We start from the raw sequence: 57,671 nt of genomic DNA on the forward strand, positions 1-57,671 counted from the left end.
TTTGTAAAGTTAAAATCTTAGGACCATCTTTAGTAATGGCAAAAGTGTGCTCAAATTGTGCAGATTTAGAACCATCTGGAGTAGCGTAAAAGACCCAATCATCGTTTGGATCAGAAACAGTTTTTTGTTCAATCCGCCAGTCACCCCCGGCTTCAACCATTGGTTCAACCGTAATTGTCATTCCTTCGCGAAGGCGTAAACCGTGTCCTGCCTTACCCCAATGAGGAACTTCAGGATCTTCGTGAATACTTGGTTGGATACCATGACCAACTAGTTCTTTCACGTCACCATAATGGTGTTCATCTTCAACGAAATGTTGGATGGCGGCACCAATATCACCGATTCGGTTGCCTAAAACAGCCTGATCGATTCCAAGGTACATTGCCTTCTTAGTTGTTTCCATTAAGTCCCGATCTTCAGGAGAAATTTCACCAACTGCATAAGTGGTACATGAATCAGTTTCAAAACCGTTAAGGTTGCAAGTTACATCAACCTTAACCAGATCGCCTTCTTTTAAAATGGTGTCCTTACGTGGGGTTGCGTGAGCAATTTGGTCATTGACTGAAATACAAGTACCATATTTGTAGCCCTCAAAACCTTGTTCTGATAAGCGACCACCACGACTTTTAACAAAGTCTTGGCAGAATTCTTCAATTTTCCAGGTCGTAATTCCTGGCTCAATGACATCGCGCAATCCTTCAAACATTGAAGCCAATAAACGGCCAGAAGCTTGCATACCTTTAAGTTCACGAACAGATTTAATTGTTATCAAAATTAAACTTCTCCTCTTAGTAAAATGATGTTTATTATCATTATAGCGTTTTTTAAAACTTTACTAAAGAATTTCATCAATACAGTGAAATTATGTATAATGTTATGATGAATAAAAAGAGGAAAGGTAAGGAGAAGTATGAAAGCTAGAATTGTCTATGCTAGTATGACTGGTAATGATGCCGATATGGCAGATATCTTGGAAGAAGATTTACAAGACTATGGCTTTGATGTGGAAACAAGCGAAGCAGAATTTACCGATGCTAGTGACTATTTGACAAGCGACCTCTGCATCTTCGTCACTTATACTTACGGTGAAGGTAAAATGACTGATGACGTTGCGGACTTTTATGAGCAACTAAAAGAATTGGATTTAAGTGGTAAATACTTCGCCGTGATGGGCAGCGGCGACATGGTCTATGCTGACCATTTTTGCGAAAATGTCTTTGACTTTGAAAAAATGTTTAATCAAGTTGGTGCAAAAGAAGTAACTAAACCAGTTACAATTGAAAATGCACCGGATGATGACGATATCGCTGCTATTGACAATGCCGCAAAGGAAATGGCTGATCAATTAAATGGCTAAAAACACTAACACTAATTCATCCAAGTTTAATTCAACGTCTGATCCAACCATTCATCGCTTGGGACAAAACATGGTTAAACGGCACCGTAATTTATTTGTTTACATGATTTTCGGTTTTATTGCTGCTCTCATTAACACCGTGGTATTTATGGTTATCCACAAATACATGCATAGCCCCGTATTAATTTCAAATACAATTGCGTTTGTGATTTCAAATTTGGCCTCTTTTGTTTTTAATCAAAAAGCCGTTTTTACAAATAACGTTGATGAAGAGCATTCTACTTGGCAAAAGTTAATCGTCTTTTTCACTTACCGCATTATCAGTTTAATTCCTGACAGTCTCATCATGTTAGTTGGGCTGTCATGGTTAAAAATGAATGCACTATTCGTGAAAATTCTTGATCAGGTTCTAGTTGGTATTTTCAACTACTTGACAACCAGATCTGTTTTCCAAGCAAAAGAAACTACGATGATTGAACGAGCTAAAAAGAAGCTCAAAGAACATCAAGAAAAACATCAAAAATAAAAAGTCATGAATTCTGCTAGTGAATTCATGACTTTTCTTTTTATTCAAAATCTTTTGGTCGTTGCCCCTTTTTATCAGAAAAGTAATAAGCAATTGCATCCATGATACGGTCTGAAGCATGACCATCACCATAAGGATTCTTTGCATTAGCCATTTGGTCATAGGCACTTTTATCTTCTAATAATTGCAGCATTGCTGCTCGAACATCGTCAACTTGTGTTCCAACCAGTTTCAATGTTCCAGCCTTAACACCCTCTGGTCGTTCAGTAGTATCACGTAAAACTAGCACAGGCTTGTTTAAAGCGGGTGCTTCTTCTTGAACACCACCCGAATCTGTCATAATAAAGTAACTGCGCTTAGCTAAGTTATGGAAATCAACCACGTCAAGTGGTGCGATCAAATGAATGCGAGGATCATTGCCTAAAATCTCATGTGCTACTTCTTGCACCTTAGGCGACATGTGAACGGGATAGATGATTTCAACATCGTCGTGACTATCCACAACTTCTTTCATCACCTTAAAGACGCGTCTCATCGGTTCGCCCTGGTTTTCCCGTCTGTGCATTGTTACTAAGATCACTCTATGATTTGGCTCAATTAAATCGAGCACCTTATGATGATAATCATCTTTGACCGTTTCTTGCAAAGCATCGATAGCAGTATTACCAGTAATAAAAATATTCTCTGCTTGATGATGCTCACTAAGCAGATTTTCTTTACTCAACTTAGTTGGTGCAAAATAAATATCTGCCAAGTCATCTGTCATTTGGCGATTCATTTCTTCAGGGAAAGGCGAATACTTATTCCATGTTCTCAAACCTGCTTCAACGTGACCGATAGGTCGTTGTTGGTAAAAACTGGCTAAACTCGCTGCAAAACTAGTCGTTGTATCACCGTGCACCAAAACGATATCAGGTTGTTCCTTGGTAATCACATCTGCCAATTTAAGCATTACCTTTGAAGTAATTCCTTCGAGCGACTGGTTCTTTTTCATGATATTAAAATCATAATCTGGTTTTATATTAAAAATTTCTAGAACTTGATCTAGCATTTCGCGATGCTGCGCAGTAACGACTGTTACCTCGTCAAAACGCTCATCTGCCTTTAGTTTCAGCACCAAAGGAGCCATTTTTATTGCTTCTGGTCTCGTTCCAAAAACCATCATTACTTTTATTTTAGTCATAAGTGCCTCCACACTAATAATATTAATTTCACAAGAAAAACTCAAGTCATTATGCTTTAATAATTAAGAGGAAATAGAAAGCTGGTAAACTAATGAAAAACCATTTTGGACTACTTTTAATCACTGCCTTTTTAATCATCATTGCCTGCTTCTTTCTAGTATTTAGTTTCGATAACCGGCGTACAAAGCAAAAACGGTTATTACTTTTGACTGGCGCAATTATCTTATTTATTATAATCGGCATTTTAACCAAGCTAATCTTAAACAATCCTCTACTTTAATCATTTTTAGAGTAGGGGTTTCGCAAAAGAGTGCTACTCATTTTTTTCGAGTTTTTAAATGTGCATCTTTCAACTATTAATTGGTAGCTCGTTGTATAATCATAATATAGAGTAAGAAAAGAGATGAGCAAAATGAGCAAGGAAGAAACCACCAAAAATGTTTGGGTTACAACTCACGGTGACCAATGGGCAGTAAAGATTGCTGGTGAAGCCAAGCCACTTAAAGTCTTTGACCGCAAAACTGATACAATGGAATTTGCTAAAGAACGTGCTAAAGAAGAAAAGACTGAGTTAATTAGCCAAAAACGAGATGGTAAAATTAATTTGAAAGATTCTTATGGTCATGATAGTCGTAAAACAAAAGGCTGACTTTAATAGCTGAACTTAAATCAACTTTATAGATGACAGTGACTTCTATATTCTCATTCATTATGGTTACAGCATTAAATAATAGTTGATACTCTCAAAACCTATTTAAGTTAATATTTTAATTAACCAAATAGAACACTTTTTCTTTATTTATATATAACAAAAAAACTGATTTCCAAATCGGAAATCAGTTTTTTTAATACTTAAAATTAGTGGCTCCGTTAATTTAATGAGTAAACATATACCGCACCATCTGACCAGCTTGATACATAAAGTTGATCATTATGAGCACGCACACCTACACAACCACCAATTTTATCAGCAATAACTTTAGTTGAGCCGTCTTTAGCAATTCTTCTGACACAATCACCACCATTGTCAGCCGCAATTATCTCACCCTTAGCTGTAATGTCGATGCCAACACCTGGTCTTGCAAAACCTTTTGAAAATACTGAGACTTGTTTATTGGTGTCAATTTTTAGTACACTTCCACCATAGTTCGTGACAAAAAGATTGCCTTGAGAATCTTCCACCACTCCAACTGGAGTCTGCATTTTATTCGAAACAATGGTCTTTTTACCTTGAGGGTCAATACTTACTATTTCATCACTACCACGGTTAGTAACAAGTAAATTCCCTGCTTTATCAAATGAAATACCTGTTGGCGTACTCAAATTATTAGCAAAAGTAGTCTTTTTACCATTTTTATCTACCTTAAGAATGACATCGGCACTATAGTCAGATACATACAAATTGCCACTCTTGTCGAAAGCTAATCCTGCTGGCGAACTCAGGCCAGTTACAAATTTTGACTTTTCACCATTGCTCGATATTTTAGTTACTGAATCTCCACCCCAATTTGAGACATAAAGGTTATTCTCTTTATCAATTGCCATTGCTGTTGGAGATGAGAAACCTGTGTATTTTTTAATCAGTTTCAATTTTTGGTCCCCTTTCTGATTGCCCTTTTTTGCCTTTTTCACTTTTTTGACTTTTTTGACCTTTTTGGTCTTCTTTTTCTTACTGTAAACTTTGGTGCTTAATTCCACGTCACCTAGTCCCATGTCGTTTGTGCAAGCAGCTAAACTGCCTAGTAGACCTAATAAGACCGTTATTTTAGCCAAGCGCTTCATCATTTTTAAAATCTCCTATTATGTTCTTGTAAAGCATCATTTGCATAATGAAACTTATTGTCATAAGGATAAATTTAACTATCCTTATTTACACTGCTAACTATTTTGTCATAATCGTATTTAGCATCACCATCATTCACTTTCTCAAACACTGTTTGAGTTGTAACTCGTATTGGTGATCTATTTCATTTGTTCGAAAACTGGTGCTCCAGTATCTAAAGCCTCCTATTCTTGTAGTTTCTTATAATAGTAGTCTATCTGCTGGAGTTAACTCCATGTCAATTAAATTTTGCATTACAAAAAATCCATGCTTTTTACAACATGAATTTTTCCATTTATTTACCTTCAACTCGTTTCCAAACAGTGCTTAAGTTTAAGTATTTTACTAAATCACTTATATAGCGCCATTTTGAAATCATCCCGTTTGTCATAGTCAATTGTTACTTTTTTGCAACGATGTACGGTGCTTGAGTATTCTCTCCACCTACACAATCTATTTGTTCTAGCTTTAATACCAGAACTTGAAATGGAGCTAACTCCAGCATATTTTTATTATGATTGGTGTAAACATGATAATAATGACCCCATTTTTTCTATTCTCTATAATCAAAATAAATTGGAAAAACAATTGATAATCGCTACCACAATTAACTAGTCAGAACAAAAAAACTGCTTCCCTACTTGGAAATCAGTTTTTCATTTTCAGCGGTTCTCACTTTTCATGACTCTGGTGAGATTCGAACTCACCTCTACGGTTTAGGAGACCATTGTTCTATCCAGATGAACTACAGAGCCGCAACAAATTAACTTTACCAAATTTAGTTGATAAAAGCCAATTTTTTTAGATTAATATTGCCGTGTGAAATATGGACTTGGATTGTTTGAATCCGCAATTTTATCTGCCGCAAAAACAAAGGGCGTCCAGATTGCCAGCGCAATTAACATGTTAATAATACACAAAACAATTGCACGCCAATCATAATTGCAGGCTAAGAATGGTCCAATAATTGGCGGCACAACTGCAGGAACCGCAGCTTGTACCGGATTTACCAAGCCCAGCATTGCCACCCAATATGAAAATGCAACATTGACGATTGGAGCTAAAACAAAGGGGATGAAATAAACTGGATTAAGCACGACTGGCAATCCAAGTACAATTGGCTCGTTGATGTTAAAAACAGCTGGAGCCAATGCAACTTTAGCGATCGTGCGGTAATCACTTCGTTTAGAAAATAGTAAAATCGCTACAACTAACATCAAAGTACCACCTGCGCCACCAAACCAAGCAAAGGCATCAAATGAGCCCCTAACCCAGAGATAAGAAGCAGGTTCACCGTTACGTACCGCAGTTACGTTAACATTCTGGGCTGTTAACCAAATTGAATCGAGGATTGGGGCCCAGACTCCCAGCCCATTAAGTCCAAAGAAACTAAAGATTTGGACAAACAGCGTTACTAGCAAGACCATACCAAAGCCCTGGCCAAGTTTTACAAGCGGTGTTTGGATGGAATTTAATAGCCAATTACCAAAATAAGTACCAGTAATTGTTTGAAAAGCAAAATTGATCATGCCGACACAAAAGATGGCAATAATTGCTGGGATCAGTGAATCAAGTGCCATTTGTTCTGCATATGGTAAAGTAACCGACATATTCAACTTAAGTCGTGCTTTTACACAAAAGGCAAAAATTGAAACACCGATTGAACCAAACAAGATTGCGGTAAAAATTCCGGTAGTTGAAAACTGCGAAATATCAAAAGTATGCTTAACTGAAATAGTCCGACCATTTACCCGCATTTTAGTTAAGTTAGCAATGCTCATTGCTAAGGAAGACAGGGAAACAATTGCCCCTGCAATTGGATCAACTTCCATACTTTTAGCTAAATGATAGCCAAGTGACATAGATAAAAAGAGTGCAAAAAGTGCAAAGGTTCCTCGCCAAACCACATTGCTAATCAAAGCGAGGGGACTCATCAACCAGGCGAAAGTTTCCCAGCCCAAGTTAACTCGCGCAGCTTCAATCAAACTCTTAATTAAAACTGCAAGTGAACCAGCAATCGTAATTGGCATTACAGAAACGAATGCATCACGTAAGGCCACTAACCAATGGGTCTGCGCCAGTTTATTTGCTAGTGGCAATATGTAGTCTTCTAACCAGGCTACTAATCGACTCATTTTTGCTCCTTTTTCTTTAAATAATGTGGATGATATCCCTTATTCTTACGATTCTTGTTTTTATGCTTTTTCTTTTTAGTAGGCTGCTCAGGCTGAACTGTCTTTGTAACAGCTTTGGACGCTACTTCTTGTTCCTTTGGCTGTTCGGTCGACAACTTGTGTTTAGCAAAATAAACCCGCTCAATTTGTGTTGTATCTGTTAATAACTTTTTGAGATCACGCAAATCATGGTCATCCCCAAGCGTTACAACATAGCCCTTGGCTCCCATTCGTCCAGTTCTTCCGGCGCGATGCAAGTAGGTATTTGTTTCACTAGGAATATCGTAGTTGATTACATAGGTTACTCCAGGTATATCTAAACCGCGAGCAGCTAGGTCTGTTGCAATTAAGAGTCGTGTTCTACCAGCCTTAAAATCGCTGAGTGCCTGCTCTCTTTTTTGCTTACCAAACTCATTTGCTAGTAAACCAAATTTGGTTTTGGTATGACCAAGGATACCGGCAAAACGTATCATTGTCTGATTGGAATCGAAAAACAAAATCCCCTTAAAGTGATCCAATCTCATTAAACGCTGAATAAAGTCAATTTTATGAGCATTATCAACCTGCAGAAAATAATTTTTTACTGTTGTGCTTTGTTTTGCCCGCACATCGACCAATTTAAAAGGACGATCAAATAATTCAGCTGCATTTTGCGTAATCTCCGATTCAGTTGCTCCAAATAATAAAATTTGAGCATTCGGTAATAAGTTTTGTCCTAATGAACTTAACAATTCCATTTTGCTGAATTCAAGAATATCGTCAGCCTCATCAATGACTAAGGTTTTGATTTGTTCAACTTTAATACGGTTACTAGAGAAAAAGTCAAAGAAACGTCCTGGAGTTGCGACAACAACTTCAGGATGTTTTTTCTTTAAATTGTCTTCCTGTCGTTGCCGATTACCTGAACCGACCAGCGTAATACCAGTAAGATCTAAAGCGTGAATAAAAGGATTAATTGCATGTCTGATTTGCACTGCAAGCTCTGTAGTAGGTGCAAAAATAATCAAACTATTTGGCTCACCTTTGGTGACTTTTTCAAGCGTCGGTAAAGCATATGCCAACGTTTTTCCCGTTCCCGTTTTGGCCAACGCAATACAGCTTTCACCCTCACCAATTAACTGGTTAGTTTCTTGTTGGATTAAAGTTGGTTTTGCAAAACCTAATTTAGTTAAAACTGTTTCGATTTCTTTTTTCATTATTGTGTTAACTGTCCATATCGTTGTTTATACTGCGTTACTGTCCCATTATATGCGAGCATTGCAACGCCATTTTCTAAGCCGCTAACTGATTTTACGCGACCGTTGTTAGTGTAGCGCCAAAAAGAATATTTCATCTTACTTGGTGCTTTTTTGCCATTAGTAATAAATAAAGTTCCATCAGGAAAAAGCGGTTTATACCTGATATTAACATCAACCATGACTAATTTGCCGTGGTTTTCCATCATCCTGACAAATTGAGCCATCTGTTGTAGATAACGGTTACTATGATCGTCAACTGCAGGTTCAATCAAGATAGGTAAGCTGCCTGTGTTCAAACCGACTTTCTTCATGAAATATTGATAGTGCTGTTCCGGTGTAGACTCATTACTGTATGCGATACTGGTGCCAAAAGCCATTTTGGTGCCTAACACCTGATCGCGATAAGATAAGTAATCATCATCAAAATATGAACGTCCTTGCGTGCTTCTGAGATACACAAACGAAATACCGTGATCTTGTAATTCATGCAGGTCAACATATCCAAAAGTTTGATTTAGTTCCACACCAATTGCACTTGAATTTGAGTCGGAAGGCAATGTTGTTTGATTGCGAAAATTAAGTACACCTGCTACAAGTCCCCCAATTGCAACTATTAACAGTAAAATAATTGCTGGCAACGTATATTTGTGATGAAATCTACCCATCCTGATCTCCGACCTTTATCTATTAGTTATTATACCAATATTTTTATTATAATTGACAATAACAAAATATGATACCAGGACAAAAAAAGACTAACAAAAGTTAGTCTTTCTTGATTTCATCTATTCATCAACTGGATATACTGGCTTTCCACCACTTAAAACTCGTTTAGCATCGGTCATACTCTGGTTAACCATATTTTTAACCGAGGTCTTAGTGTAGTATGCAGAGTGCGGCGTGAATACAACATTTGGCATTTTGACCAATTCTTGATAATCTTTTGGCAATTCCGAAATGTCATTGAATTTCTTCATCACAATTGCTTCTTCGCCAGTCATAACGTCAAGCGATGCGCCAGCAATTTCATTATTTTTCAGAGCAGCAATTAAATCTTTGTTGTCAACTAAAGGACCACGCGCAGCGTTAATTAATACCGCTGTGTTTTTCATTTTCTTAAATTCCTTAGCGCTTATCATACCCTCTAAATCAGGTGTAAATGGCGTGTGCAAAGATAAAATATCGGATTCTTTAATAACCGTTTCAAAGTCCGTGTACTCGAGAAAAGCTTCATTGGCAGGATTTTCAACAATGTCGTAACCAATAACTCGTGCACCTAATGCATGAAAAATTTCAGCTGTGGCGCTCCCAATACGTCCCACACCAATGATACCAACGGTTTGATTATAGATTTCGTCGCTCATCAAATTGGCTTCACGCACAAAATTTAAATCTTCTCGTTCATTTTTCAAGATTGGACCCCACTTGCGTAGCAAGTACATTGCGGAAGTTAAAGTGTTTTCAGCAACTGCTCGTGGCGAATATGCAGGAGTGTTAGTAATAAGTAAATGATATTTATGTGCATAATCAAAGTTAACAATATTATAGCCAACTGAGCGTAATGCAATATGTTTTATGCCATACGAAGCTAATTTGCGATAAACTTCTTCCTCATCAAGATCAAAAACTTGCAAGACACTAACAACGTCAAAACCTTCAGCTTGTTCAACTGTCTTTGCATCTAGATCATCATCAGTAGTTTGCAGATCATCGTCAGGATGTTCTTTATTCCACTGGTCAACGTAAACCTTTTGTTCAGGGGTCATACTGTATAGTAAGGCCTTCATTAAATAATCCTCCCTTTTGGATAAATTGTGATATCTACTATTCTATCTAAGATTAGCAAAAAATTAAAGATTTATTTGAACGAATCTAGATTTAGTTTTATGACTAAATAATCTAAAAGTTTTGTACTCTTTTTTCTGCTAAAAAAGCAAAAAGAGATTACTAATCATCGTAATCTCTTTCGGTGTTTGCATTTATTTGGATAACGGCAAATTAATACTCTCGACGACCTTTTTTGTAAACAGCCTTATCTTTTTGAACAACTGCTTCAATCTTTTCTAAAGGATTTTCATCCAAAACAAGGAAGTCAGCGTATTTGCCTTCAGCTAGTGAACCATATTCATCATCAATTTTCATTAATTTAGCAGAATTATAGCTCGTTTGTAATGCTTCATGGTTAGTAAAGCCTTGCTCAACCAAAAGTGGCAATTCCTCAGGCGTCATTGTAAAGTCGTTAAATGGCGTTCCTGCATCTGTACCCAAAGTAATTGGAACTCCTGCATTTTTAGCATTAGTAATGTTGCCACGCAAGTCTTTCCATGCAGCTGCAATTTTGTTCATTTCCCAATCAGGAATTTTACCTGGCGCATATTCAATAAAAGCCCAAGCACCAACAATTGTTGGTGTCAAATACGTACCCTTTTCAAGCATTAACTTGATTTCTTCATCGTTAACATAAAAACCATGCTCAATACTATCAACCCCAGCCTTGATGGCATTCATGATCCCTGGATTACCTTCAGCGTGTGCAGCAACCGTCAAGCCTTTGTGGTGAGCTTCTTCTACAGCAACATGAATTTCTTCCTCACTCAACTGTGTATCATCCATGAAGTCATTTTCAGTCATGACACCGCCAGTTGCCATTACCTTGATTGTTTTGGCGCCTCTTTTGATTCCTTGTCTGACTGCTTTACGCATTTCATCAGGTGAATCTACCAAATGGCCAAAATTAGGCATGTCGCCATGACCACCAGTCATTGAATATGGTCGACCAGAAGGTAAAATCTCTGGTGTTTTAGTAACTTTGCCCTGCTCAATTAGCTTACTTAAATAAATATCAACATCATAACTGCTTCCACATTCTCGAATGTATGTTACACCTGATTTTAATAAGTCATGCAAGTTACTTAAAGCTTGAACTACTGCAGCTACCTCATTGTTATCTGTCCCGCCATCAGCCGTTTGTGGATCCATCACGACATGCGTATGGCAGTTGATTAAACCAGGAATAATAAATTTTCCTGCTAAATCAACAGTTTTATCCACTTGAGGTATTTCACCTGAACCAATTTTGGTAATTTTTCCACTTTCATCATCAACTACTAAGTAGTTGTTTGCATGAATTTGATCATCTTCGCCAGTATAAATATTGGCATTAACATAAGCTGTTTGTGACATTTGAAATCCTCCAAACCAAATAAAAAAGCACTCATCCCTAATATAAGGACGAGTGCTTCGCGTTACCACCTTTAATTTTTTTATTACTCACGTAATAAAACTCACTAGCTATCAATCAATAGCTTGCATTTATAACGGCTGCAACGCCGCTAACGGCTAACTATCACCGTTAGTCATCAATTAAAGCCCATGTTCATTAACTGCTATCGGCTAGCTTTCACCACCTGCTAGCTCTCTTTCACGATACCAAGAAAATTACTCTGCTTCTCAAGATGAAATATTTAATTATATTTTAATTTAGCATCTAAATTGGCATGTGTCAATAGCTCATTAATTAAAATTAGTTGGTTTATATAGCCCAAACAATGTTTACTATAAATTTGTTACATTTCTACAACTTTAATTGGATTGCCTTGCTTTTTAATCACTGCAAGCAAGTCCTGGGGATTTAACCAAATCGTTGCAGTATTGTCATTAGGATGAACGGCAATTCTAGGCTGGTCTGCAAAGTACTCATCCAAATAAAATGATACTTCATGCTTTTGATCATTTAACAAACCTAAAGGTGTAACTGAGCCTGGAGTCAAATCAAGTTTTTCTTTTAAGTCAGCTAGTGAAGCAAAGCTAAGTCTTCTGGTATCATTTTGCTCGCGAAACTCAGCTAAATTTACCCGCTTATCACCCTTTACAGTCAGCAGGTAATAATTGCGCTTTTTATCATCTCGCACAAACAAGTTCTTAGCGTCTGCCTCAGGATGAGGAAGAGAAATTTCTTCCATTTCTGCCATATTAAAAACGGCTTGGTGCTCAACTATCTCATATTCGATTCCCAATTGATCAAGATATTGTAAAGTCTCTTTTTTGTTCATTTTTAGCTTTTCATCCTATACGCTCTTAATGCTTATATTAGTATATGGATTATTAATTTCATCTGTGAATTGCAAATCTATAAAATAATTATCTTCCCTATTGTAACAGGTTAAATAAAAAATTTATTTTGATCAGTTATTTTCTTTTTTTGGTTTGATTATATAAATTCCATCTACAATTTTATATCTTTCAATTTCGTCTCTTCGTGTCTTATCTGTTTCAATTTCGTCAAAAGTTAATTTAGAGATAATATGATGAGCTTTGGGCATTCCAGAAACTGCATATACTTTATATCCAAATATTCCTAAAACGGGGTTTAAATACATAGCACTACTGCCTACATACATAAAACCAATTAATAAAAATAATAGGACATTCATCATTATTGACTTGAAATTGTGAATATCAAACGAAAGTAATGGTGTAAAATAAGTCACAACATAGTTCATCAAACTATCGCTTTCTGGGTTAATTTTCATGTCTTTAGGTAAAATATAAACTTCTGAACCACTTCCAATAAACAACTGTACTGTTTGATATATTGAGACACTAATTAAAACTACGGAAATTACAAAGAATACTACCCAAAAGCTGTTCAAGTTATCAGACATATCTACATTTTTTTTAATATAATCTACGATATTACGTTCTATAATAGCTTTAATAAGTTCTATAGTAGCTTTTGACACTTCTTTATAGTTTATGTTACTTAAAAATAGCCAAAAATATAGTGGTAAATAAGAGCTAATAAAAAGCCCCCACTTTGAAAAATAATCATTTTTCATATTATATTCTTGTTTTATCTATACTTCGAACGTTTGAAACATCAGCTGTGTATGAGGAGTCAGATAGCGCGTCAATCAATTGGCTTTCCTTTCCACTATCAGCCGTTAACTGTCCGTTTTCATAATGTACGTTTTCAACTTTACTACTAAATTCTTTATTTTTCCTGATTTCTTCAAATCTATCAATATTTTTCAAAGTTAAATCAAAACGCTTTTTATCATTTGTGATCTTTATAAATTTTCGAGCCAAAGTTTTTCTAGTCTTTAATTTACTTATCAATTTTTTTTTCGTATTATCACTAAATATCTTTTTCAAATTATAATTGCTTTTGAATCTTTCGACGGCAATCTTAGAAAAAAAACTATCCATTTTGAATAAATTTTCAAATTTTGCTTGTGCCTGATTAATCAGCAAAAATTGATTATTAATAATCAATAAATCTATTTTTTTATTGAATCCCGTTACATCATCGTATTTTTTAAAGCTAATTTTTGAATCATCCATATTTCCTATAGATATGGCACCAAATAAGTACTTTTTTTTCAATTTTAAAATTCCAGAAAAACTTCCAAAAAGTTTATAGGTATTCCCCTGGGTATGAATAGATACCATATACAAACTAAAGTCCTCTCCAGTCTTTCCCTTGGTGCTGGCTAATTGGTTTTCTTCATCGTCAATTTTCTTTAACTTATCAGCAATATTTTTATAATCACGTATTCTAACAAGTTCATGTGTATTTTTTTTATTATTTATAACATCGTAATCTATTACTTCTCGATTTTTAAAATATGACTTGTTCAATTCGCTTTTTAAAGAGTCAAATAATACCTTTTTACTAGCACTATCACATTCTACTTTATAGATTTCATTACTCGTCTTTTTTAATGCTATCAAAAAAATCTCTATTCTTTTATCATAATCGCTTTCTTTTTCAATAGATACTATATCATCTATTATCTTTTCTAAATCAAAGCAGTTCTTTTCCATATAATATTACCCATCTCATCAATTAACTAGCATAAAAATAACATAATATTAGTATCACAATTATATAACAATGTAAAGTTCACTATTTTTTATTTTGATTTTTATTTGTCCGCATAATTAATAAATATGCAGTTACAATCATCATAACCGTTATCAACGAGACGGCAATGAGCATATTTATTGTGCCGTATTTTTGAATTACTGAACCAATAACTGGATTGATAATCATTGTAGCTAAACTAGTAGAGAATGACAGTCCAGAAATAAAAGTAGCCCTGGATTTATCTGACACCCATAAATTTAACATTTGCATTACTACTGGATCGAGGATGTCTAAAACGATATATAATAAACCAGCACCTAGTAAAAACAAATACTTCGAGCCTTGAATTTCTAGTCCTGTTGCGGCTAGTAAAACAGCAATTATTAAAAACGTTAAAGATGAAAACTTCATTTTTACCAATCGGTAAGATTGAGCTGCTACTAACCCACCAGCAAAACTATAGATCATAAAGACGCTTCCGTTAGCAGAAGCATCAAAACCTAATTTAGAAATATAATTGGGCAATAGCATAAATATCGCATTTTCGACCGCAGTTACTATAATCATAATTACAAAGAGAAACAGAATGTCTGAAGAATGAATCATATCCCTAAAAACTGATAAAATACTTTTTAGCATATCAGTGTAAGTCTCGTGCTCATGATCTACGTTTTCAAATTTTTTGGACTCTTTAGTTAAAGCAATAACGGCCACTGCACCTAGGAGAAAAAGTGATTGAAACAAGTATGGAAATTTATCATTTTGAGTAAAAAGATAGCCTCCTACTGCAGTTGCAACGCCTAAAACAATTGAGCCGATTAACTGCCTATTTCCTCGTATTTTGCCATAGAGCTGTTCATCCCCATCTTCGCGAATACCTTCGTAAAAAAAGGCCTCATCTGCACCACTCAATAATGCATTTCCCACACCTTCCAGTGCAAAGGAAACAGCAAGTAAAGGGAAAATAATATTTTTCGGGCAAAACATTGCCATAACCGTTAATAGTGGTGTTGTAATTAAAACGGCTAAACCAGTCAAAACAACAGTTTTGTTTTTAAACAGATCACCTAAAACTCCGCTTGGTATCTCAGAAAAAAATTGTGCAAACATAAAAATTGATTCTAGTAGCGCAAACTGAACCAAACTTAGTTTTAATACTTGTACTACAAACAAAATGCTAATGATTCTGGAAAACCTTAGATTAGTAAATGTAGTATAGAGATAGTATTTAATTGTATTATTAATTTTCATTTTTGTTTATTAGTAGCTAAAATAGCCTCACTATCTTCTTTCTATGATATTGAATTTACTCTTAAAAATGCTGTTTATTTATAAGGATTTAATTAAATTCAGATTAGCATAATTACCAAAATAAGTAAAATTGACTAGGCTCTTGAAAAGAAAAGCACCAGACTAACTATAGCCTGATGCTTTATTTTATCTTTGGATTAATCTTTGGATTAATCTTTATCTGTATAAAAATCTTTTAATCTATATGTTGTGACAGGTTCAACATAATAATTATACTTAGCTACTAAATCACAAATTTCTTCACCGTCAATAAGCGTAATAATTCTTGTTCCCTGGCGAGCAGTTTTAATCGCTCCACGTGTAAAGCCAGAATTGGTAATGAAAATGCCGAATTCAGCATTATACTTGTCCATTGCACCTCTAAATTTGTCAATTTCGGGAGCTGGTACATTAGCCTGCCATCTTTTTGCCTGGAGTGCAACTCTAGTAGTACGGTAATCGTTTGACCTAACATAGCCAAAGCCATCGAGACCACCGTCAGAAGCATAATTGACACCAATTGTATCGTCAACATCAATTCCCATCTTGGTTAATAGGCCCCGGCAAAAAAACTCAAACTTTTTGGGATTCATTTTCATTAAAACGTCAAGTAGATCTTGTCTCCATTGGTCTTCATCTGTATCTTCATCATTCATATCTTTAGCTGAATCAACTTCGGCTAGACTCTTTTCTTTCAACTCTTGAGAATTATTATCTTCCAAAAAAGGACGAACATCTTTTTCAGCATCAAAAGAAGACAAGTCGACATTGCGTCCTTTTTCAGTCAACTCCAACACTCGGTTGTCCTCAGTATTTATAAAGCCAGTTAAAATCAAATACTTAACTGCAAAATTCATTGAATAGTAAAATGGATGATACTGTTTACCAGTTTTGCGCGAAACACGAGTTTTATCAACTTCGTCTTCAGAGAAGACATCGGAACTATCACGAATTTCATTACGTATATCTTGCCTCGTTACTTGACCGCCTATCTTATGCATCGCAATCAAAACTTCTTTCATTGCCGCATTCTCATTATTAATTTGTTGATTGGCCATTCGTTTTGTTCCTCTCACTTAGATAACAATTCTTATTATAATTTGAAATCTATATATACTCAAATAGACTTTGTATGAAAGATTATACTAATTAGGTATATTCATGCTTTCCAATCAAGTAAAAAGCACCAGGAAATCGATAGCTTGATGCTTAAAATACATTCATTTTTTATAGAAAACACTTTTTTAAAACCATACTAGTTTATTAATTGATCAGTCTTCAGATTCTAACGGCTTGATCTTGGTATTATAGATTACCTTAACTTTTTCGCGTACCTCAGTTTTCCAGCTGAGCCAATTTTTCCACTTACTATCAGGATGATTCTCTTTATACCTATCAAAGTATCTCTTACTTACTAAATCTCCCATTCCTTTTGGATTAGCTTCGTCTGGTTTAAAATTGTTAACAACATAGTTCAAATTGTCATAGTCGAGTCCGAAATCGTCCGCTAGCTCGCCTAAGATTTTTTCATTTTTTTGCTTTATAGAGTTTGCCAACACATCTTCAACTTTTTGATCCATATACTTTTGAGGGTTATCTTGAACATCTTGCCAAATAGAACGAATTTGGTTTGCCCGTGACTCATTAGTTTTGGCATATTGGTCGATATAGTCGACAACTTGTGTGGTTTCGTTTTGATCTTCAGATTTTTGTGATTCACTTACCTGCTGATTAGCTGTTGAAATATAATCTTGAATAAGCGACATAATATAGCATTCATCTACTTCTTTAATGTGAATAGATTCAAGCTCATAATCTTCGTCAATATCAAGGTCTACAGGATCCTCTTCACTTTTATTATCTGCTTTTAACGCATCAATAACATTTTGGTACACGCCTTCTAAAGTACTTTCTATTTCAGGAGAAATATCATTAATATTAATTTGTTCTGAAACAGGAAGTTTATCTTGTTTATCCAACTCATCATAGGTCTTAATAGCAGCAAGAGCCTGATCATATTTTTGAAAGGCTTTAATAAATTCCTTCTGGTCTTTTTTAGGCGCATCAATGATGGTGTCCAATATCTGGGGGATATTAACATATTTGTCCAGTTTCTTACGTGCCTGTACATAATGTTGCCGTGATGTATTCCAGTCTGGAGCAAGAACACCATCACTACCACCATTAGCATAAAGTGTTAATGCGTTATCTATCGCTTCACTATATTGATCCGGATATTGAAAAGTTACAATTTGGCCCCATTTTTTACCATCATCATAAATACGGTTTGTTCTTGAGAAAGCTTGTATTAGATTTTGAGCATTCATTGGTGGACGATCAAGATATAACGTGGACAATTTCGGAGCATCAAATCCTGTCAATAAACGATCAACTACGATCACAATATCAAGCTGTTGATCTCGTGTTTGATATATTTTGTTTTTACATGCAAGTCGATCATTTACATTGCGGTTATAACTGCCAAGCTCTGACATAGAAAAATGTGTATTAAACATTTTATTGTAGTCATCTAGAGCTTGTTTCATTTCTGCCTGATTGGCAATTGATTCTTCCTCGTTTTGAGAAATTGAATATGTGATAGCTATTCGAGGAAAATCTGGTGCCACCTTTTGAATACGATTAGGAACTTCACCATTGACAATTGCCTCTTTAAACAAGTGATAGTACTTCTGCGCTTGTTTAATAGAAGAGGTTGAAAACAGTGCAGAATATCTGTGACCATTGCTAAGTCCTTGCTTACGATAAGCTAAAGCTAAAACTTGCTTGACCACTGCCTTCATGTGAGCATCTGTGAGATAAATATCATCGTTATCCGTTTGATTTGAATTTCCTTCATTATCAATTTTAAAGCCTAATACTTTTTTATCATGAATTGCGTCTTCGATCGTATATTTGTGTAAAATCGGACCATAAAGTTGCTCAGTGGTGCGAGCATCTTGTCCGTTTTCAGACCGTGCATTTTCTGCAAAAATAGGCGTCCCAGTAAAGCCATACCACAATGGTTGACGATTAAAAAATCTATCAAGTTCCCTTTTCTGAGCTGGCGTAACTGCTCGATGACATTCATCAACAATAAAAGCTAAACGTAAGTCTTTTAGTTTTTCATATTTTTTAGCAATTTCAGGTGAATTTTCCATTCGCTTAAAAATAGTTTGCAGTTTCTGCCTAGTGGTTACAATCACATTACGATTACCATCGCCTAATTGCTTAGTCAATTCAAAACTATTCGCGGTTTCATCAACATCAATAGTGTCATTATTTGCATAAGTCTGAAATGCAGTAACAGTCTGCATGTCCAAGTCTTTGCGGTCAATTAGAAAAATCGTCTTATCAATAGATGGTATTTGTAATAAATTACGTGCAACTTTATACGAGGTTAAAGTTTTACCTGAACCTGTAGCGTGCCAAATAAAGCCAGACTTTCCCTTACGCGATTCTTTGAAAATTGCTTGTATTGCTTGAATTTGGTACGGGCGCAAAAGGATAATTCTTTGAGCATTATCATCTAAAGCTGTATAGTCAGCAATCATGTGATGCGCCATCGGAATAGACAGGACTTCACGCGCAAATTCCAAGTAATTATTAACTTGCTGTCTGTCATGATCAATCCAAGAAATCAAAAAATTAGGGCGTAAATTTTGCCCAGCAGCAATATACTGAGTATTGGTACCATTAGTAACAACAAACATTTCTACAAAGTTATAAATATCACCAAATTTATCTTCGTCTATATACTTTTGTATTTGACGAAACGCATCCATAAAGGGAAAATTCTGTGTCTTCAATTCAATATGAATTAAAGGTAACCCATTAATCAGGAGAGTAACATCAAAGCGCCTATCTTGATCAAGCGGTGACAAGCTCGACTTATTGACTTCTACTTGATGAACAACTTCATAAACGGAAGTTCCACCGGCAATATTGGTATTATCTAAAATTAATAAATCAGCATCTGGCAAAGAAGAATCATCACGCTTTAAGTGATGCCTAACCTGCCTGTTAGCACCAGCCAAAAACTTAGCAGCTTGGTAAAAATTAGGCTTAGTTATTTGCGTACGAATGCTTTCTTTTTCATTTTGTGTTAGTGGAACGTCATGAAGTTGATCGCGATTATTATCTTCAAGAATCTGGAAAAAGTTAGCCCATAATTGCGGAATGGTTTTTAAATCTTCACGTAAACGCCATTGATTAGCCTCTTTAGTTAAATGATCAATTAAATTTTTTTCCATTTGGGCTTCTTTAACTTTGGTTACTGCCATCCTTATCTCCTTTCCCTGTTATTCAACAAACATATTTTGTAAAAGACACTTTTTAATTTGTTGAAAATTTTGTAATTTCTTATTTTCTAGTTCAATTAATTGATCAACTTTAGATAGGAGGTTGCCGATTTTTTGTTGTTCAGATAATTGAGGCACAAGTTCAACCTGTTTTTTATAATCAGAGAAATAAATATGAGGAATACCTGAACCTACTTTATACTTTTTAAAATTCAATTTCTTAAAGACATAATAATCAAAAGCTATATCTGAATTATGCGCACCTAAATATCCCATGGTACTCAAAACTGATGTTCTTGCTGGTAATAATTTTACTGCACCTACATTAGAACCATCTTTTATAATTGCTATATATTTTTTATCCATGTCAAAGCTATTGCTATAATATTGTCTCCCTGTTGCATCATATACCGAATAGAATTTTTTTTCTTTTTTTTGTTTTAAATCTTTTACCGAATAGGTCGAATTAGAATACTGTACAATTTTTCCGATTCTAGTTTTTTTCCAATCTTCTTCAAACCCCTTGAATCGAAATTCAGGTATTTGAGCATCATGCCTAGGAAATAGCGTTTGTAACAAAGCCTTTTTTAGCAGCTCCAACTTGTCAATCTTTTGCTGCTGCAAATCAAGTAACTTATCCAACTTAGTGAAAAAATCACCTATTTTTTGTTGTTCAGGGTAATAGGTTATATATTCTGATAAATTAGATAAATCAGTTGCATGAATATGTCTTATTGTAGTTCCAGAAACCATTCGTAAAATATCTTTATAATTCCTATTTATTTGATAGGACATAAATACATTGGATAAACTCGTTTTTAAAGTACCTATTATTATATCTCCACCAGCTTTAACTCCGTTTTTTACGAGTGCAGATGTCCTAGCCAAGCCATTTGGAGTCACATCAGATGATGGAAATAAAATTGAGTTATTACTTATCAATTTGCCTTGATTTATTGTAGACCAGTGTCTTACATTTTTAATAACTTCAGAAAATTTGTATAAATCAGAGTAGTGAATAACTGGAGCACCAATATTTTTTACATTAAGGTATTTTTTAGACAATCCGCTTCCTTTATACCAAGTTACATAATTTTTTAACTGAATTTTTTCCCAATTACTTTTAAACCCATTAAATCTTATATTAGGTACAGCTTTATGTTCATTCATTTTTCATCAAACCTTACTAAAGAATATCCTTTAATTGATCTAACATCTTTTGAGCATCTGAATCAGTACCAACCAAATCATCCAAAGAATGCTTAATTTCATCAATTGTTTCTTTTTCTTCTTTTGTAATGCCAACCATATCTGCAACTAGTTTTTGCACATCAACCGGTGGCTCTTCTTCAAAAGTATCAACGTAGCGTGGAATATTTAGATTAAAATCATTTTCTTTAATCTCATCAAATTTTGCCAAATGAGCATATTTTTCAACATCTTGGCGTGCAGAATATGTAGTTAAAATACGGTTTATATCCTCTTCACGCAATTTGTTTTGCGTTTTAACCTTTTCAAAACCTTTAGAAGCATCAATAAACATGACATCACGGTCTTGCTTATCTTTTTTAAGTACGACAATCACTGTTGGAATGCCAGTACTATAAAACAGATTTGCTGGCAAGCCAATAATTGCATCAATCGCTCCATTTTCAAGCAGCTTTTGTCTGATTTTACCTTCAGCACCGCCACGGAAAAGAACGCCATGAGGCAAAACTATAGACATCACACCGCTATGCTTTAAATGGTAATAACCGTGAAGTAAAAAGGCATAGTCAGCTTTTGATTTAGGTGGTAAAACTCCATAAGGAGAGAAACGAGGATCATCTAAAAAACCCTTGTTTGCTGACCATTTTAATGAATACGGTGGATTCATAACAACTGCATCAAAGTTATTGGCTTCCTCTGCTGGCCAATCTTCGTCCAAGGTATCGCCATTACGCAAATGCCTGTTTGCTTGGTCAATGTTGTGCAAGATTAAGTTCATTTTGGCTAAATTATACGTAGAAGTATTGATCTCTTGTCCATAATAAGTAACTCGGTCGTGAGCTGAACCATATTTTTGAAAGTTTAAGAGCAAAGATCCTGATCCCATAGCAGGATCATAAACTGTCATTCCTGCTGAATAATCCTTACCAACTAGGGTCAAGCGAGTTAACAACTCAGAAACTTGTTGAGGTGTATAAAATTCACCAGCTTTTTTGCCAGATTCTGAAGCAAACTGGCTAATTAGATACTCGTAGGCATCTCCTAGACTATCACCCGGAGCTTTAACTAATTCTATTTTACCAATTGCTTGAATAACTCCAGCTATACTATCTGTTCTTTTTTGTGCAGTACCTCCTAAGCTTTTGGAATATAAATCATAATCGTCAAATAACCCTTCAAAATCTTGATCTGAGCTTTCTAGTTTATTAAAAGCATCACCTAACTGATTAACTTGGAACGTATGATTGTTAACCGCTTTTAGAATACTATTATATGTGTACTCCGGTTCAATTACGTAGCCCAATGATACACGTAACTCATTAACTAGCTCCGTATGATCGGCATTATCTTCATAAATTTTTTGAGCTTCATCTAATGTTCCATCTGGTTCGTCAGACAGTAATTCTAAAACGTTGTATAGCATACGATCAGATAAATATTTATAAAAGACAGTGCCTAATAAATAGTTTTTATATTGACTCGCATCCATCTTCGATCGTAATGAATCTGCTGCACTGAACAATCCTTGTTGTAAACTTGTCGTTGTATTTGACACTGTTTATCCCCCAATTTATCTATTTCGAATTTTTAGTCCTTAGTCTTTTATTAACAACCTTGGTTTTGAATTTATTTAGTTAACTTATTAGTTACTACCTAATTGTACCATTTTGAATTTTTCAATCAGAAAGTTTAAATAGGCTTATTTCTTGAGAATTTTTCTATTTTCTCGTACTAAAGCAATGGAAAAGATAATTTCAATTCCCATCATTGTCAAAGCCAAAATTGCTGGCTCAAAGTTTAATCCAATGATTAATGCTATAAAAGGTATCAAAATTGACAAAGCAAAATAAACCTGAGATCTATAAAGCCAACTATATGGTAATAAATGTGCACCAAAAATAATTGCTAATATCATAAGCATTTTTTCTGGTATAGTTGGATAAATCCACATGGCAATTAGCAAATACAGTACTTGGTTAACAGAAAATAATATTCCTAACTCAGTCAATGGATTACTTTTGTTTTGAAAATCAACATTAATTAACTTAGAAACAAAGTAAGATAACGGCAGCAATATTGCAGCACAAACAAAAGTAAAGAGGTTTTTCGTTAAAATTGAAATAGGCAATAAGTGAATAACCGCAATAGCTAACCAAATAATAATGGAGGCTAATATTATATGTAGACCTCTTTTTTGTTTTAGAGCACAATCCAATCTCAGCTCATCAATTGTTTTCATCATCTTCATTCCTTATTTACTACAATGACTTAATAGCATTAACTATTTGTTTTTAAAAGAACATCTATCAAGATGGTCATTCACCATCCCAACAGATTGCATAAATGCGTAAACTGTTGTTGATCCAACAAACTTAAAACCTTGTTTCTTTAAATCTTTACTCAATTTATCTGATAATGGTGTACTTGCTGGTACTTCTTCGGTGCTCTTCCAAGAATTAATAATAGGTTTATTATTAACAAATGACCAAAGGTATTTGTCCAAAGAACCGTATTGTTCACAAACATCGTAATATGCATGGGCGTTGCTAATAGCTGCATTAATTTTCAACTTATTCTTGATAATTCCATCATTTTGTAAAAGCTCTGCCTTCTTCTTATCGTCATAAGTAACTAAAGCTGCAGGATCAAAATCATCAAATGCTTCGCAGAGAGTTTCTTTTTTAGCTAAAATTGTTGTCCAGCTCAGTCCTGCTTGCTTTCCTTCCAAAACTAGCATTTTAAACAACTGTCTATCGTCATGTACAGGAATTCCCCATTCTGTGTCATGATATTCCTGCTCTATTTTATTCTTTGTTGCCCAATCACAACGTTTAATTTCCTGTGTCATCTATAAGTAATCCCCATCTTCTTTTCTTAACATAAATAGTTAAAACTAATCTCATTTTAAATTATACTTTAGTATATTCATGTGCTCAAACTATCTTTTAATTCTAAAGTCAAAATCCAATATTCCCACTTTTCCAACCACTATTGACACTTTTCCAACCATTTGAGGTATTACCAAATAAAAGCAAAATTTATCAATTATACTGGGTAGCAGAAAGGAGCTTAAACATGAAAATTAATTGTCACGTTGATCCCAACTTAAAAGAAGAGCACGGTGAGTTGTGGCTCAGAAAAATCACACCCGAGATCAATGATTTTTTACAAAAATTAGCACAAAGTGATGATGCAATCTGGTGTCATTACCAGTCACAGATTATTCCAGTTAAGTATCAAGACATTTATGCTTTGGAAGTAGCCAACCGTGATATTTCAGTTTTCACTGAAAAGCAACAGTTATCTTATAATGACCGCTTATCAAATCTAAAAACTGATTTGCCCAGTTACTTCATTGAAGCATCCCGTAGCGCTGTCTTTAATTATCAGCATATCGATCACCTTGAAATACTTGATAACGGATTAATTGATGTTGTTTTAACCAACAATCATCGCGTACAAATTTCTCGCAGGAATATTAAAAACTTGAAAGAGAGGTTAGGAATATGAAAAACGTTAAAAGATTTATCTATTATTTATACATGTCTGCTACTGAGGGCATCTTCATTGGTTTGGTAATTTCGATTATTTGTAATTACCTATCACGAAGCTCTAGTTACGTTCCATCAGATCCTTCTTTTACGTCAAAATTTAGCAATTCGCTTGATGCTTTTACCGTCTCAGTCATTCTATGGGCGGTAACTGGAGCGCTATTCGGATTTGGTAGTTTTATTTTTAGTATTAGCCAATGGTCATTACTAAAAAAGACGATAGTTAACTTCTTTACCTACTACCTTGGCTTTGTTCCTTTAGCCCTCTTAGCTGGCTGGGTTCCATTAAACTTGATTAACTTATCAAAATTTACTGTAGTTTTTATCCTGATCTATATTATTATCTGGTATTGCAGTTACCATAAAGCTGTAAAAGACGTTAAAAGCATTAACAAAAAAATCAAAGAAAAGTAATTTAATTACAAAATAAAAAAGGTTGAGCATTTATATTACAACGCTCAACCTTTTTTACTTGTGTTTTTCAAAGTAATTTAGCCAAAAGTCATCATGATTCCTTTAATGTCTTAAGTGATTCTTTCCTGTCTTTAATTAAGTCAAAGTTAATACAAATCGATGCCTTTTTGGTGCAAATTATCCAAACAGATTTGTAAATAAGTATCATCATGCTCTGGATAAATTGGATCAGTCCATGGAATAGCTGGTAATGTTTCATACCTAGGGCAATATTGCCCGCGATAGTATGGATCAAACCAATTAAGATCAGGATGGTAATGGCGTCGTTGCATTTCAGCTAATACTAGTAGATGAAACTGGTACAGCTTATACGGCGAATATTGGAAAACATAATTAACAGTGGCATGATTTTTGCCCCATCCTCGGCCTCGTAAAGCTGTAATTTCACGATGTTGTCCTAATAACTGCTGCCTAGGCAACCGCCAAAGTAAATCTTGATGCCATAATCTCATGATTTTTCTTTGCACTCCTGAATTAAACGTGAGTTCAATAAATAAGAAACTTGATACTTTTCAGTTAAATGTTTTAAAAATGGGCCCAAATCATTATTTTGGGGCGATAATTCTTGTAATAACTGTAAATAGGTTTGCTTTTCTATGGTTGTCGCAATCTTCTTAAAGTAGCCCCAAACATGTTGGTAAGCATTGGTTAAAGTTTTAACTGTTGGTGTTTGACCTTCAGCCTTTTCTAATAAGCGTTCGAATTCAGCATTCTTTTGAGCTGACCACTCGTTATCTTTAGCTAGTAGTCTAATCTGCTCATAACATTGCTGCGATCGTGCCATCACCCAATATTTGTTGTAGGCCCATTTTTCCTGCCATTTATCCATTTTGATAGCCTCAGTCTTTCATGAATTGTCTCCGTCTTTATAATTGAATTTCATCTGACTGAATTTTATAGCTAAACACCGTTTAGATACAAATGATAGGAACTAAAGTACAACAGCTTAACCTATAATTACGTATAAACTAGGTGGGAACAATTTCATCATTTAAAGCAGTAACCATGATTCGTGCAGAAACAGTCTGATCTGCATTTCGGACAACATTATAAGTGCTATCTACAAATGAAACCAATGTTACTGAAAAACTATGAAATAAAAAAAGACCGCCTAAGCCGTCTTTATAAACTCTAAAATATATGTGAATAAAAATCTATTATTGGAACATCATTTTCAATGAGAAAATTCCCCATTCCTGTTTCAATATCTTATCTTTAAGCCAACTATCTTCAATACCTTGAAGCGGAAATATTAACAGAAATGATTCATCCCATTCCAAATTCAATTTATGAAGGATAATTCCAGAAGTAGTATATTTCCATCCGTTACTATTACTTTTTGGTTTACCATCAGTTGTTTCATCGTAAACCTCTGAACTTGGTGGTATATCAAAATTATAGTCATTGCTTGCAGCTACAACACCTAACTGCCCATTTTTCGCAAATTTCATCCAAATTACATGTTTGGGTTTATTCAAAAGATTCTCTACTAATCCAAACTGGTCTTTAAATTTCTTCTTATTTATTTTTACTGTCTTATCATCTCATCGTTATCAACAGAAAAATTGGTAAACTTAGGGTTGTCAACAGGTTTTAAACCATTACTTTGTAAAAATATGAATTGGTTAGATTAATAAATTTATCTACCGTCTTAGGCACCTTATTTAATTGCTCTTCTGCCTTAATAATTCTGCCAGTTTCTCGAAAATGTACTGAAAGCTTCCCTCTTTTCTAGAAGTTTTTTCGGAATTTACTTATGTTCAGCACCTTTAACCCATTATAACCGATAACTCAAACTAAAGACGCAAATAATAATTCAACCCCACTTGTATCAAATTATCAATAAATAGCTTTGACTTTCTGTTTGCTAATGGATATGAATTGATTAACCAAAAATTCAAATGGATAAAACTAAAAATCATCTAAATTATCGTGTGCTTTTCAAAATTTGCTTTATTTCTATTAATTCCAAGTTCACAGATATCTTGGACACATACAACATCACGTTCCCAAAATATTAGCATTCTTTAAACTAAAATTCATCACAGTCTTCCTCTCCAAAATTCTGAAAATCCTTCCAGAGTATAAACTTCACAATTATCGAATTCTTTTCAACCTGCTTGAGTTCATCTAACACATTTTTCAGCCCCTCTTGCTTAAAGCCAAATAAGCTTGTCACATACATAATGTAAACCAATAAATCTATCATGTAATAACTGGTCAATCTATTATTCGCAATATAATATCCCAAGATTTCAGCTTGGTCAGTATATTCACAACCATATTTAGTGCTTTAATCCCTTTATGCTGTAATTCGTCAAGTAAGACTAAAGCAAAATTCGGTTTAGTCTTCCATCTTTTGAATAGTGATAAACATAGAAAAGTAGCTTCTAACCATCAGCTTACTGTTTTACATTTATTGTTCTTAAACAATAAATGTTACAAGCAATTGTTTGAAATACAAAATTTATGTCTCAGTGAAATCTTTTAATACGTCTTGCGTTCTTAAATGAGTAAGTAAAATTTTTACTTCTTTAATTTTTTCTGGTAAATACTCTGTTGCAAGATCGAGATATACCTCAGTAAATGTTTGTCCTTCATTTGGCATTATTAGAGCGTCATACGTTTTTTGAGCTCTATTAGATAGAATCATATGGTAAACAAATTGTTTATGATTCAATCCATAAATGTTGTTATAGTATTTAGAATCAAAAATATACTGTGCTTTTTTACTTTCGTCATAATAATAATGATCTGGTTGTAAGGTATCATTTTTATGACCAGAAACATTATTGTAGTTCTTCAATACCAGCTTCTTAAAACTAAACCTATTCACTTTCTCTGGTATCCCAAAAATCAGCTTATTATCCTCTATTTTAACAAAATGATTATTCAGATAATTTTCTACTGCTTTTTCCCAAACATTATTGAAATGGTAATGCTTAATATCTCTAACGTTGTTTGGGTTATCATTAATACCTCTAAAAAAATTTATCAAATCATCCAAAAGTTTTTTATCTATATCTTTAAAGATTTCTCTCCTCATTATTCCTAATTTGAAGATAACGGCTTCTTTATTTTCCCTTAATAATCTTTCAACACCACGTACAGCGATAGCTGAATTATCTGGTAAATCTAGCAAATCACCAAATATTTCTTCAGTATAATTAATTGCAAAAACCATACAATTAGTAATAAAATCTTCATCACTTATATGTTGTCGAACGAAAAATGGAAAGAAAACCAAATTTCCATTACTAATTACCTTTTGAGATTTATGAATTGTGTCTTTCCAAGAAATCTTACCACTATATCCCTTCTTTATATTTCCTCTTTTTTTCATATATAGACCATATTTTTGAAAATAATTATAAATATTAAAAAAAGAGCTAAAAGAAAAAGAAGTGTTTAGATCATCTTTTTTTCTAAATGACGAATAAGCGGGATTCAATTCATAGCTTACAATTGTCTTTAAAATCAAACGGATATGTTTTAGTTTATCCGAATTAGGTAATTGATTAAATTCATCCAAATTTATATAGTGTTTTGGAAATGAAACCAATATAGATGTTCCTCTTCGTACAACACCACAAAAAGAGCTAATTCGTTCGAAGTTAGCATTTTTATCTACATCCGCAAATGTAAGGTGGTATTTATTAACAATGTTATCTGGGATCACTGCCCCTTCTTGAATGGCAACAATATTAATATTACTCATTATTTTCACTAGTATTTTTCTCTTTGAGCTGCAATAAATTCAAAAACGAATCAGAAAATATAGTTTTTTTATTTTCATATCTAGAATACAACGATGAAAAACTTCGAATTTTTCCCGAAAATAAATTTTGATCAGATGTTATATTTGACACTACTGCAACGTCTTCCCATAGATATTGCAACAGTTTATTTTTAATCAGGTTGTTATTGTTTTCAAGGTTCTTCTCGTAAGATAAGGATTTATCTGTTGAGAATTTAATAAAGTATGGACCTATCTGCTTGTCTTCACTCAATTTAAGGTTATTAACGATATAATCATTTAAAGTTTCAAAAAAATCTTCCCATAATATCCATCGTTCATTTTGATCTTTATCAATAAACGATAATTCTGGATTATTATCAAAATCCTTTTCAGGAATAGTTGATACATATCTCCACTCAAATCTTCGCTTAAATGCCGTATCCATTGCATATACATTCTGGTCACTAGTATTGACTGTGCCGACAATCATCAAATTATACGGTAGGTATATCTTAGTTTTATATTCGTCAGCAAAAATATACTTAGCTATAAGTGGATTATCAATAGCGTATTCACTATTTCCATCTTTATCACGATCCAGAAGTTGGAATAAATCACCAAACACTGCCGCAATATTTGTCCTACTCATTTCCTCCATAACTAAAAAGACAGGGTGATCCTTGTTTTCGAAGGCAATTTTTAGTATTCTAGTAAAATCACCTGGCTGAAAATCATAACTAATATCTTTTTCGCCTGACTCGTTTGAGGATGATTTAACAACTGGCATTATTTGTCCAACAAAATCTGAATAAGTATACTCTGGATGTAGAGTAATCCTTTCTACAAATTCATTTCCAGCTTTTGGATCATAGTCATTTATCCCACTTTCTTTAATCAATTCGGTTAAACCATAAGACTTACCAGTACCTGGAGCCCCATAATAGATAATATTTTTCCCAAAACCATCTAAAGAAGATATATCATCCATACCCTTTACTGTTTTTTGTTTGGCCAACTCAGAGTTCAAATCCACATTTGAAATACGTAGATTTGTTTTAACTCTTTCAGCATAGTTTTTAATGCTATCTGTAGAAGAATCTTTTAATTTCACATGACCTTTCTTTTTTTTACTAACCTTTAAAAATGGTTCAGTATCATCTTTTATTGCTGCTGTTATTATACGTAAAGGACCCTTTACTTCTTCATCACCCGAAATATTAATTAAACTGCCTTCACCATTTTCACCTATTGCTTCATAGATGCCATTTTTCTGAAAAATAATATCATTATCATTTTTAACAATCTTAAAAGCTGTTTGATCTGATAAAAGAGAAAGAATTTTTAATAGTTTTTTTTCACCTTGGTTTATTTGATCATCACTCAATTTCTTATCAAATGAAGTGTCACCCTTTGGCAAAATCCATCTGATCAACACAGATTTCAACAATTCTTCCTGTCCAAGAAAAGAGTCTATAATCAAATCCAGATTGCTTGTGTATGTAATTATTTTGGGATATCTCTTATTCCCAGTTCTCTCTTTTGAATTAGGCAATTCATTGTCTTCAAAACTAATAGCTGCTAATCTCCACACTAATTGAAACGCTACTTGAATTTGTTCCAGCTGTGCAGTTAGTAATTCGAATTTACTAATAAATGAAGAAAAATCATTACGAGATTGGACGTTGTTTAAATTGGGTTTAATATAGTCATACAATCTTTTTAGATAGTTTCCTTTTAAGACAATACTATCGCCTCGGGATTCAAAAAAACTATATCTATATAATTTATCATTGGCCATCCACAAAAGAACAAGTAATCCTAAATTTCGTTTAGCATTTTTAAACGAGGATTTTATTCCCAATCTCGCATTGACAGGATTTGACCTTGATATTTCTTTAGGATAAATGTCATCACTCATAAACTTTATATATCTCCTTTATAACATAAAATTTGTTCTGCTATCTTTTTTGCTAGTATAGGTGGTACAGCATTACCAACTTGTTTCATTTGGGAACTTTTTGTTCCATAAAATACGACTGTATCAGGAAATGATTGAATCCTTGCTGCTTCTCTAACTGTAAGTGCTCTATTCAAAAAGGGATGTGTGAATCTTCCAGAACTTGGTGTATCAAATCTAGTAGTTATTGTTACGGATTGTTGATCTTTAATTATTCGGCCCCATGTACCACTGTAAATTGACTTAGTTAGCTCTTCCTTCGGCAAATTAGTTCTATCACCATTTTCTGGAATTAATTTCATACGATTTATGGCTCTTTCACTATGCTTAGTTGCCTTGTGATTATATAAGTAATGAGAGTTCTTTCTTAGCTTTTTCTCATATTCTGTTTTTGCTGGAAATCGGTATTCTTGCTTAAATTTACCTTCCCCACTATTTAAAAAAGATAAATCGCTAATTGCATCCCATGTATTTACTTTGATTTCCTTTTTAGGTGGAAATTTTATCTTTATATCACCCAAAGCTCCAATTATAATCGCCCTCCTTCGATTTTGTGGTACTCCGTAGTCAGTTGCATTTAATACTGACATATTGACCAAATAACCCATATCTGAAAAAATATCATCTATTTCTTTCCTAAAGTAACCATCTGAAGTTGTTAATAGATTTGGAACATTTTCCATTACAAAAAATTGTGGGCGAACGTAATCTACAACTTTAGCAAAATACCTAAAAAGATAATTCCTGGGATCTTTTAAGCTTAGCCTTTTCCCTTTTTGACTAAACCCTTGGCAGGGTGGTCCACCCAAAACGACATCACAATTTCTGTATTTTTTAAATACAAAAGGTATATCCATTTTTGTGATATCTGCATTAATCATTACCGTGTTAGGATTATTTTTCTTATACGATTTTGCAATCTCTTCATCAATTTCATTAGCTATAACCACATCATATCCAGCTTCTCTAAATCCCTCAGATAGACCACCTATCCCCGAAAACAAGTCAATTACTTTCATCTCATTCACCTACATATCAAGTCTTTTCTAAACATCATTCATGTTATCTATTCTTTTTGCGGCAATATCAAAATATCGTGTAGACAGCTCAATGCCCACAAATTTTCTATTCATACCAACCGCTGCCACTCCCGTCGAACCACTGCCCATAAAAGGGTCTAAAACCACATCGCCTTCATTCGACAATAATTCCACAAAATGTCTCATCAGTGCTACTGGCTTTTGTGTTGGGTGCTTTCCATATTTTTTTTCACTATTAGGTGTCACACTAGTTTGAACAAAATCAAGTTCTAATTTACCATCATTGTTAAATGTTCCGGTTTTACCGTCATTAATGAAATATATCCATGACTCATTGGAATTAACAAAATGTAGGTTCATGTTTCTAGGCATTGGATTAGTTTTATGCCATATACCCGTAGTTTTGTAGTAGAAACCAGCTGCATTGGCCACATCAACTATGCTTTCAACCTTCAGTGCTGACATAAATGTTAGTAACGTGCCTTTGTTTTTTAATACCCTATGCGCTTCCTGAAAAAATAAAGACATGTTTTTAATCCATTCTGTATAGTCATCATTGTCCCAGCCAGCTCCAACAAAGAAATTTTGTCTCATACGGTTCAAATTTGCCTGTCTGTTTTGCATAAATTTTCCAATATTGTATGGTGGATCGGTTAATATCAAGTCAACACTATTATCTGGCATCGACTTCATTGATAACAAACAGTCGCCTTTTATTAATTTGAATTTTTTTTCCACATTCTGCTCCATTTTCACATTTTTTTTATTTCCATAATGTCGTTAATATTGCAATTTAAGGCTTTGCATATCTTTAATAAGACCTCAGTCGTAACGTTTCCACCTTTTGCTAACTTAGCAATTGATGCTGAGCTAATTCCACTCTTATCTCGTAGATCCTTCTTTTTCCAGCCACGGTCAATCAATAACTTCCATAGTTTATTATAACTGAAATACATATTTTCACTCTCCATAAAAGTACACAGTTTAATAATACAATATTTATTACTCTATGAGAAACTTTTTTATGCGTTCGCAAATTCCTGCTTAAATTTAAAACTGACATCAGATAATTTTCAGTACTAGTTCCTTAAATTAAACTACACTTACATTTTCTCGATCCAAAGGCCTTGAGATATTGATTTCAGGTTGTTAGATTTTTTGCATTTTTTAGATTTAAACTTACTACCATCGTGTATATCTGCCAATCCTGCTTTATAGATAAATAATATGATCTTATGAAATCGATAGTTCCATTCTCTTCTATACTAACCACAATCACCTTTTTACAATACTCTCGAATATATATCTATCAACTTTATCAAGAACTTGGCTGTTTAGCAAAAGCTTATTGTTCTTTATTCACCACTCTCAAAACTACTTGAAGGAATCATCAAGAAAACTTGAAAGATGAGTATAGAAAAAAAGACAGTAGCGCAAACTACTGTCTTTCATAGAAGTATTTAAAAGATAGAATACAGAATACTATATATTTTATATAGCAGTTATCTTTATATTACTTAAAGTTCATTATTTAGGAAATCCTAAATAAATCGCAAAAAGAACTAATAACACTCCTACTGCAATCAAAATTTTATACCAAAAGTTTCTCTTTCTACGAATAATTCCTAAAGCTATTAAAAAAATACCTATTAACATTGAAAAAATCATTACATAAAAGCCCATTTTATTCTCTCCTTTTGCCAATTGTAATTTCTACTGATTTCTTATCATATCTCGGAAACTACTTTATTTTTTTATATTTAAGCAACAATCATAGATATAATCATTTAGTTCAGTACTATGTATATTATTATTAAAAATTCCAATTTACTACTTCTCGCAGCAGAATTAACAATAAATTAACAATACTAGTAGTGTTATCATAGTAAGCAGCTCTTGAAAGCTCATCTATATATTATTCCTGTTGATTTTATTAACTTAATTTTGTTACAAAAAAACGCTTTTTAAAAAAGCGTTTTTATAAAGTATTGATATGCCAATAGCTACTTTTACTTTAATATTTGATTTTTGTTTGTTGTTTTGCCACTTACTAGGTCTATAAACAACAACACATTAAATCTCTTTATTTCGGATTTAATCGTCTTTGCTTATAAAAGTGTTTAAAATCAAAGGTTTATAATTCTAACGTCGCTCCAGCACCGTCACAGCTTCAACATGAGGTGTCTGTGGAAACATATCAACTGGATCAATGCGCTCAAAACTATAGCCATGCTCCTGCAATTCTTGCAGATCACGAATCATTGTTGCGGGGTTACATGAGATATAAACAATCTTCTTTGGATTTGTTTTAACAGCGGCATCAATAAATTCTGAAGTCAAACCCTTTCGAGGTGGGTCAACAAAAATCACATCTGTTTTCATCCCTTTGGCTGCCCACTTAGGCATTACCTCTTCTGCCTTACCAGCAACATATCTAGCATTGTCGATATTGTTCAGTTCAGCGTTGTTATTGGCATCCTTAACAGCATCACGGACACTTTCAATTCCTCTAACTTCTTTAACATGCTTGGCAACAGTCAAACCGATGGTACCAATTCCTGAATATGCATCGACGACTACATCATCGGAAGCCAGTTCAGCCTTTCTGATGGCTAAATCATATAAACGTGGTGTTTGAAGTGAGTTAATTTGGAAGAAACTCTCAGGTGAGATTCTAAACTTCACATCATCAATTTGATCAGTAATCTGTGGTTTACCAAAAATTAAGTAATCTACCTTACCCAAGATAACGTTGGTCTTCTTTGGGTTATAATTCAATACTAAGCTAGTGACACCATCAATTTGTTTAATAGCCTCTGCTACTTTTGGTAACTGTGGAAAATCTTTATGCAAGCAAACTAAAATCACCATGATTTCACCGGTAGCCTTGCTCCGACGAACATCTAAATACCGTACTTCACCTTTGTTGTGCACTTCATCATATGCAGGGACGCGGTACTGACGCAATATATCTCTAACGGCAACCAAAACACGGTCAATTTCTGGATCAGTGGTAAAGAAATTAGTTAGTGGCACTAAATCGTGCGAATGACGTCTGAAAAAGCCGATTTCAAGTTGTCCATTAACTTCTCTTACCGGAACCTGTGCCTTGTTACGGTAGCCCGTTTCTTCAGGACTAGGCAAAGTTTCACCTACTTCTACATCATCTAAGTGTGCCTTTTTCAATAAGTTCACTACTTGGTTACGTTTGAACTCTAATTGCTTATCATATTTGATATGTGCTAAAGATGCTAACCCTGTTTGAACCCACTGGTTAAGTTCAATGTTTACTCGATCAGGACTTTCCTTTACAATTTCTTCAATTTTAGCAAAAGCAAAGTTCTTTTTGACCTTTAAAATTTTGGCTTTAACTGTCTCACCTGGCAGGGCATTAGTGACAAAGACAGTCATGCCTTCATAATGGGCTACACCCATTGCTTCATATGATAAGTCAGTTATTTCTAAGTCGATAATTTGATTTTTTTCCATTTTTTGTCCTTTTTTACAAACAATAATTAACATAACTATTTTACTAAAAAAACTGGTTAAAGTAACGGCATTGGTCATTCTTAACATTGATTTAATTTACAGCAAGATTGCTTCACTCTTTACTCAAACTGTGTTAGGTTTATTATTAATCTTATTTATAGAGAGGACGTTAATTATGAACGATTTTGATACTAATTCAAATAAGCGACAAATTCACAGTATTTCTGAAACCAACGGCTTTTTAACCAAAATGTATTCACTAATGGCTGTAGCCGTATTGATTTCGGCCTCAGCAGCTTACTTAACAATGACCGTTTTCAGATCTGCAGTAATGAATATGCCTGTAGCTATGATGTGGCTCATTTTGCTAGTTCCACTTGGTTTATCAATGGGAATTAGTTTTAATGCTAGCCGTAGTCCGATTGCTAGCATGATTATGTTGGCCATTTTATCTATTATCTATGGTTTTGAGTTTGCATTAATCGCTGGTTTTTACACCGGCTCTCAAATTACTACTGCTTTTGTTTCATCAGCAGCTGTCTTTATTGCAATGGCACTCTTCGGTACATTTACCAAGAAAGATCTATCTAATTGGAATGCCTATCTGGGTGCAGCTTTAACTGGCTTTTTAGTAGCTTGGCTTATTAATATGTTTTTAAACAGCCCAGCAGTTACATACGTATTTTCATTTATTGGTGTAATTATTTTTACTGGTTTAGTTGCTAGTGATGCTAACAAAATGAAAATCATTTATAGCCAATACGGCAATCAAGTTTCAACTAATGGCTTAGCTGTTCTTGGCGCATTGCAGCTCTACCTTGATTTCGTGAACATCTTCATGTTCTTATTAGAAATTTTTGGTGGTAGCGGCAATAGCAGCAATAACTAATTTGAAGCTAACCTAACTATTTAAAGACTTTGTCACTTAAACAGGTGGCAAAGTTTTTTTATGTTCCAAAAACTCCATATACAATTATGATGAGTAAATCGCTATTTTTCTTTAATATTTTTCTTAATATAGCTTGAATTAAGTCTCTAACACTCCTATACTTTTAACATATATGTTAAATTATATAAATATTTTTTATAAGACTAATTAAGCAGGAGGTTACAATATGATTGGTTGTAGTAGTTTTACACTGGAAACAAAGGATCATAAACACCTATTGTCACGAACAATGGACTTTATGATGGAAATGGCAGAACAAGTTGTCTTTGTTCCAAAAAACAAAACTTTTGCCGTCTCTTATGATGACAAAGAAGAGATCACTAGTAAGCATGCTTTTATCGGTATGGGCAGCATTCAGGAAGTTGATAATGCACCAGTAACTTGTGATGGCGTTAACGACGCTGGTGTTACTGCTGGTGTCCTATACTTCCCTGGCTATGCAAGCTATAAGGAAAAGGCTACAGACAACACTTGGGCTGTTTCACCAGACAAAGTAATTTCAGCTGTTTTGTCTCAAGCTGCTTCACTTGCGGAAGTTAAAGAGTTATTTGATGAGAAGATTTCAATTGTTAATGAAGCTAGCGTAACTTTGAAAGTAGTTCCACCATTACACTTCATCTTCTCCGATACCTCAGGCAAGAGCTTAATTGTTGAACCAGAAAAAGATGGCGTTCATGTTATTGAAGACTCAATCGGTGTTATGACTAACAGTCCTGATTACCACTGGCATGAAACTAATTTACGTAACTACCTATCTGTTCAGCCAAAGCAACATGAAGACATTGAATTTTTGGGTAAAACATTGAAACCTTTCAGTCAAGGTTCAGGAACATTTGGCTTACCTGGTGACTTTACGCCAGTTTCACGTTTTGTCAGAACAGCTTTCATGAAGAACAATGTTGAGCAACCAGAAAATGAACTTTCAGCAGTTACTCTTTCTCACCATATTTTGGAATCTGTTAGCATCCCTCGTGGAATTGTTGTTACTACTGACGATACCTTTGACTATACTTGCTACACTGCTTATATGTGTGCTGAATCAAGAAGTTACTACTACGCAACTTACGGTAACCAACGAATCAGATGTGTAAGATTAACTCCTGAATTGGAAAAAGAAACTGATTATCGTGAATTCAAGGTTCAACCAAAAGAAGACATTGATTACGCTAATTAATTAAAAATAAGCAATAAAAAAGATCGCTCGTTTATGAGCGATCTTTTTTTGTATTTGCGTTTTATTCTCCAACAAAGAATTCAATTCGTTGCTGTAAATTTTTAAAAGTAACTGGACAGTAATCACCAATTTCACCATCAAGATTGACTGGTAACTTTTGTCCTAAGCTTTTACCTACCAGCTCAATCTTTAAGCTACGGGTTTTAGTGTAAATAATATCTGGATCATCAACGTGCTTACCATTCATGGCTAAAGCCATCAGTTTCAACAATTTAACTGGCTCAGATGGCTTAACAATAATCAATTGAAACAGTCCGTCACTAAGCTCTGCATCAGGCATAATTTGTTCAAAGCCACCAATTGAATTGGTCATACCCAATAATAGCATTGATAATTTACCTTCATACACACCAGCATCATAGGTAAGACGTAGTTCATTTTCAGTCAAATGAGGTAACATCTCTGCTCCCTTGATTAGGTATGCAGTATAGCCCAAAGCTGATTTAACTTCGGAAGGAACATCGTAAGTTAGTTCTGTTAACGAGCCACAAGCGGCGATATTAACAAAATACTGTCTATCCTCACCAAATGTTGCTTCCCCGATATCCATCTTACGGGTTTTGTTGTTGAGAATGACCTTAGTTGCACCTGATATACTATCACGCGGTATGCGCAATGCACGAGCATAGTCGTTAGTTGTTCCTGCAGGAATAATCGCCATTTTTGGACGTTGTTCCAAAAAGGCAATCCCATTAACAACTTCATTGATTGTGCCGTCACCACCAGCTGCAACAATTAAATCAAAGCCAGCTTTGGCTGCACGCGTTGCTTCTTTTTGAGCACTTTGCTTTTCAGGTGTTGTTCGATAAGCACTTGCTTCATAGCCTGCTTGCTCTAACACGTCTAAGATGTCAGCGACATTCTTGGGCATCTGTTCGTGACCAGATACAGGATTATAGATTAATCTTGCTTTTTTAGTCATAGTTACTACCTTATTACTTAAAAATTGACATTAACGTTTTTGCAATTCATCGTTTAGCAATTGGTTAATCACTTTAGGATTGGCTTTACCACGAGTTTGCTTCATGATTTGACCAACTAAGAAGCCAATTGCACGATCCTTACCGTTCTTGAAGTCTTCAACGGATTGTGGGTTGTTATCAACGACTTCCTTAACCATTGGTTCCAAGACACTGGTATCAGATAACTGAACCATTCCTTGATCTTCAACATATTTCTTCGGATTAGTTCCATTAGCAATTGTTTCAGCAAAGACCTTCTTAGCAATCTTGGAAGAGATGGTACCATCTTTAATCAACTTGATCATTGCTGCCAAGTTTTCTGGAGTCAACTTAATGTCAGCAAGTTCAACACGGTTATCATTTAGGTAACCATTAACTTGGGTGTTCATCCAGTTGGCTGCTAATTGAGGATCAGCACCGGCAGCAACAGTTTTATCAAAGAAGTCAGAGCTTTCCTTTGTTTGAAGAAGAACATTTGCGTCATATTCCTTCAAACCGAATTCATTGACGTATTGGTTGTAACGTTCTTCAGCCGAACGAGGTAAGCTGGACTTAATTTCTTCAATCCACTCGTCACTGATGTGATCAGGTGCAATATCTGGTTCAGGGAAGTAACGGTAATCTGCGTCACCTTCCTTAACACGTTCCAAAACAGTTTTACCAGTTGCTTCATCAAAACGACGAGTAGAAATTTGAACACGACCACCCGAAAGCAAAACTTGAGCTTGACGTTTTTCTTCGTATGCGAGTGATTTACGTACGTGTTCAAAAGAGTTAAGGTTCTTCATTTCGACCTTGGTACCAAGTTCCTTTTGACCGGCAGGTCTAATTGAGATGTTGGTATCAACACGCATTGAACCCTCTTCCATCTTAACGTCGGAAGCACCAGTGAATTGAACAATTTTACGCAATTTTTCCAAATATGCATAACCTTCATCAGGATCAGAAATTTCAGGTTCAGAAACAACTTCTAGTAGTGGAACACCTTGACGGTTTAGGTCAACATATGAAAAACCATTAGTTCCGTGAGTGTTCTTACCGGCATCCTCTTCGATATGCATTTCGTGAATACCGATACGCTTCTTCTTACCGTGTACTTCTATTTCAACATAGCCGTCACGCGCAAGTGGTTGGAAGAACTGTGTAATCTGATATGCCTTTGGACTATCTGGGTAGTAGTAGTTCTTTCGGTCAAAGTGTGTTGTTGGCAAAATATGTGAGTGCGTTGCTAAAGCAACCATAATTCCCAAACGGTAAACATCTTTATTAACGTATGGTAAAACACCAGGCATACCCCAGTCGATTACATTGGTTTCTGTGTTAGGCTTTGCACCATAACTAACTGGTGAAGGTGAGAAAATTTTACTCTTAGTTTTTAATTCGAAGTGGACTTCGAATCCAATTGTTGATTTAAAGTTCATTAATTAATCCTCCATTCCAGCTGGTGTTTTTTCATAAAACTTATTGTTACGTTCAATGAAGTCTGCAACTTGGAAAATGCTACCTTCATCAAAGCGCTTAGCCATCACTTGCAAACCAACTGGCATGCCATCAACAAGACCAGCAGGCACACTAGCAGCTGGAATTCCAGCCAAGTTAGCAGAAATGGTTAGAATGTCGTTATTGTACATTTTAATTGGATCAGAAATTTCACTACCAATGTTAAATGCAGGTGTAGTTGTGGTTGGCCCAACAATTACATCGTTATCAGCAAAAATCTTATCAAAGTTGTTACAAATCAATGTTCTAACCTTAGAAGCTTGTCTAAAGAAGCGGTCATATGAACCAGCTGATAAAGCAAATGAACCCAGCAAAATACGACGTTGAACTTCTTCGCCAAAACCTTCTGAACGAGATTTTACATATACGTCTAACAAGTTCTTGGCATCTTCAGCACGGTAACCATAGCGAATACCATCAAATCTCTGAAGATTTGATGAAGCCTCACTTGAAGCGATAATGTAGTAGTCAGGAACAACATATTTTGTTAATGGTAATGAAACTTCATTAATAATTGCACCAGCATCCTTTAAAACATCAATTTGGTTTTGGATTACTTCATGCATCTCACCATCAACGGCATCCATGTATTCTTTAACAACAGCAACACGCAGACCCTTAACGTCCTTGCCAATGTACTCTGTAAAGTCTGGTACTGCTCTTGTGGAAAGAGTTGAATCATGATCATCTGAACCAGCAATAACGTTAAGAACTTGTGCAGAAGTCTTTGCACGTTTACTCATAACACCAATTTCATCAAGTGATGAAGCAAAGGCAATAAGACCCCAACGTGAAACACGGCCATAAGTTGGTTTAATACCAAAAATACCATTAAAAGCTGAAGGCTGGCGAATTGAACCACCAGTATCAGAACCTAGTGCAGCAACGACTTGACCAGCAGCAACGGCTGCAGCTGAACCACCAGAAGAACCACCTGGAACCTTATCAAAGTCCCATGGGTTATGGGTAGCACCAAAATATGAATGCTCTGTTGAAGAACCCATGGCAAATTCATCCATGTTAGTCTTACCAACAAAGGTGACATGAGCCTTCTTCAAGCGATCAATAACAGTTGCATCATAAACAGGAATATAGTTATCCAAGATATGACTAGCTGCAGTTGTTTTGACATCTTTAGTGATGATGTTGTCCTTAATAGCAATTGGAATACCAGCTAATTTATTATTAGCAAAATCCAAGTCTTCATCAGGCTTTGCATCTTCTTGAACTGTAATCCAAGCATTTAGCTTTTCATCAGTCTTCTTAATATTTTCAACGGTGTCTTGCGCCAATTTGTCTGCAGACAAAGTTCCTTGGGCAAGTTTTTCATTTAATGAATCAATATCTTCGTTTAAATAGTTCATTACTCGTCCTCATCCTTATTAATAATTACAGGAACCTTGATAAAGCCATTGGCCTGTTCAGGAACATTTTTCATTAATTCTTCACGAGTTTCCCAGTGCTCAGGTTTATCTTCTCTAAACACAGTATCACGATCAACTACTTGCACCGTTTCCTCAACACCTTCAGTATCAACTTCTGATAATTGATCAGCCATGTTGATAATTGAGCTCATTTGCTCGGTAACTTTACCTATCTCTTTTTCATCAATTTCAAGTCGCGATAATCCCGCAACGTGCTTAATTGTTTCTTCTGTAATTTCCACGCATATACCTCCTTATTCGCCGCCATAAATATGGACTTGATAACTACTATCTCCTGATTCTTTCGCAACCAAGGCTTGAACATCATTAACAGAACCGATCTTTATTTCAAGAGGAACATTGTTAGGCAGATATTTTTTCGCCGTAGCCAAAACAAGACGAGTAAAACTCTGAATTTGTTCATAACCATAAAATTGAGTAGTAATTGAAATATTTTCTTGAACCAATTTTCCGTTTTCATAACGCAACGATGCTGTCACACCACTGATATTTGGAAAATAATTTTGAATTGATTCTTTAAAACTGTTAAAGCTGGATGCATCGTTACTGTTGATTGCCTTTTTACCACCAATCGTCGGTAACACTTCTGTTTGGGTATTAATAGTTTTCCATTTAGATATTTTACTACTATTAGCAGCCGCTGTCCCGCTCAAAAAGTAAGTTCCACTAACGAGTGAGTCCTTACTTTCTTTTGAAAAAAGGCCAATTGTGATTGGAATATTCTTCAAAGCTTTTTTCTTGCGCAAGCGTGTCACAACTTCTTGGGCTATTTTTTGCCCATATTGCTTTTGGTTTGAACGTGAAATGGCCATTTGATATTCAGGACCATCTTTTTTCTTCTGGTAATAATCAACCGAATTAATTGCTAAGCCAATGCTCATCCCCGCAATGTGATAACTTGAACCTGAACCATTCAAAAAGTCTTGTTCAATTATTTCTTCAAGATAGTATGGATTATATTTTTTCTTTGAACCAAGTTCAGGGTTAAGCCCTAAAGGATTGCCCTTTGATTTACGTCCCAGCCAATCATTGGCTACAGTCGTATTAATATATTGTCCCTCTTGGAAAACATAAGAATTAGGTGAATATACACCCTTCGAAATTTGAACCAATCCACGTTCAAGTTCACGCGTATCAACTGAATTATCATTACTAGTTGCAGTTAAACCAGTAATTGGACTAGTTACATAGTGACCATTTTTTAACAATACTGTATAGCCATTGTTACCAGTTTCAGTTGTTTGATATGTTTTAGTATTCGTATTTGTTGAAGTTTTGGCATTATTAGCCAAATTGGAATTTTTCAGATTCCCACAAGCACTTAAACTAAGTGCCGCCCCTAAAACCGCTATTATCTGTAAGTACTTTTTCACTTTAATTGTTCCTTTATTTAACTTGAGCAACTGCTTCTTCCTCAGTTAATAACGCTACACCAAGCTTCTGGGCCTTAGCATACTTAGAACCTGCATCCTTACCATAAATTACATAATCGGTTTTCTTTGAAACTGAACCAGTCACTTTTGCACCTAAAGCTTGTAATTTCTTCGTAAATTCACTTCGCGTGAAATGGGATAGTGTTCCAGTTAAGACAACTGTTTTACCTTTAAAGTAATTGTCAGGAATATCTTCAATTTGCTCTTCCGTTTCGCCCAAGTAATCCATATTAACGCCACTAGCTTGCAATTCTTTAACTAGTTCAACCACTTCATCCTGAGCAAAATAGGTTGTTAGCGATTCAGCAATTGTCATACCTATTGTATCGATAGCAGCAACCTCTTGCACGTCAGCTTCCATAATCTTTGCCATATTTTTAAACTTTTGTGAAATTAAACGGGCTGCCTTTGCACCGACATGATCAATTCCTAGACCAGTAAGCAAAAGTTCAACAGAATTACGCTTTGAATTATTAATTGCTGTTAACAGATTATTGATAGACTTATCTTTAAAATGATCAAGCTTAGCCAAATCACTTGCTTGCAAGTGATATAAATCTGCCACGTTATGGACAAGATCGTTGGAAATTAGTTGACGCACAATTTTGGGACCAAGACCATCAATATTCATTGCTGGCCTAGAAGCAAAGTGCGTAATTTCCTCTTCCATCTGTGCTGGACAAGATGGGTTCACACAACGTAAAGCCACTTCATCTTTTAAGTGAATCAATTTCTCGCCACAAGATGGACATTCAGTAGGAATTGGATATGGTTCAGAATCCTTAGGCCGTTTGGCTAACACAACCTCGGAAATTTCAGGAATGATATCGCCTGCCTTGTGCAGCATAACGGTATCACCAATTCGTACATCCTTTTGTTGTAATAAATCTGCATTGTGCAAAACGGCATGCGAGACCGTCGTTCCAGCAAGTTGTACTGGATCCATTATAGCAGTAGGCGTTACAACACCGGTGCGACCAACCGTCCATTTAATTTCATGAACCACAGTTTCCTGTTCTTCTGGCGGGAATTTATAGGCAATTTCCCAACGCGGAATTTTAACCGTATTGCCCAGTTCACTCTGTAAACCAAGGTCATCAACTTTTAAAACAATTCCGTCAATCCCATAAGCAAGTGAATCTCTTTTGGCTGTATATTCGTCGATAAAGTCAAAGATTTCATCCATCTTTGAAAGACGACGACCTGTTAAATCAGTGTGAAAGCCAAGATCAGTCATTTTTTCAATTGCTTGGTGCTGGCTCGTAATTTCTTCAGGAGGATTAACCCAAGTGTAAATATAGGTGCTCAGATTGCGATGCTTCGTAATATTGGCATCAAGCTGGCGCAATGAACCCGCAGCAGCGTTACGTGGGTTAGCAAAAGTTGTTTCACCTTTTTCGTCACGCTCTTGGTTTAACTTCGCAAAAGCTTCTTTTCCCATGTAACACTCGCCGCGGACCTCTGTAGTGAGTTTTTCGGGCAAGGTTTTCGGAATATCGGAAATAAAACGTGCATTAGCCGTTACATCTTCTCCAACTTGGCCATTACCACGGGTTGAAGCCCGCATTAATTTACCATCTTGATATTCAAGGTTAATTGATAAACCGTCAATTTTTAGCTCAACGTTATATGCAACCTCATGACCAACTTGCTTTTGCACCCGTTCATCAAATTCACGTAATTCCTGTTTCGAAAAAACATCCCCCATTGAAAGCATAGGAATCTTGTGCGTAACTTTGGTAAATTCACTACCGATTTGTCCACCCACTCGCTGAGTAATTGAATCCTGCGTTACGAGTTGGGGAAACTGTTGCTCAAGTTCGACCAAACGCTGATAGTTTTGATCATAAACATTATCTTCAACTTCTGGTGCATCATTGGAATAATATGCGTTAGCCCATTCGTCAAGTTTATCTCTGAGGGAAGCAACTTCTTTTCTAGCCTCATCAAGAGTTAAGTCTGCCATTTTGTTCCTCCTGATTAATTTTTATTTATGTTTTTCGCTTTAATTATACCTTTTTAATAGGAGCAAATGCTGCTAGAAGGCGTTTAATTCCTTTATTTGGAAACGCAATATCGAGCTCCATGTCTTCGCCTTCGCCGTTAACTTTCGTTACAACGCCGTGGCCCCAAGCTTTATGTTCAACTTGATCGCCAACATTCCAGCCCTTCTTTTCAGCACCAATTGCACCACCAGCAGGTTTTGCCTTTGGTGTGTAAACTTGAGCACGCGCACGTTCATCAACGTTAGCAAAAGGAGCTGTTTGAACTTGGAAATCACTATTTCCTACACCCTCTGGAACTGAGTTTTGCATGTCAAGATCATCGACATCAATTTCTTCCAAAAATCTTGAAGGTGGATTGTTTTGCATCCGACCAAACATCATTCTGGAATAAGCATTGGTCAAAAAGAGCTTTTCTTTGGCTCTAGTAATTCCAACATAGGCAAGTCTGCGTTCTTCTTCTAATTGATCATCTTCTAAAAGGGCACGAGAAAGTGGGAATAATCCGTCTTCCATGCCTACCAAAAAGACCACTGGGAATTCCAAACCTTTAGCTGCATGCAAGGTCATTAATGCGACCTGATCATCATTATTTTCTAAATCATCCTGATCACTTAACAATGAAACTTCTGCTAAAAAGTCACTTAAAGCGTTAGCATCATCTTCTTCAGGTTCATATTGATCGTCAAAACGTTTAGTAACTGAAAGAAATTCATCCAAGTTTTCCAGTCTTGTTTCGGCTTCAATTGTATGTTCTGCCTTAAGTGCATCTGTATAGCCAAAATCCTGCAAAATCTTTTCGGTTAGGCCTGTAACACTATGATCTTTGGCATATTCAATTGCATCACGTAATTTAGCACCAAAGTCACTCATTTTAGCTGCAGCACGTGTTGAAATGCCTGATATATTAATATGCTTAAAAGCGTCAATCAATGACAAGTTGTTTCCTTGTGCGACATCCATAAACTTGTCAACACTAACACGGCCAATTCCCCTTTTTGGCGTATTGATGATACGATTAAAACTCATTGAATCGTTTGGATTAGCAACCAGCTTGAGATAAGCCATGATGTCCATAATTTCTTTTCGATCGTAGAACTTGTGGCCACCTACAATTTGATAAGGAACATTTGACTTCACAAAAGCTTCTTCGACTGTTCTTGACTGGGCATTGGTCCGATACAAAACAGCAAAATCTTTGTAGGAGCGGTTATTATCATCAACTTCTTCTTGAATCTTGGAAATGATAAAGTGGGCTTCATCGTCACCACTTTGGGCACGGTAATAAGTAATCTTTTCGCCATCGCCCTGATCAGTCCACAAATTCTTTTTCTTGCGATTACGATTATTGTCGATTACTGCGTTGGCTGCGGACAAAATATGACCAGTTGAGCGATAGTTCTGCTCTAATTTGACAGTTTGAACCCCAGTATCGCGGTAATCATTTTCGAAGTTCATAATGTTTTCCATATTGGCGCCACGCCAGCCATAAATAGACTGATCTGCATCACCAACAACACAAATATTCTTATATTGTGCCGCTAATTCATGACATAATTCATATTGTGCTTGGTTAGTATCCTGATACTCGTCAACGAGCATATAACGGAATTTATTTTGATAATAATGTAAAACTTCAGGATCTTTTTTAAAGAGAACCAATGTCTGCATAATTAAATCATCAAAATCCATAATTTGGTCATGTTTCAACCGTTTTTGGTATTCGTGATAGACTTTAGCAGCCATTTTTTCAAAAGGTGATGCAGCACTATCCTCAAATGCTTGTGGCGTTAAGAGGTCATTTTTAGCATTTGAAATGGCAGACAAGATACCTCTGGGTTCATACATTTTAGGATTAATGTTCAGTTCTTTTTCAATGTGCTTAACCAAAGTCAATTGTTCGGCTGAATCCGCAATTGAAAAATTACGACCGTAGCCTATTTTATCTGAATCACGCCGTAAAATACGGACACATAAAGCATGGAAAGTTGACATCCAAATATCATTTGCGGCAGGACCAAGGAGTTTTTGTTCACGCTCGCGCATTTCGCTGGCTGCCTTATTGGTAAAAGTAATTGCCAGAATGTTCCAAGGCAAGACTTGTTTTTCTTCTACTAAGTAGGCAATTCGTCTTGTTAATACGGAGGTTTTGCCTGAGCCTGCACCAGCCACAACCAAGAGTGGACCCTCTGTCGTTTTTACGGCCTCTTTTTGTTGCGGATTTAATCCTGCCAAAATCGATTCTTCGCTCATTATAATTCCCTTCACAAATAAAATTATGTAACTAATTCATTGTACCAAAAAAGCAGGCAGCTTTTAGCAAGAATACCTGTTATTTATCAAAACGATCAAGGTTGTACTCCTCGATTAATTTAATTAATTTGGCCGCGTAATCAGGATCTGTGGCATAGCCGTCCTGAACTAATGCATGCGCCTGCTTTTGATAGTTTTTAGCAGCTAGAACATGCTTATACTGCTGACTATTCCACGTAGTACCTTTTTGGAAAAGCCGAGCATGCGCACGAATTGACGCTTCATAGGAATCATAGATTTGGAAGCGTGCCTTCACGACAATCCACTTACCCTTTTGGTATTCCTTTGTCTTCAAAATCGCTGAGGTATTCGGATTGCTGCCTTTCACGCCAAACAGATTATTGTACTTTTGTGACAGACTGCTCTGACCATAGTCACTCTCAAGACATGCCTGGGCAATTGTAATACTTGGAAGTAACTCAAATTCCTGATCAACTTCCTTGGCAATTGGTCCAATTTCTTTAATAAATGCTTTGTGCTGCCTAATAATCTTTTGTCTAGCTTCTTCACGGGCAAGTTGCTCTTGTCTAATTTGCTCCGTTTGAATTGCTTGCCGCCGATAATATCTAAACGCTACAAAAGCAATAATTAAAATAAATAAGATAATAAATGTTCGCAAAATAATAATAAAATTTGATTGCTTTTTGCCCCTACGTTTTTTTGGCATAGAAATTCCCTTACTCTTTTAGTTATTACTTTTTAGTATAACCTCTTTCAGACATAAAAATGTGCAATGTAATTAATTTTTAAAATAAAAAAGCACCTTTTTAGTAAAGGTGCTTTTATCGGATACAAAAAATGGAGCCGAAGCTCCATTAATTAGTGCGGGCAAGAAGACTCGAACTTCCACGATCAAAAAGCGATCACAAGATCCTTAGTCTTGCGCGTCTGCCAATTCCGCCATGCCCGCAACACATTCAATACTATACCTCAAAATGAAGTTTTGCACAAGACTTTTCTGGCAGTCTTTTTTATTAATCAACCATCTGTTCATTAACATAGCGCGCATATAAAGGATGTGATTTCATTAATTCATGATGCGTACCATGGCCTGTTATCTGACCATGTTCAATAAAGTAGATTTGATCAGCATTCACGATTGTGGCTAGCCGGTGGGCAATGACCAGCGTGGTACGATTTGTCATTAATTGGTCAAGTGCCTGTTGCACCTTGCGCTCTGATTCAGAATCCAAGCTAGCAGTTGCTTCATCTAACATCAAAATTTTGGGATTGCGCAAAAATGCACGTGCAATTGCAATTCGCTGTTTTTGTCCACCAGATAATTTGATGCCTCGTTCACCTATTTCAGTGTCTAATTGATGCGGAAAAGCACAGACAAAGTGATCGGCATAAGCAAGCTCTAACCCATGCCAAAGTTGTTCATCAGTCAGTTTTTGATCTAGTCCATAAACCAAATTGTCTCTAATCGTACCAGAGAAAATAGCGCTATTTTGGGACACGTAACCAATTTGTGAACGCCAACTCGCTAGCTCAATCTCATCAATATTTTGCTTGCCAATCAAAATTTGTCCAGTTGTTGGGTGATAGAAGCGCTCAATTAAGGCAAAAATGGTCGACTTTCCTGCGCCACTTGGCCCAGCAAAAGCAATTACAGAATTGGGCTTGGCAACAAACGAAATTGAACTTAAAACCGGTTCATCCGTCTCATAATTGAAACCCAGGTTTTCTGCCTTCAAAGTTTGATTAGCTATATCTGTCGGCTGACTTAAGTAACTTTTTTCTGGTTCAATTTGTAAAATTTGTTGGATCCGTTCGGTGGAACCTAAAGCTTTTTGAATCTGCGAGAAGAAGGTTGCAAAGTTGGCAAATGGCGCAATCACATTAAACAAGTAAAGTAAAAAGGCAACGAGTGATCCACTTGTTAATGAACCTTGCCCGACACGAATAAGTCCAAAAGCTAAAATGCCGGCAAATGCTGCCATCATCAGCGTTGTCATGATTGGCTGTAAGATAGCTTCAACGCGGGCATCGATCACTCCAATGTTAAAGATCTTATTAATCTTCTTTTTTCCACTTTGCTCTTCAAACTTTTCGCCGTTACTTGATTTAATCAGTCGGACTTCGGCTAATTTCTCACTGACATCACCGTTGAATTCAGCCGTTGCAGTTTGCAGCTTACGTCCAAGTCGCGCCATAATACGCCCCACCGGAAATAGAATTAAAATGACAACCGGCACAATTGTAAAAATTAAGACTGCCATTTGCCAATCCATCACAAAGAGAATAATTAAGGAAAAAAGCAGTTGGATGGCACCGGTAATAAAGTTGGGAAATTGTGAAGCAATTAAATCTTTGATTACTCCAGTATCATTAACAAGACGTGAACTAGTTTCCCCAGCCTTATTTTCATCAAAATAAGAAATCGGTAGTTTTAACAGATGCGACCAAAGTTTTTCACGTAAGCTTTTTACGACACTTTCACCGAAGTAGCGCAAAATATAACCACCAAGTGTACCCAAAACTAGCTGAGCTACAAAAACAACAATGATTAACACCATACTTCGGTAGTTGAACTTATTCCACTTACTTGTATCAACCAAATTACGTGTCAATAATGGCAATAGTAAATTAGCTACACTCGTAACTAAACTGAAAAGCAAACCGGCAGCAAAGAGTCCTTTCTTTACTTTTAGTCCCTTTAAAAGCTGTAAAAAGTCTTTCATTTTAACCGTTTTTGTCTTAGTTTGGTCAGACTTAAATGTCATTAGTAGTACCGACTTTCTTAATTAAAAAAAAGCTTTTCAATTACTGAAAAACTTTTTCTTTTTTCTAACTACAATTCGTTATCTTCATTATGCCAAAATTCACGCCAAAAGTCGCGGTCGCCATGCCAATTTTTGTCAAAATCACAGTACTTCTTAAAATCTTCACTATTATAATCATGACAGTGATCACGATAATGATGGTGCCCATGCATCCGGTGACAGAGATCTCTCATCTCTTCTTTTGAATACTCATGATTTTCAGCATATTTGCGCCATTTGCTATAAGCCTTCATACGGACTGTTGGATCAACAAACTTTTGCGCATGTTGCTTAAAGTCTTCGTCCCAACCATCAGCTATTTTTTCCAAGTAATGGCTAAATTGGGTTTGCTCTTCTTCATCTAGACCGGCAAAAAATGAACCTGTGTCTTGGGCCTTCTTTAATTCATCTAAACGAGCTGCTTCTTCTCGACCTTCTTCAGTTAGATAAACCCGTTTAACACGCTTATCCTGTTCATCTGTCTCACGTCGAATGGAGCCCTTAGCTTCCATTTTCTTTAAAAGTTCAGCTAAGGATCCAGGTTTAAGCGCCAGAATTTCAGCTAAATAGTTTTGGGTTAGGCCATCTTCAAGTCTAAGGACTGCCAAGACACGTTTTTGACCAGAAATAGGCTGCTTATTCTCAAACATAAAGTAGCGACTGGCACGCATAATAAAATAAAGTTGCTTCATTAACTTATCACTTGTTTGACTCATGATAAAACTCCTTTTGTTTTTCTATTTTTTATTTTTGTTAGGTACCTAATTTCTGCAAGTTGATTATAGTTTGGCACCTAACGATTTGTCAAACAAAATCCATGAAAACGGTAACTTTATTTTTAAATTAGCTTTTTAACAGCCTTAAAGGGCCACCACATTTACCGCAAGCATAGCGGCGTACGTTAATGCGGCGAACCCGTTTAAACTTTTGGCCACACTGCTGGCATTTATAAACAAATTTTGGTTTTTGCTTCTTGCGCAACCCAATATCAGGTGCGTAGCGACTGCCTCCAACTTTTTTCAGCAATAACTTAAAATCGGTATCACGATGGCGGTAACCGCGGTTTTGCAGGTGTAAATGATAGTGTGTTAGTTCATGCTTGATGATTCCAACCAATTCATCATGATATTGCGGTTGAAAAAAATGTGCATTTATCTCAAGGTGATGATCAGCTAAATGATAGCGTCCCCCAGTTGTTGTCATTCGTCGATTAATCTTAACCTGATGCAGGAAAGGACGGTTAAATGATGTCAGCGAAACATGTTCAACTAATTCCTGCAATTCTGATTCAGTTAGTTCACCTGAAGAATTTGGCATAAAGCGCCGCCTCTTTTTGCGTTTTAATTCTTACTTTGAACGCTGTAACAAGTTTTCTTTTTAGTGGCTTCCCGCCTTCCATCCAAGTACCCGTAAATACATGGATAGTCTTAGAATCAGCTGATGGGTTGCATAAAACGCCATCTGGGTAAACATAAATTCCCTCTTTAAGCTCTTGTTCTTGGTTGTTAGGCTTAGCACCATACTTGTTTTTTAAAATATCCGAAACAGAGACCGTGTTAACACCAGCCAATTGATCGGCTCGGTCGAAAGTAAAGTCGCGATCATCGTAATAGTCCAGCATATCCTTCAGTAGTGGATGGTGTTTTTCGGCACCAAAAACTGCCGTAAAAGGATTGTCCTTGTTTTCAAAACCAACAAAAGCGTGATTATTAAGCAAACTTGTCAAATCGTCAAGGACGAGTACATCAGTATCCAAATAAATGCCGCCGTATTCATAAACAGCCTTGGCACGAATATAGTCGGAAACGAAGGCCCATTTTTTTGCTTGATAGGCTTGTTCAACGTATTTGTTCTCATGAATGTCAAAATTATCCTCATTCCACTCAATAATTTTGTAGTCCTGCAAGTGTTTGCGCCAAGTTTTTAGACAACGCTGAATATTTTTGGGCTTAGGATTGCCTCCAACCCAAACATAATGAATTATTTTTGGAATCATTTTTAACCTCTAGTAAAAAGTTTCTTAACTAACATAATAATGTCCTGATTAAAATCAAGCTTAAATAGGAACATAAGGGCAAAATATAGGATAAACATTACAATTGATTTGATAGCCATATTGAAAAAGGCTGACGGAACAAGCTGCGGAATAAGCATCCCCACTACTAAGACAATCAGAGCTATCAACAGATATTTCGGAATCTCTTTAAAGGAATACTTAAAATCATATCCGTCACGCACTATCCACAACCGCAAAATCAAGACGATGAATTCAGTAATCAAAATTGCAATCATCGCACCCGTTGCGCCATACAATCTGTCCAAGAAGTAACTTAGAACTACTTCAAGAATCGCACCAACTATTACTGGGATTGCATAATCTTGGTCACGATGATTTGCCAAGGCGAACTGGTTAGCAAAAACGCCCCCAGTTGGTATCATCACTATTGTTAGTGCAAAGAAGAACATTAACGGCGTCATCGGAATAAATTTGTGACCAAAAAAGAAGGGAACAAATTCTTTTGTATTCGCCATAATAATCACTGCAAACAATGTTCCTAGCATGACGGTTGCTTCAAGCGATTTTTTCAGAATAACACGCTGCTCTTTTTTACCTTCACCAGCCATTTTGGGCATAATGACTAGTGAAATACTTGTAACAACTCCCAAAACCATATTTGAAATACGTTGAGAATTGTCATAGTAGGCCACCTGAGTTGAGTTTTGGAAAAGACCTAAAATCGGCTTGTCAAGTGAAGTATAGATTTGCGTCGCAATTTGCGGAATTAATAATGTAATAATAGATTTAATTGTCGCTTGATACTGATAAAAGTGCTTAACTGGTCCCCCAACATAGCGCCAAATATCAAACCAGAAAACAAATGAACCAAGCATCGTTGAAACGGACATAATCAACATATATTTCCACAAGTCGCCTGGCTGTTTAACCCATAATAAAATCAAAACAACTGAAACTAGTTTAACCGCCGTATTTTTTAAAACAACACGACCAAAGTCTGCCAACCCTTGGAAAAACCATGAAATATCAACTTGAGCTGAGATTAAATATGGCACCATCAACAAGATGTATTGCCAATACTTAATATGGAAAAAACACGCAACTAAAACAACAATTAGAATCGTAACCAAGCCCGCTAATGCTTGAAAATACCATAAACCCCAAAATGCTTCAGTTAATTCTTGTGGGCTTTTAAATGCTCGTGTTTGCGAAATTGTCCTCATTCCAATATATGAAACTGATAATGTACAAAAGATCATTAAGAACTGGACAATATTATTAACATTACTATAAATACCATAAGTTTTGGGGCCTAAAATTCTCGATAAGTATGGCACCGTAATCAACGGCACTAGCACAAGGAAAATTTGGTAAACCGCGTTATACAAGATATTTAAAAAAGTTTTTTTCACAACTTACCCTCTAATGTTCTTCATTAACTTAACAACATTTTCGCAATTTGACTCAGCTTGAACTTGGTTGGATAGGTTTAGCCAATAATGTCGCTTTTGCTGAAACTGGTCAGGTTTGTCCAATGCTTCTAAAAGTTCTTGTTGGGTTTTCACACATATTCCAGGAACAACATCTTCATATGGCCCCATTAGTAAACCACGCTTTTCTTCATATTGCTGCAAATAGTTGGTGAGGAAAATAATTGGCTTATCGATTGTTAAATAATCAAAGTAAATTGACGAGTAATCAGTAATCAAAAAATCAGTATTGCCTAACAATTCGTACAGGTCAACATCTTGCTGGTTGAGATAATCATTGTTAAGGAAGGTAATATTAGAAAAATTACTATGAAGATCTTCAAATAAGCGCATTTCATACGGATGCAATTTAACAATTAAATACTGCTGATTTTGTTTTAAATTATGATTCAATTGTTCAATATCAAAGTCAGCCAGCGTTAAAAAGTTACCTTGTTCAACCTGTCTCATAATCTGACTGTCTTCCATTTCATAGCGAAATGTTGGCATGTAAATACCAATTTTGGCATCAGCATCTTCGACTTTAAACAAATCCATCAATAACTGCTTTTTGCTAATGGCAGGATTTTTTAAAGTATCAAGTCGAGGAAAGCCAGTTTTTTGATACTTATCAGTTTCAATGCCGCAGCACGCACTCATCAAACTTTCGTATAAGTCACTACTTGAACAAACAATATCAGCATTTTTTTGCCATAATTTGGCGTTACGCTGATCCGTTTTTCTGGTAGTATTATTTGCCATTATTCCCATTCGTTTAAGTGGAATACCATGCCAAAACTGGATGTTAATCTGCTTAGCATGAACTTTAAATGGCTGGTGTGTGGTCAAAACAAATTTAGCCGCGCCGATTTCGCGCCAAGTTTTAAGCGGTAAATGCGAAGACGGCCACGGTTCAACAAGTGTAACTTCATATTCTGGATGACTTTTTTCCAGGTACTTGCCAAACAAATAGCCATTTGAGCCTGACCTGCCTGCCCCATTAAGAATAACCACTTTATTATCTTGCATTGGCGTAAAACGAGCAACCAGCTTCATTAATGCCAGATATAATCGAAACAAAAAACTCTTCATTATTTAACTTCCCAATTTCTTACTTAGTATAAGAGTACAGAAAAAGCTTGAGTGAACTCAAGCTTTTTTGCTTTATTTTTTAGTTTTTTAATCATTAAAAAAGATTTTTGCATCAATCAAAATAATCTCATATCGATTAACAGATGTTTACCATTTACATTCTCAACTCACTAGTTTTCAAAAAGACCAGTTGATTGCCTAGTAAATCGCAAGTGGCTCCTTATGATCAGGCTTTGGGTAAGCTTGGTCTAAAGTTTGCAAGTCTTCTTGAGTTAATTCAATCTCTAATGCTTTTACGTTAGACAATAAATGCTCTGAGCTACTGCTTTTAGGAATCGCTAAAACATCTGGTTGTTGCATCACCCAAGCTAATAAAATTTGATAAGCAGTCGCATGATGTTGCTCAGCAACTTGCAAGACCGCCTGATTTTTCATCATTGTACTTCCCATTTTTGCGCCTCGTCCTAATGGGCTATATGCAATTAGTGGAACTTGTTTTTCTCTTTGCCAAGGAAGCAAACTGTATTCAATTCCTCGAGTTTCCAAGTTATATAAATCTTCATTAGCAGCACAATTACGCCCGCTGGGTAATTGCCATAGTTCTTCCATGTCAGCTAAGTCAAAATTTGAAACACCTCAAGCATGGATAAGGCCCTCATCTTGTAAAGACTGTAGCTCAGCAATAGTCTCTTCCAATGGTATTGCCCCGCGCCAATGGTAAAGATACAAATCAAGATAATCTGTTTGAAGTCGCTTCAAACTATTTTCTAGACTTCGTCTCATATGTTCCGCAGACGCATTTGAAGGTAACACTTTAGAAATCAAGAAAATATTAGACCGTTGGTAAGTTTTGATTGCCTCACCTACCAACTTTTCAGAACGACCATTGCCATACATCTCAGCCGTATCAATTACGCGTAAACCCGCATCAAGCCCAGCACGAATTGCAGCAATTTCTTCAGTTCTTATTTCTGGTTTATCGCCCATTTCCCATGTACCAATCCCTAAAGCAGGGACTTCATGATGAGCAATTGTAACAGTCTTCATAAAATAGCTCCTTTCTACAAATATTATTTGCATACTACTCATTTTTGATTTTAGCACACTCTTTATTGTAACCGATAACAATCCGAATTCTGAAGAAGTCCCACAATTCCTTTTCTTATCTTTTGAAACTTGTGCATTTTACACAAGCAAGGAAATTGTATTTCAACAACATAGTCAATAAAATGAGACTAGTAAGAGGTGGGAAAAATGAATAATTCTTTTACAAATATCAATTCAACTAAATTAACCTTTAAACAATGGCTAATAATTCTGGGCTCAAACCTTCTAGCCTATTGCTGTTTAATGATGCCTGGCATCCAAATCCCAGATTTTTTAATCTTCGATGAAAACCATCCAACTTTTGTAAGTGGTATATTTCAAATACTAATAGTTGCGCTTTTTCTTGGAATCCAAATTTTGGGTGTTCAACTAGCTACTGGTAATAGATGGCACCGCTTATTTCATGGTCTTAAGCTAAAAGAGTGGCTCTGGGTTCTAGCTTTCTTTATTTTAGCTTACATTATTTCTGTTTTATCGGGGATAATTGCGCAAAAACTATTCGGATCTGTTTCTGGTAATGCCGCAGCAGGCTTAACAATGAAAACACCACACGTCTGGCTAATCTTTTTTTATCAAAGATTTAGTAGCGCTATCCAAATTTTAGGTGAAGAGTTCTTGGCAATTATGCCACTATTGGCAGTCACGCAATTGGCTACCTCTGCAAAGTTGCCGCACCCGCTATTATGGGGAAATATTGCTTCTACTTTAATTTTTGCGCTACTTCATCTATCAACATACGATTATAACCTTGGCTATGTCATTTTAGGTTTAGCATTTACACGGTTAGTTCTAAACTGGGCTTTTACAAAAACTCATAATATTTGGGTTAGCTTTTTAGTTCACTTTTTATTCGACACATTATCCTTTTTGATTTTATTACTAGCTACGAAATAAAAATAATCTTTTAATTAAAGGGCAGCTAACTGAACTAGTTATTCAGCTGGCTGCCTTTCGTATTATTAAAATCAATTTATTTTTTATTGTTTAAGCGAAATTTGCCATCAACATTCGAATTAATGATATAAGTCATTTCATCTCCACGAACCACATAATGTGAAAATTCCAATGGTTGATCGAACTGATTATAAACTGTCTTATTAACCTCAAATAATGGTATTACCTTATCGAGTTTAAGCAGACTAGTTTGTTTTGCAGTTGGCAGACTTGTACTAATTTCACGATATGAATTTGCTGGTAATTCATGATATTTCTGTTCAAGATATTCATATAAAGAAGAGTCAGAGTTAATATTAACTAGCAAATCAGGAAACCGCTCAGCAGATAACCAAGCTTCATCTATCCCCAAAGGTGTTTTTTCAATTTCAGAAAGTCGTTTGATGTAAATTAAATCCGCATCATCAGGTAACATTAATTTCCTGGCAATATCGACGTTCTTGATGATTTCACGTTTCAAAATTTTGGTCTCACTCTTTTTATCAAGCGAAAGCGCAAATTCTGAAAAGCCTTGAATCTGATCCAACTTACCTATCATCTTCTTAGCGTTAACATATGAGCCTTTACCTTGAACGGTAACAACTAATCGCTCCTCGGTTAGCAACTTTAAAGCCTTACGAACTGTTATCCTACTTACGTTGTACTTTTGGCACAAGTACTGTTCACTAGGCAATTTTTGTTCCGGCTTTAATTCATTACTTTGAATTTGCTTTTTAATATCAAGGTATATCTTGCGGTAAAGCGGAACTACTGTTTCAATTGTCTCATCAGATCTCATTACAACACTCCTCAATACCACAATATTACTAAATTAAAATTGAAATAACAAACACTAAGTGCTTACTTTTTATTGTTAAAAACAGGAAAACCGTTAGCCAAAGTGCTAACGGTTTTTATTCTATCTTACTTTATAGATCTCTTATATTTTCTTAGCTTCTTCAAAGCCCATTCATAGTGACTAGAAGTATTGGCAATAAAATATGTACCTAGAGCATTATTGCCTGTCCATGGGAAAACATTCTTTTGGAATAGTTCATCATTTGTATAGGAGTCAATTAAAGCCATTGTTTTCTTATGACTTTGAGCAAGTAGCTCTTCCATTTCTTCAAGAGGAATTGATTGGTCGTTCTTCCAAAACTCTTGGTTCATTTCGCCATAATTACGCCAATTATAGCCCTCTGGTAAATATTCTTTTGGTTTGCCAGCTTGAT

At 35.4% G+C, this 57,671-nt stretch carries 52 protein-coding genes, 2 tRNA genes, 1 pseudogene and 1 other annotated feature (2 of these 56 only partly in view); of the genes and pseudogenes, 8 read left to right on the plus strand and 47 right to left on the minus strand.

Features of this window, described 5'->3' with window-relative positions:
• Positions 1 to 772 carry the 5' portion of a type I methionyl aminopeptidase gene (map, locus tag H3R21_RS02910; RefSeq protein WP_046306396.1) on the minus strand. The gene continues 56 nt to the left of window position 1, outside the view, so only the first 772 of its 828 coding nucleotides appear in the window; the start codon lies at positions 770 to 772; its stop codon lies off the left edge, out of view.
• Between the two features lie 138 nt (positions 773 to 910).
• Between map and H3R21_RS02915 the strand changes: the two genes are divergently transcribed.
• Positions 911 to 1,357, plus strand: a complete 447-nt coding sequence (locus H3R21_RS02915; protein ID WP_046306393.1) for a flavodoxin — start codon at positions 911 to 913, stop codon at positions 1,355 to 1,357.
• A complete protein-coding gene (locus H3R21_RS02920) occupies positions 1,350 to 1,883 on the plus strand; it encodes a GtrA family protein (RefSeq protein WP_198182883.1) in 534 nt (177 codons plus the stop codon). Before H3R21_RS02915 ends, H3R21_RS02920 begins: the two co-directional genes overlap by 8 nt.
• A gap of 40 nt (positions 1,884 to 1,923) precedes the next feature.
• Here the strand turns inward: H3R21_RS02920 and wecB are convergent, their stop codons facing one another.
• Complete coding sequence (gene wecB / locus H3R21_RS02925) at positions 1,924 to 3,066, minus strand: non-hydrolyzing UDP-N-acetylglucosamine 2-epimerase (RefSeq protein ID WP_198182885.1); 1,143 nt, start codon at positions 3,064 to 3,066, stop codon at positions 1,924 to 1,926.
• 413 nt (positions 3,067 to 3,479) lie between these two features.
• Here wecB and H3R21_RS02930 point away from each other — a divergent pair, with 413 nt between their 5' ends.
• The gene (locus tag H3R21_RS02930) at positions 3,480 to 3,716 is read left to right on the plus strand and encodes a DUF2188 domain-containing protein (protein ID WP_198182887.1); all 237 of its coding nucleotides are present in this window, start codon (positions 3,480 to 3,482) and stop codon (positions 3,714 to 3,716) included.
• Between the two features lie 221 nt (positions 3,717 to 3,937).
• Here the strand turns inward: H3R21_RS02930 and H3R21_RS02935 are convergent, their stop codons facing one another.
• The 17 genes from H3R21_RS02935 to H3R21_RS03015 form a co-directional block, all read right to left on the minus strand.
• A complete protein-coding gene (locus H3R21_RS02935; RefSeq protein ID WP_198182889.1) occupies positions 3,938 to 4,852 on the minus strand; it encodes an NHL repeat-containing protein in 915 nt (304 codons plus the stop codon).
• Positions 4,853 to 5,571: 719 nt separating this feature from the next.
• Positions 5,572 to 5,644 (minus strand) — tRNA-Arg (locus H3R21_RS02940).
• A gap of 51 nt (positions 5,645 to 5,695) precedes the next feature.
• The gene (locus H3R21_RS02945) at positions 5,696 to 7,024 is read right to left on the minus strand and encodes a PTS sugar transporter subunit IIC (protein ID WP_198182891.1); all 1,329 of its coding nucleotides are present in this window, start codon (positions 7,022 to 7,024) and stop codon (positions 5,696 to 5,698) included.
• A complete protein-coding gene (locus tag H3R21_RS02950; protein WP_198183073.1) occupies positions 7,021 to 8,262 on the minus strand; it encodes a DEAD/DEAH box helicase in 1,242 nt (413 codons plus the stop codon). The genes H3R21_RS02945 and H3R21_RS02950 overlap by 4 nt, the downstream gene beginning before the upstream one ends.
• Positions 8,259 to 8,966: a GH25 family lysozyme gene (locus H3R21_RS02955; RefSeq protein ID WP_198182893.1), complete on the minus strand. Its 708-nt coding sequence runs from the start codon at positions 8,964 to 8,966 to the stop codon at positions 8,259 to 8,261. Before H3R21_RS02955 ends, H3R21_RS02950 begins: the two co-directional genes overlap by 4 nt.
• A gap of 120 nt (positions 8,967 to 9,086) precedes the next feature.
• Positions 9,087 to 10,088, minus strand: a complete 1,002-nt coding sequence (locus H3R21_RS02960) for a D-2-hydroxyacid dehydrogenase (RefSeq protein ID WP_198182895.1) — start codon at positions 10,086 to 10,088, stop codon at positions 9,087 to 9,089.
• Between the two features lie 211 nt (positions 10,089 to 10,299).
• Positions 10,300 to 11,484 (minus strand): amidohydrolase family protein, encoded by a 1,185-nt coding sequence (locus H3R21_RS02965; RefSeq protein ID WP_198182897.1) that lies wholly within the window; start codon positions 11,482 to 11,484, stop codon positions 10,300 to 10,302.
• A 41-nt stretch (positions 11,485 to 11,525) separates the two neighbouring features.
• Positions 11,526 to 11,765, minus strand: a binding site (T-box leader).
• Positions 11,766 to 11,867: 102 nt separating this feature from the next.
• A complete protein-coding gene (locus tag H3R21_RS02970; protein ID WP_198182899.1) occupies positions 11,868 to 12,353 on the minus strand; it encodes a prolyl-tRNA synthetase associated domain-containing protein in 486 nt (161 codons plus the stop codon).
• Positions 12,354 to 12,485: 132 nt separating this feature from the next.
• Entirely contained in the window at positions 12,486 to 13,139 is a 654-nt protein-coding gene (locus H3R21_RS02975) for a hypothetical protein (protein ID WP_198182901.1), read from the minus strand.
• A gap of 1 nt (position 13,140) precedes the next feature.
• Positions 13,141 to 14,127 carry a hypothetical protein gene (locus H3R21_RS02980; protein ID WP_198182903.1) on the minus strand — a complete coding sequence of 329 codons (987 nt, stop codon included), beginning with the start codon at positions 14,125 to 14,127 and terminating at the stop codon, positions 13,141 to 13,143.
• Positions 14,128 to 14,209: 82 nt separating this feature from the next.
• Entirely contained in the window at positions 14,210 to 15,421 is a 1,212-nt protein-coding gene (locus tag H3R21_RS02985) for an MFS transporter (protein ID WP_198182905.1), read from the minus strand.
• A 209-nt stretch (positions 15,422 to 15,630) separates the two neighbouring features.
• The gene (locus tag H3R21_RS02990; RefSeq protein ID WP_198182907.1) at positions 15,631 to 16,518 is read right to left on the minus strand and encodes an Mrr restriction system protein; all 888 of its coding nucleotides are present in this window, start codon (positions 16,516 to 16,518) and stop codon (positions 15,631 to 15,633) included.
• A 213-nt stretch (positions 16,519 to 16,731) separates the two neighbouring features.
• Entirely contained in the window at positions 16,732 to 19,740 is a 3,009-nt protein-coding gene (locus tag H3R21_RS02995; protein WP_198182909.1) for a DEAD/DEAH box helicase family protein, read from the minus strand.
• Between the two features lie 18 nt (positions 19,741 to 19,758).
• Positions 19,759 to 20,928, minus strand: coding sequence for a restriction endonuclease subunit S (locus H3R21_RS03000; protein ID WP_198182911.1), 1,170 nt, complete (start codon positions 20,926 to 20,928; stop codon positions 19,759 to 19,761).
• A 16-nt stretch (positions 20,929 to 20,944) separates the two neighbouring features.
• A complete protein-coding gene (locus tag H3R21_RS03005) occupies positions 20,945 to 22,522 on the minus strand; it encodes a type I restriction-modification system subunit M (RefSeq protein ID WP_198182913.1) in 1,578 nt (525 codons plus the stop codon).
• Positions 22,523 to 22,666: 144 nt separating this feature from the next.
• Positions 22,667 to 23,209: a hypothetical protein gene (locus H3R21_RS03010; protein ID WP_232352289.1), complete on the minus strand. Its 543-nt coding sequence runs from the start codon at positions 23,207 to 23,209 to the stop codon at positions 22,667 to 22,669.
• Positions 23,210 to 23,248: 39 nt separating this feature from the next.
• Complete coding sequence (locus H3R21_RS03015; RefSeq protein WP_198182915.1) at positions 23,249 to 23,815, minus strand: DNA-3-methyladenine glycosylase I; 567 nt, start codon at positions 23,813 to 23,815, stop codon at positions 23,249 to 23,251.
• A gap of 227 nt (positions 23,816 to 24,042) precedes the next feature.
• Between H3R21_RS03015 and H3R21_RS03020 the strand changes: the two genes are divergently transcribed.
• On the plus strand, positions 24,043 to 24,477 hold the full coding sequence (locus tag H3R21_RS03020) for a LytTR family DNA-binding domain-containing protein (RefSeq protein ID WP_074425640.1): 435 nt from the start codon (positions 24,043 to 24,045) through the stop codon (positions 24,475 to 24,477).
• Entirely contained in the window at positions 24,474 to 24,932 is a 459-nt protein-coding gene (locus H3R21_RS03025) for a DUF3021 domain-containing protein (RefSeq protein WP_232352290.1), read from the plus strand. The genes H3R21_RS03020 and H3R21_RS03025 overlap by 4 nt, the downstream gene beginning before the upstream one ends.
• 146 nt (positions 24,933 to 25,078) lie before the next feature.
• On the opposite strand, the gene H3R21_RS03030 is transcribed toward H3R21_RS03025, so the two are convergent.
• The 10 genes from H3R21_RS03030 to rlmD all read right to left on the minus strand — a co-directional run bounded on the left by H3R21_RS03030 (position 25,079) and on the right by rlmD (position 35,217).
• Complete coding sequence (locus H3R21_RS03030; protein ID WP_198182917.1) at positions 25,079 to 25,444, minus strand: TIGR02328 family protein; 366 nt, start codon at positions 25,442 to 25,444, stop codon at positions 25,079 to 25,081.
• Positions 25,441 to 25,821, minus strand: coding sequence for a YbgA family protein (locus H3R21_RS03035; protein ID WP_198182919.1), 381 nt, complete (start codon positions 25,819 to 25,821; stop codon positions 25,441 to 25,443). Before H3R21_RS03035 ends, H3R21_RS03030 begins: the two co-directional genes overlap by 4 nt.
• A 328-nt stretch (positions 25,822 to 26,149) precedes the next feature.
• Positions 26,150 to 26,470: a hypothetical protein gene (locus H3R21_RS03040; RefSeq protein WP_198182921.1), complete on the minus strand. Its 321-nt coding sequence runs from the start codon at positions 26,468 to 26,470 to the stop codon at positions 26,150 to 26,152.
• Positions 26,471 to 27,459: 989 nt separating this feature from the next.
• Positions 27,460 to 28,719: an LlaJI family restriction endonuclease gene (locus H3R21_RS03045; protein WP_198182923.1), complete on the minus strand. Its 1,260-nt coding sequence runs from the start codon at positions 28,717 to 28,719 to the stop codon at positions 27,460 to 27,462.
• Positions 28,703 to 30,649 carry an AAA family ATPase gene (locus tag H3R21_RS07455; RefSeq protein WP_232352291.1) on the minus strand — a complete coding sequence of 649 codons (1,947 nt, stop codon included), beginning with the start codon at positions 30,647 to 30,649 and terminating at the stop codon, positions 28,703 to 28,705. The genes H3R21_RS03045 and H3R21_RS07455 overlap by 17 nt, the downstream gene beginning before the upstream one ends.
• A gap of 5 nt (positions 30,650 to 30,654) precedes the next feature.
• On the minus strand, positions 30,655 to 31,707 hold the full coding sequence (locus H3R21_RS03055; protein WP_198182925.1) for a DNA cytosine methyltransferase: 1,053 nt from the start codon (positions 31,705 to 31,707) through the stop codon (positions 30,655 to 30,657).
• 27 nt (positions 31,708 to 31,734) lie between these two features.
• Positions 31,735 to 32,421: a site-specific DNA-methyltransferase gene (locus tag H3R21_RS03060; protein WP_198182927.1), complete on the minus strand. Its 687-nt coding sequence runs from the start codon at positions 32,419 to 32,421 to the stop codon at positions 31,735 to 31,737.
• Between the two features lie 59 nt (positions 32,422 to 32,480).
• Positions 32,481 to 32,684, minus strand: a complete 204-nt coding sequence (locus H3R21_RS03065) for a helix-turn-helix transcriptional regulator (RefSeq protein ID WP_198182929.1) — start codon at positions 32,682 to 32,684, stop codon at positions 32,481 to 32,483.
• A gap of 571 nt (positions 32,685 to 33,255) precedes the next feature.
• Entirely contained in the window at positions 33,256 to 33,432 is a 177-nt protein-coding gene (locus tag H3R21_RS03070) for a DUF3953 domain-containing protein (RefSeq protein ID WP_198182931.1), read from the minus strand.
• A gap of 438 nt (positions 33,433 to 33,870) precedes the next feature.
• Complete coding sequence (rlmD, locus tag H3R21_RS03075) at positions 33,871 to 35,217, minus strand: 23S rRNA (uracil(1939)-C(5))-methyltransferase RlmD (protein ID WP_198182933.1); 1,347 nt, start codon at positions 35,215 to 35,217, stop codon at positions 33,871 to 33,873.
• A gap of 175 nt (positions 35,218 to 35,392) precedes the next feature.
• Between rlmD and H3R21_RS03080 the strand changes: the two genes are divergently transcribed.
• Together H3R21_RS03080 and H3R21_RS03085 are read left to right on the plus strand one after the other, a co-directional pair.
• Positions 35,393 to 36,106, plus strand: coding sequence for a Bax inhibitor-1/YccA family protein (locus H3R21_RS03080; RefSeq protein WP_198182935.1), 714 nt, complete (start codon positions 35,393 to 35,395; stop codon positions 36,104 to 36,106).
• 226 nt (positions 36,107 to 36,332) lie between these two features.
• Positions 36,333 to 37,340: a choloylglycine hydrolase family protein gene (locus tag H3R21_RS03085; protein WP_198182937.1), complete on the plus strand. Its 1,008-nt coding sequence runs from the start codon at positions 36,333 to 36,335 to the stop codon at positions 37,338 to 37,340.
• Positions 37,341 to 37,401: 61 nt separating this feature from the next.
• Here H3R21_RS03085 and H3R21_RS03090 read toward each other — a convergent pair whose 3' ends face one another.
• From H3R21_RS03090 to H3R21_RS03165, 16 genes and pseudogenes are all read right to left on the minus strand, one after another.
• Positions 37,402 to 38,322, minus strand: a complete 921-nt coding sequence (locus H3R21_RS03090) for a diacylglycerol kinase family lipid kinase (protein WP_046306347.1) — start codon at positions 38,320 to 38,322, stop codon at positions 37,402 to 37,404.
• 30 nt (positions 38,323 to 38,352) lie between these two features.
• The gene (gene gatB / locus H3R21_RS03095) at positions 38,353 to 39,783 is read right to left on the minus strand and encodes an Asp-tRNA(Asn)/Glu-tRNA(Gln) amidotransferase subunit GatB (protein ID WP_198182939.1); all 1,431 of its coding nucleotides are present in this window, start codon (positions 39,781 to 39,783) and stop codon (positions 38,353 to 38,355) included.
• A gap of 3 nt (positions 39,784 to 39,786) precedes the next feature.
• Complete coding sequence (gene gatA / locus H3R21_RS03100; protein WP_198182941.1) at positions 39,787 to 41,226, minus strand: Asp-tRNA(Asn)/Glu-tRNA(Gln) amidotransferase subunit GatA; 1,440 nt, start codon at positions 41,224 to 41,226, stop codon at positions 39,787 to 39,789.
• Positions 41,226 to 41,528, minus strand: coding sequence for an Asp-tRNA(Asn)/Glu-tRNA(Gln) amidotransferase subunit GatC (gatC, locus tag H3R21_RS03105; protein WP_046306342.1), 303 nt, complete (start codon positions 41,526 to 41,528; stop codon positions 41,226 to 41,228). The genes gatA and gatC overlap by 1 nt, the downstream gene beginning before the upstream one ends.
• 12 nt (positions 41,529 to 41,540) lie before the next feature.
• Entirely contained in the window at positions 41,541 to 42,680 is a 1,140-nt protein-coding gene (locus tag H3R21_RS03110; RefSeq protein ID WP_198183081.1) for a CamS family sex pheromone protein, read from the minus strand.
• 13 nt (positions 42,681 to 42,693) lie between these two features.
• Complete coding sequence (gene ligA, locus H3R21_RS03115; RefSeq protein WP_198182943.1) at positions 42,694 to 44,706, minus strand: NAD-dependent DNA ligase LigA; 2,013 nt, start codon at positions 44,704 to 44,706, stop codon at positions 42,694 to 42,696.
• 43 nt (positions 44,707 to 44,749) lie between these two features.
• Entirely contained in the window at positions 44,750 to 46,996 is a 2,247-nt protein-coding gene (pcrA, locus tag H3R21_RS03120) for a DNA helicase PcrA (RefSeq protein WP_198182945.1), read from the minus strand.
• Positions 46,997 to 47,075: 79 nt separating this feature from the next.
• Positions 47,076 to 47,723, minus strand: a complete 648-nt coding sequence (locus H3R21_RS03125) for a glycoside hydrolase family 73 protein (RefSeq protein WP_109715234.1) — start codon at positions 47,721 to 47,723, stop codon at positions 47,076 to 47,078.
• Between the two features lie 156 nt (positions 47,724 to 47,879).
• A tRNA-Leu gene (locus H3R21_RS03130) sits at positions 47,880 to 47,966 on the minus strand.
• A gap of 64 nt (positions 47,967 to 48,030) precedes the next feature.
• Positions 48,031 to 49,782 (minus strand): ABC transporter ATP-binding protein, encoded by a 1,752-nt coding sequence (locus H3R21_RS03135; RefSeq protein ID WP_198182948.1) that lies wholly within the window; start codon positions 49,780 to 49,782, stop codon positions 48,031 to 48,033.
• Positions 49,783 to 49,850: 68 nt separating this feature from the next.
• Complete coding sequence (locus H3R21_RS03140; protein WP_198182950.1) at positions 49,851 to 50,537, minus strand: MarR family winged helix-turn-helix transcriptional regulator; 687 nt, start codon at positions 50,535 to 50,537, stop codon at positions 49,851 to 49,853.
• Positions 50,538 to 50,664: 127 nt separating this feature from the next.
• Positions 50,665 to 51,138: a SprT family protein gene (locus tag H3R21_RS03145; RefSeq protein WP_198182952.1), complete on the minus strand. Its 474-nt coding sequence runs from the start codon at positions 51,136 to 51,138 to the stop codon at positions 50,665 to 50,667.
• Positions 51,119 to 51,817 carry a glycosyltransferase family 32 protein gene (locus H3R21_RS03150; RefSeq protein ID WP_198182954.1) on the minus strand — a complete coding sequence of 233 codons (699 nt, stop codon included), beginning with the start codon at positions 51,815 to 51,817 and terminating at the stop codon, positions 51,119 to 51,121. The genes H3R21_RS03145 and H3R21_RS03150 overlap by 20 nt, the downstream gene beginning before the upstream one ends.
• 2 nt (positions 51,818 to 51,819) lie before the next feature.
• A complete protein-coding gene (locus H3R21_RS03155; RefSeq protein WP_198182956.1) occupies positions 51,820 to 53,250 on the minus strand; it encodes an oligosaccharide flippase family protein in 1,431 nt (476 codons plus the stop codon).
• 3 nt (positions 53,251 to 53,253) lie between these two features.
• Positions 53,254 to 54,399, minus strand: a complete 1,146-nt coding sequence (locus H3R21_RS03160) for a CDP-glycerol glycerophosphotransferase family protein (protein WP_198182959.1) — start codon at positions 54,397 to 54,399, stop codon at positions 53,254 to 53,256.
• Positions 54,400 to 54,597: 198 nt separating this feature from the next.
• A pseudogene (locus H3R21_RS03165) lies at positions 54,598 to 55,446 on the minus strand (aldo/keto reductase).
• 207 nt (positions 55,447 to 55,653) lie between these two features.
• On the opposite strand from H3R21_RS03165, the gene H3R21_RS03170 reads away from it, so the two are divergent.
• On the plus strand, positions 55,654 to 56,400 hold the full coding sequence (locus H3R21_RS03170) for a type II CAAX endopeptidase family protein (RefSeq protein ID WP_198182961.1): 747 nt from the start codon (positions 55,654 to 55,656) through the stop codon (positions 56,398 to 56,400).
• 76 nt (positions 56,401 to 56,476) lie between these two features.
• On the opposite strand, the gene H3R21_RS03175 is transcribed toward H3R21_RS03170, so the two are convergent.
• Entirely contained in the window at positions 56,477 to 57,238 is a 762-nt protein-coding gene (locus H3R21_RS03175) for a GntR family transcriptional regulator (protein ID WP_198182963.1), read from the minus strand.
• 125 nt (positions 57,239 to 57,363) lie between these two features.
• Positions 57,364 to 57,671 carry the 3' portion of a ClbS/DfsB family four-helix bundle protein gene (locus tag H3R21_RS03180; protein WP_046306316.1) on the minus strand. 226 nt of this gene lie beyond the right edge of the window, so only the last 308 of its 534 coding nucleotides appear in the window; its start codon lies off the right edge, out of view; its stop codon occupies positions 57,364 to 57,366.

It is taken from the genome of Lactobacillus sp. W8172 (assembly GCF_016102055.1).
In the GTDB taxonomy this organism is placed as follows: domain Bacteria; phylum Bacillota; class Bacilli; order Lactobacillales; family Lactobacillaceae; genus Lactobacillus; species Lactobacillus apis_A.

What these genes read in the sequence shown, in the direction of transcription:
- H3R21_RS03015 (WP_198182915.1), bottom strand. Translation starts at nt 23,815, where the DNA reads ATGACACAGGAAATTAAACGTTGTGATTGGGCAACAAAGAATAAAATA.
- rlmD (WP_198182933.1), bottom strand. Translation starts at nt 35,217, where the DNA reads ATGGAAAAAAATCAAATTATCGACTTAGAAATAACTGACTTATCATAT.
- H3R21_RS03145 (WP_198182952.1), bottom strand. Translation starts at nt 51,138, where the DNA reads ATGCCAAATTCTTCAGGTGAACTAACTGAATCAGAATTGCAGGAATTA.
- H3R21_RS03140 (WP_198182950.1), bottom strand. Translation starts at nt 50,537, where the DNA reads ATGAGTCAAACAAGTGATAAGTTAATGAAGCAACTTTATTTTATTATG.
- H3R21_RS03080 (WP_198182935.1), top strand. Translation starts at nt 35,393, where the DNA reads ATGAACGATTTTGATACTAATTCAAATAAGCGACAAATTCACAGTATT.
- H3R21_RS02915 (WP_046306393.1), top strand. Translation starts at nt 911, where the DNA reads ATGAAAGCTAGAATTGTCTATGCTAGTATGACTGGTAATGATGCCGAT.
- H3R21_RS03160 (WP_198182959.1), bottom strand. Translation starts at nt 54,399, where the DNA reads ATGAAGAGTTTTTTGTTTCGATTATATCTGGCATTAATGAAGCTGGTT.
- H3R21_RS03030 (WP_198182917.1), bottom strand. Translation starts at nt 25,444, where the DNA reads ATGAGATTATGGCATCAAGATTTACTTTGGCGGTTGCCTAGGCAGCAG.
- H3R21_RS07455 (WP_232352291.1), bottom strand. Translation starts at nt 30,649, where the DNA reads ATGAGTGATGACATTTATCCTAAAGAAATATCAAGGTCAAATCCTGTC.
- pcrA (WP_198182945.1), bottom strand. Translation starts at nt 46,996, where the DNA reads ATGAGCGAAGAATCGATTTTGGCAGGATTAAATCCGCAACAAAAAGAG.
- H3R21_RS02960 (WP_198182895.1), bottom strand. Translation starts at nt 10,088, where the DNA reads ATGAAGGCCTTACTATACAGTATGACCCCTGAACAAAAGGTTTACGTT.
- H3R21_RS03055 (WP_198182925.1), bottom strand. Translation starts at nt 31,707, where the DNA reads ATGAAAGTAATTGACTTGTTTTCGGGGATAGGTGGTCTATCTGAGGGA.
- H3R21_RS03025 (WP_232352290.1), top strand. Translation starts at nt 24,474, where the DNA reads ATGAAAAACGTTAAAAGATTTATCTATTATTTATACATGTCTGCTACT.
- H3R21_RS02945 (WP_198182891.1), bottom strand. Translation starts at nt 7,024, where the DNA reads ATGAGTCGATTAGTAGCCTGGTTAGAAGACTACATATTGCCACTAGCA.
- H3R21_RS03150 (WP_198182954.1), bottom strand. Translation starts at nt 51,817, where the DNA reads ATGATTCCAAAAATAATTCATTATGTTTGGGTTGGAGGCAATCCTAAG.
- wecB (WP_198182885.1), bottom strand. Translation starts at nt 3,066, where the DNA reads ATGACTAAAATAAAAGTAATGATGGTTTTTGGAACGAGACCAGAAGCA.
- H3R21_RS02980 (WP_198182903.1), bottom strand. Translation starts at nt 14,127, where the DNA reads ATGGAAAAGAACTGCTTTGATTTAGAAAAGATAATAGATGATATAGTA.
- H3R21_RS03065 (WP_198182929.1), bottom strand. Translation starts at nt 32,684, where the DNA reads ATGTATTTCAGTTATAATAAACTATGGAAGTTATTGATTGACCGTGGC.
- H3R21_RS03125 (WP_109715234.1), bottom strand. Translation starts at nt 47,723, where the DNA reads ATGCCAAAAAAACGTAGGGGCAAAAAGCAATCAAATTTTATTATTATT.
- H3R21_RS02990 (WP_198182907.1), bottom strand. Translation starts at nt 16,518, where the DNA reads ATGGCCAATCAACAAATTAATAATGAGAATGCGGCAATGAAAGAAGTT.
- H3R21_RS03000 (WP_198182911.1), bottom strand. Translation starts at nt 20,928, where the DNA reads ATGAATGAACATAAAGCTGTACCTAATATAAGATTTAATGGGTTTAAA.
- H3R21_RS02935 (WP_198182889.1), bottom strand. Translation starts at nt 4,852, where the DNA reads ATGATGAAGCGCTTGGCTAAAATAACGGTCTTATTAGGTCTACTAGGC.
- H3R21_RS02930 (WP_198182887.1), top strand. Translation starts at nt 3,480, where the DNA reads ATGAGCAAGGAAGAAACCACCAAAAATGTTTGGGTTACAACTCACGGT.
- H3R21_RS03010 (WP_232352289.1), bottom strand. Translation starts at nt 23,209, where the DNA reads ATGATGAAAACAATTGATGAGCTGAGATTGGATTGTGCTCTAAAACAA.
- H3R21_RS03090 (WP_046306347.1), bottom strand. Translation starts at nt 38,322, where the DNA reads ATGACTAAAAAAGCAAGATTAATCTATAATCCTGTATCTGGTCACGAA.
- H3R21_RS03135 (WP_198182948.1), bottom strand. Translation starts at nt 49,782, where the DNA reads ATGACATTTAAGTCTGACCAAACTAAGACAAAAACGGTTAAAATGAAA.
- H3R21_RS02985 (WP_198182905.1), bottom strand. Translation starts at nt 15,421, where the DNA reads ATGAAAATTAATAATACAATTAAATACTATCTCTATACTACATTTACT.
- H3R21_RS03060 (WP_198182927.1), bottom strand. Translation starts at nt 32,421, where the DNA reads ATGAAGTCGATGCCAGATAATAGTGTTGACTTGATATTAACCGATCCA.
- gatA (WP_198182941.1), bottom strand. Translation starts at nt 41,226, where the DNA reads ATGAACTATTTAAACGAAGATATTGATTCATTAAATGAAAAACTTGCC.
- gatB (WP_198182939.1), bottom strand. Translation starts at nt 39,783, where the DNA reads ATGAACTTTAAATCAACAATTGGATTCGAAGTCCACTTCGAATTAAAA.
- H3R21_RS02970 (WP_198182899.1), bottom strand. Translation starts at nt 12,353, where the DNA reads ATGAACAAAAAAGAGACTTTACAATATCTTGATCAATTGGGAATCGAA.
- ligA (WP_198182943.1), bottom strand. Translation starts at nt 44,706, where the DNA reads ATGGCAGACTTAACTCTTGATGAGGCTAGAAAAGAAGTTGCTTCCCTC.
- H3R21_RS02965 (WP_198182897.1), bottom strand. Translation starts at nt 11,484, where the DNA reads ATGTCACAAACAGCTTATGTTAATGCCAATATTTATACTGGCGAAGAT.
- H3R21_RS02920 (WP_198182883.1), top strand. Translation starts at nt 1,350, where the DNA reads ATGGCTAAAAACACTAACACTAATTCATCCAAGTTTAATTCAACGTCT.
- H3R21_RS02995 (WP_198182909.1), bottom strand. Translation starts at nt 19,740, where the DNA reads ATGGCAGTAACCAAAGTTAAAGAAGCCCAAATGGAAAAAAATTTAATT.
- H3R21_RS03035 (WP_198182919.1), bottom strand. Translation starts at nt 25,821, where the DNA reads ATGGATAAATGGCAGGAAAAATGGGCCTACAACAAATATTGGGTGATG.
- H3R21_RS03170 (WP_198182961.1), top strand. Translation starts at nt 55,654, where the DNA reads ATGAATAATTCTTTTACAAATATCAATTCAACTAAATTAACCTTTAAA.
- H3R21_RS02975 (WP_198182901.1), bottom strand. Translation starts at nt 13,139, where the DNA reads ATGAAAAATGATTATTTTTCAAAGTGGGGGCTTTTTATTAGCTCTTAT.
- H3R21_RS03175 (WP_198182963.1), bottom strand. Translation starts at nt 57,238, where the DNA reads ATGAGATCTGATGAGACAATTGAAACAGTAGTTCCGCTTTACCGCAAG.
- H3R21_RS02955 (WP_198182893.1), bottom strand. Translation starts at nt 8,966, where the DNA reads ATGGGTAGATTTCATCACAAATATACGTTGCCAGCAATTATTTTACTG.
- H3R21_RS03085 (WP_198182937.1), top strand. Translation starts at nt 36,333, where the DNA reads ATGATTGGTTGTAGTAGTTTTACACTGGAAACAAAGGATCATAAACAC.
- H3R21_RS03020 (WP_074425640.1), top strand. Translation starts at nt 24,043, where the DNA reads ATGAAAATTAATTGTCACGTTGATCCCAACTTAAAAGAAGAGCACGGT.